At 46.5% G+C, this 57,671-nt stretch carries 50 protein-coding genes, 2 tRNA genes, 2 other RNA genes, 1 pseudogene and 1 other annotated feature (2 of these 56 only partly in view); of the genes and pseudogenes, 26 read left to right on the top strand and 29 right to left on the bottom strand.

Translation table 11 applies throughout. The features are described from left to right. Positions 1-694 carry the 5' portion of a phosphatidylglycerophosphatase B gene (gene pgpB, locus LC084_RS07200; RefSeq protein WP_226570512.1) on the bottom strand. Its footprint begins 50 nt before the window's first position, so only the first 694 of its 744 coding nucleotides appear in the window; the start codon lies at positions 692-694; the stop codon falls past the left edge of the window. A gap of 201 nt (positions 695-895) precedes the next feature. Between pgpB and ribA the strand changes: the two genes are divergently transcribed. Next, on the top strand, positions 896-1,486 hold the full coding sequence (ribA, locus tag LC084_RS07205) for a GTP cyclohydrolase II (RefSeq protein ID WP_226570513.1): 591 nt from the start codon (positions 896-898) through the stop codon (positions 1,484-1,486). A gap of 93 nt (positions 1,487-1,579) precedes the next feature. Here the strand turns inward: ribA and acnA are convergent, their stop codons facing one another. The 4 genes from acnA to topA all read right to left on the bottom strand — a co-directional run bounded on the left by acnA (position 1,580) and on the right by topA (position 9,138). Next, positions 1,580-4,264: an aconitate hydratase AcnA gene (gene acnA / locus LC084_RS07210; protein WP_226570514.1), complete on the bottom strand. Its 2,685-nt coding sequence runs from the start codon at positions 4,262-4,264 to the stop codon at positions 1,580-1,582. 590 nt (positions 4,265-4,854) lie between these two features. Then, positions 4,855-5,019 (bottom strand): YmiA family putative membrane protein, encoded by a 165-nt coding sequence (locus LC084_RS07215; protein ID WP_319004400.1) that lies wholly within the window; start codon positions 5,017-5,019, stop codon positions 4,855-4,857. A 308-nt stretch (positions 5,020-5,327) separates the two neighbouring features. Next, positions 5,328-6,302: an HTH-type transcriptional regulator CysB gene (gene cysB / locus LC084_RS07220; protein WP_226570515.1), complete on the bottom strand. Its 975-nt coding sequence runs from the start codon at positions 6,300-6,302 to the stop codon at positions 5,328-5,330. 238 nt (positions 6,303-6,540) lie between these two features. Continuing rightward, entirely contained in the window at positions 6,541-9,138 is a 2,598-nt protein-coding gene (gene topA, locus LC084_RS07225; RefSeq protein WP_226570516.1) for a type I DNA topoisomerase, read from the bottom strand. A gap of 398 nt (positions 9,139-9,536) precedes the next feature. On the opposite strand from topA, the gene LC084_RS07230 reads away from it, so the two are divergent. Next, positions 9,537-9,788 (top strand): YciN family protein, encoded by a 252-nt coding sequence (locus LC084_RS07230; protein ID WP_064593904.1) that lies wholly within the window; start codon positions 9,537-9,539, stop codon positions 9,786-9,788. Between the two features lie 30 nt (positions 9,789-9,818). Here the strand turns inward: LC084_RS07230 and sohB are convergent, their stop codons facing one another. Next, positions 9,819-10,868, bottom strand: coding sequence for a protease SohB (gene sohB / locus LC084_RS07235; protein ID WP_226571163.1), 1,050 nt, complete (start codon positions 10,866-10,868; stop codon positions 9,819-9,821). A gap of 231 nt (positions 10,869-11,099) precedes the next feature. Between sohB and LC084_RS07240 the strand changes: the two genes are divergently transcribed. Both LC084_RS07240 and cobO read left to right on the top strand, forming a co-directional pair. Next, entirely contained in the window at positions 11,100-11,861 is a 762-nt protein-coding gene (locus LC084_RS07240) for a YciK family oxidoreductase (protein ID WP_226570517.1), read from the top strand. Beyond that, positions 11,858-12,448 (top strand): cob(I)yrinic acid a,c-diamide adenosyltransferase, encoded by a 591-nt coding sequence (gene cobO, locus LC084_RS07245; protein WP_226570518.1) that lies wholly within the window; start codon positions 11,858-11,860, stop codon positions 12,446-12,448. Before LC084_RS07240 ends, cobO begins: the two co-directional genes overlap by 4 nt. A 173-nt stretch (positions 12,449-12,621) precedes the next feature. On the opposite strand, the gene LC084_RS07250 is transcribed toward cobO, so the two are convergent. From LC084_RS07250 to rnm, 4 genes are all read right to left on the bottom strand, one after another. Further along, on the bottom strand, positions 12,622-13,017 hold the full coding sequence (locus LC084_RS07250; protein ID WP_226570519.1) for a hypothetical protein: 396 nt from the start codon (positions 13,015-13,017) through the stop codon (positions 12,622-12,624). 294 nt (positions 13,018-13,311) lie between these two features. Continuing rightward, entirely contained in the window at positions 13,312-14,175 is an 864-nt protein-coding gene (rluB, locus tag LC084_RS07255) for a 23S rRNA pseudouridine(2605) synthase RluB (RefSeq protein WP_226570520.1), read from the bottom strand. A 221-nt stretch (positions 14,176-14,396) separates the two neighbouring features. After that, entirely contained in the window at positions 14,397-15,017 is a 621-nt protein-coding gene (locus LC084_RS07260) for an L-threonylcarbamoyladenylate synthase (protein WP_226570521.1), read from the bottom strand. Next, positions 15,014-15,892 carry an RNase RNM gene (gene rnm / locus LC084_RS07265; RefSeq protein ID WP_226570522.1) on the bottom strand — a complete coding sequence of 293 codons (879 nt, stop codon included), beginning with the start codon at positions 15,890-15,892 and terminating at the stop codon, positions 15,014-15,016. The genes LC084_RS07260 and rnm overlap by 4 nt, the downstream gene beginning before the upstream one ends. Positions 15,893-16,049: 157 nt before the next feature. Then, positions 16,050-16,145 (top strand) — a sequence feature (Trp leader region). Positions 16,146-16,168: 23 nt separating this feature from the next. Between rnm and LC084_RS07270 the strand changes: the two genes are divergently transcribed. The 5 genes and pseudogenes from LC084_RS07270 to trpA all read left to right on the top strand — a co-directional run bounded on the left by LC084_RS07270 (position 16,169) and on the right by trpA (position 22,744). Further along, the gene (locus LC084_RS07270) at positions 16,169-17,731 is read left to right on the top strand and encodes an anthranilate synthase component 1 (RefSeq protein WP_226570523.1); all 1,563 of its coding nucleotides are present in this window, start codon (positions 16,169-16,171) and stop codon (positions 17,729-17,731) included. Further along, positions 17,731-19,321: pseudogene (trpD, locus tag LC084_RS07275) on the top strand (bifunctional anthranilate synthase glutamate amidotransferase component TrpG/anthranilate phosphoribosyltransferase TrpD). The gene LC084_RS07270 and the pseudogene trpD overlap by 1 nt, the downstream one beginning before the upstream one ends. A gap of 3 nt (positions 19,322-19,324) precedes the next feature. Next, positions 19,325-20,683: a bifunctional indole-3-glycerol-phosphate synthase TrpC/phosphoribosylanthranilate isomerase TrpF gene (gene trpCF / locus LC084_RS07280; protein ID WP_226570524.1), complete on the top strand. Its 1,359-nt coding sequence runs from the start codon at positions 19,325-19,327 to the stop codon at positions 20,681-20,683. A gap of 61 nt (positions 20,684-20,744) precedes the next feature. Beyond that, the gene (gene trpB / locus LC084_RS07285) at positions 20,745-21,938 is read left to right on the top strand and encodes a tryptophan synthase subunit beta (RefSeq protein ID WP_226570525.1); all 1,194 of its coding nucleotides are present in this window, start codon (positions 20,745-20,747) and stop codon (positions 21,936-21,938) included. Further along, entirely contained in the window at positions 21,938-22,744 is an 807-nt protein-coding gene (gene trpA / locus LC084_RS07290; RefSeq protein WP_226570526.1) for a tryptophan synthase subunit alpha, read from the top strand. The genes trpB and trpA overlap by 1 nt, the downstream gene beginning before the upstream one ends. Before the next feature lie 185 nt (positions 22,745-22,929). Here trpA and ompW read toward each other — a convergent pair whose 3' ends face one another. Beyond that, the gene (gene ompW / locus LC084_RS07295; protein ID WP_226570527.1) at positions 22,930-23,562 is read right to left on the bottom strand and encodes an outer membrane protein OmpW; all 633 of its coding nucleotides are present in this window, start codon (positions 23,560-23,562) and stop codon (positions 22,930-22,932) included. A gap of 374 nt (positions 23,563-23,936) precedes the next feature. Here ompW and LC084_RS07300 point away from each other — a divergent pair, with 374 nt between their 5' ends. Beyond that, positions 23,937-24,680 carry a YciC family protein gene (locus LC084_RS07300; RefSeq protein ID WP_226570528.1) on the top strand — a complete coding sequence of 248 codons (744 nt, stop codon included), beginning with the start codon at positions 23,937-23,939 and terminating at the stop codon, positions 24,678-24,680. A 52-nt stretch (positions 24,681-24,732) separates the two neighbouring features. Next, positions 24,733-25,269, top strand: a complete 537-nt coding sequence (locus LC084_RS07305) for a septation protein A (RefSeq protein WP_226570529.1) — start codon at positions 24,733-24,735, stop codon at positions 25,267-25,269. A 191-nt stretch (positions 25,270-25,460) separates the two neighbouring features. On the opposite strand, the gene LC084_RS07310 is transcribed toward LC084_RS07305, so the two are convergent. Then, positions 25,461-25,649, bottom strand: a complete 189-nt coding sequence (locus tag LC084_RS07310) for a YdiH family protein (protein ID WP_036105367.1) — start codon at positions 25,647-25,649, stop codon at positions 25,461-25,463. A 263-nt stretch (positions 25,650-25,912) separates the two neighbouring features. Between LC084_RS07310 and LC084_RS07315 the strand changes: the two genes are divergently transcribed. Both LC084_RS07315 and yciA read left to right on the top strand, forming a co-directional pair. Next, on the top strand, positions 25,913-26,293 hold the full coding sequence (locus LC084_RS07315) for a hypothetical protein (RefSeq protein ID WP_226570530.1): 381 nt from the start codon (positions 25,913-25,915) through the stop codon (positions 26,291-26,293). A 141-nt stretch (positions 26,294-26,434) separates the two neighbouring features. Beyond that, positions 26,435-26,827, top strand: a complete 393-nt coding sequence (gene yciA, locus LC084_RS07320) for an acyl-CoA thioester hydrolase YciA (RefSeq protein WP_036105361.1) — start codon at positions 26,435-26,437, stop codon at positions 26,825-26,827. Positions 26,828-26,845: 18 nt separating this feature from the next. Here yciA and LC084_RS07325 read toward each other — a convergent pair whose 3' ends face one another. Then, positions 26,846-27,583, bottom strand: coding sequence for an energy transducer TonB (locus LC084_RS07325; protein ID WP_226571164.1), 738 nt, complete (start codon positions 27,581-27,583; stop codon positions 26,846-26,848). Positions 27,584-27,797: 214 nt separating this feature from the next. Between LC084_RS07325 and LC084_RS07330 the strand changes: the two genes are divergently transcribed. Next, positions 27,798-28,094, top strand: coding sequence for a YciI family protein (locus LC084_RS07330; RefSeq protein ID WP_226570531.1), 297 nt, complete (start codon positions 27,798-27,800; stop codon positions 28,092-28,094). Between the two features lie 84 nt (positions 28,095-28,178). On the opposite strand, the gene LC084_RS07335 is transcribed toward LC084_RS07330, so the two are convergent. The 3 genes from LC084_RS07335 to LC084_RS07345 form a co-directional block, all read right to left on the bottom strand. Then, positions 28,179-29,765, bottom strand: coding sequence for a methyl-accepting chemotaxis protein (locus LC084_RS07335; protein WP_226570532.1), 1,587 nt, complete (start codon positions 29,763-29,765; stop codon positions 28,179-28,181). Positions 29,766-30,047: 282 nt separating this feature from the next. Next, a complete protein-coding gene (locus LC084_RS07340) occupies positions 30,048-31,619 on the bottom strand; it encodes an EAL domain-containing protein (protein WP_226570533.1) in 1,572 nt (523 codons plus the stop codon). A gap of 227 nt (positions 31,620-31,846) precedes the next feature. Beyond that, on the bottom strand, positions 31,847-32,020 hold the full coding sequence (locus LC084_RS07345; RefSeq protein ID WP_226570534.1) for a YciY family protein: 174 nt from the start codon (positions 32,018-32,020) through the stop codon (positions 31,847-31,849). Between the two features lie 146 nt (positions 32,021-32,166). Here LC084_RS07345 and cls point away from each other — a divergent pair, with 146 nt between their 5' ends. Together cls and LC084_RS07355 are read left to right on the top strand one after the other, a co-directional pair. Continuing rightward, positions 32,167-33,627, top strand: coding sequence for a cardiolipin synthase (cls, locus tag LC084_RS07350; RefSeq protein ID WP_226570535.1), 1,461 nt, complete (start codon positions 32,167-32,169; stop codon positions 33,625-33,627). 37 nt (positions 33,628-33,664) lie between these two features. Beyond that, positions 33,665-33,994, top strand: coding sequence for an HI1450 family dsDNA-mimic protein (locus LC084_RS07355; protein WP_072006907.1), 330 nt, complete (start codon positions 33,665-33,667; stop codon positions 33,992-33,994). Between the two features lie 107 nt (positions 33,995-34,101). Here LC084_RS07355 and oppF read toward each other — a convergent pair whose 3' ends face one another. The 6 genes from oppF to LC084_RS07385 form a co-directional block, all read right to left on the bottom strand. Next, complete coding sequence (gene oppF, locus LC084_RS07360; protein ID WP_226570536.1) at positions 34,102-35,106, bottom strand: murein tripeptide/oligopeptide ABC transporter ATP binding protein OppF; 1,005 nt, start codon at positions 35,104-35,106, stop codon at positions 34,102-34,104. Next, positions 35,103-36,116, bottom strand: coding sequence for an ABC transporter ATP-binding protein (oppD, locus tag LC084_RS07365; protein WP_226570537.1), 1,014 nt, complete (start codon positions 36,114-36,116; stop codon positions 35,103-35,105). The genes oppF and oppD overlap by 4 nt, the downstream gene beginning before the upstream one ends. 9 nt (positions 36,117-36,125) lie before the next feature. Then, positions 36,126-37,031 carry an oligopeptide ABC transporter permease OppC gene (gene oppC / locus LC084_RS07370; protein ID WP_226570538.1) on the bottom strand — a complete coding sequence of 302 codons (906 nt, stop codon included), beginning with the start codon at positions 37,029-37,031 and terminating at the stop codon, positions 36,126-36,128. 16 nt (positions 37,032-37,047) lie between these two features. Then, on the bottom strand, positions 37,048-37,968 hold the full coding sequence (gene oppB, locus LC084_RS07375; RefSeq protein WP_226570539.1) for an oligopeptide ABC transporter permease OppB: 921 nt from the start codon (positions 37,966-37,968) through the stop codon (positions 37,048-37,050). Positions 37,969-38,055: 87 nt separating this feature from the next. Then, on the bottom strand, positions 38,056-39,687 hold the full coding sequence (oppA, locus tag LC084_RS07380) for an oligopeptide ABC transporter substrate-binding protein OppA (RefSeq protein WP_226570540.1): 1,632 nt from the start codon (positions 39,685-39,687) through the stop codon (positions 38,056-38,058). 760 nt (positions 39,688-40,447) lie between these two features. Then, entirely contained in the window at positions 40,448-41,095 is a 648-nt protein-coding gene (locus LC084_RS07385) for a YchE family NAAT transporter (protein ID WP_226570541.1), read from the bottom strand. A gap of 477 nt (positions 41,096-41,572) precedes the next feature. Here LC084_RS07385 and adhE point away from each other — a divergent pair, with 477 nt between their 5' ends. Then, positions 41,573-44,251: a bifunctional acetaldehyde-CoA/alcohol dehydrogenase gene (adhE, locus tag LC084_RS07390; RefSeq protein ID WP_226570542.1), complete on the top strand. Its 2,679-nt coding sequence runs from the start codon at positions 41,573-41,575 to the stop codon at positions 44,249-44,251. A gap of 412 nt (positions 44,252-44,663) precedes the next feature. Here adhE and tdk read toward each other — a convergent pair whose 3' ends face one another. Beyond that, on the bottom strand, positions 44,664-45,281 hold the full coding sequence (tdk, locus tag LC084_RS07395; RefSeq protein ID WP_226570543.1) for a thymidine kinase: 618 nt from the start codon (positions 45,279-45,281) through the stop codon (positions 44,664-44,666). Positions 45,282-45,897: 616 nt separating this feature from the next. Between tdk and hns the strand changes: the two genes are divergently transcribed. Next, positions 45,898-46,311: a histone-like nucleoid-structuring protein H-NS gene (hns, locus tag LC084_RS07400; protein WP_226570544.1), complete on the top strand. Its 414-nt coding sequence runs from the start codon at positions 45,898-45,900 to the stop codon at positions 46,309-46,311. Between the two features lie 173 nt (positions 46,312-46,484). Here hns and LC084_RS07405 read toward each other — a convergent pair whose 3' ends face one another. The 5 genes from LC084_RS07405 to rssA form a co-directional block, all read right to left on the bottom strand. After that, positions 46,485-47,492 (bottom strand): NAD-dependent epimerase, encoded by a 1,008-nt coding sequence (locus tag LC084_RS07405; protein ID WP_226570545.1) that lies wholly within the window; start codon positions 47,490-47,492, stop codon positions 46,485-46,487. 10 nt (positions 47,493-47,502) lie between these two features. Then, complete coding sequence (locus LC084_RS07410) at positions 47,503-48,846, bottom strand: UDP-glucose dehydrogenase family protein (protein ID WP_226570546.1); 1,344 nt, start codon at positions 48,844-48,846, stop codon at positions 47,503-47,505. Between the two features lie 24 nt (positions 48,847-48,870). Further along, the gene (gene galU, locus LC084_RS07415) at positions 48,871-49,779 is read right to left on the bottom strand and encodes a UTP--glucose-1-phosphate uridylyltransferase GalU (protein ID WP_226570547.1); all 909 of its coding nucleotides are present in this window, start codon (positions 49,777-49,779) and stop codon (positions 48,871-48,873) included. A gap of 199 nt (positions 49,780-49,978) precedes the next feature. Beyond that, entirely contained in the window at positions 49,979-50,992 is a 1,014-nt protein-coding gene (gene rssB / locus LC084_RS07420; protein WP_226570548.1) for a two-component system response regulator RssB, read from the bottom strand. A 90-nt stretch (positions 50,993-51,082) separates the two neighbouring features. After that, positions 51,083-51,976 (bottom strand): patatin-like phospholipase RssA, encoded by an 894-nt coding sequence (gene rssA / locus LC084_RS07425; RefSeq protein ID WP_226570549.1) that lies wholly within the window; start codon positions 51,974-51,976, stop codon positions 51,083-51,085. A 111-nt stretch (positions 51,977-52,087) separates the two neighbouring features. On the opposite strand from rssA, the gene LC084_RS07430 reads away from it, so the two are divergent. The 8 genes from LC084_RS07430 to narL all read left to right on the top strand — a co-directional run bounded on the left by LC084_RS07430 (position 52,088) and on the right by narL (position 56,912). Continuing rightward, positions 52,088-52,546, top strand: a complete 459-nt coding sequence (locus LC084_RS07430; protein WP_226570550.1) for a YchJ family protein — start codon at positions 52,088-52,090, stop codon at positions 52,544-52,546. Between the two features lie 55 nt (positions 52,547-52,601). Continuing rightward, positions 52,602-53,444, top strand: a complete 843-nt coding sequence (purU, locus tag LC084_RS07435; RefSeq protein ID WP_226570551.1) for a formyltetrahydrofolate deformylase — start codon at positions 52,602-52,604, stop codon at positions 53,442-53,444. A gap of 140 nt (positions 53,445-53,584) precedes the next feature. Further along, positions 53,585-53,669: transfer RNA gene (locus LC084_RS07440), tRNA-Tyr, on the top strand. A 68-nt stretch (positions 53,670-53,737) separates the two neighbouring features. Then, a tRNA-Tyr gene (locus LC084_RS07445) sits at positions 53,738-53,822 on the top strand. 44 nt (positions 53,823-53,866) lie between these two features. Beyond that, positions 53,867-53,997: non-coding RNA, RtT sRNA (locus LC084_RS07450), on the top strand. 44 nt (positions 53,998-54,041) lie between these two features. Further along, a non-coding RNA gene (locus LC084_RS07455) (RtT sRNA) lies at positions 54,042-54,172 on the top strand. Between the two features lie 346 nt (positions 54,173-54,518). Next, a complete protein-coding gene (locus LC084_RS07460; RefSeq protein ID WP_226570552.1) occupies positions 54,519-56,153 on the top strand; it encodes a histidine kinase in 1,635 nt (544 codons plus the stop codon). Between the two features lie 111 nt (positions 56,154-56,264). Beyond that, a complete protein-coding gene (narL, locus tag LC084_RS07465; protein ID WP_226570553.1) occupies positions 56,265-56,912 on the top strand; it encodes a two-component system response regulator NarL in 648 nt (215 codons plus the stop codon). Here narL and LC084_RS07470 read toward each other — a convergent pair. Next, on the bottom strand, positions 56,909-57,671 hold the 3' portion of the coding sequence (locus LC084_RS07470; RefSeq protein WP_226570554.1) for a YchO/YchP family invasin. The gene runs 626 nt beyond the window's last position; the window shows 763 of its 1,389 coding nt (coding positions 627-1,389); the start codon falls outside the window, past its right edge; the stop codon is at positions 56,909-56,911. The two genes, narL and LC084_RS07470, sit on opposite strands and share 4 nt — an antisense overlap.

Consider the following 57,671-nt stretch of genomic DNA (forward strand, 5'->3'; position numbering starts at 1 on the left):
GCTCAGTAAGCTTGCAAGCAAGCAATATAATGGCCGCAGAAATCCCCGTAGCCATCAACAAGTCCCGGGGCCAGTGCATCCCGAGGACCAGCCGGCTCCCCATAACACCCACAGCCCAGGCAAAAATAAGTATAACGGTCAGATGGTGGCCACGAGGCCAGAGTAACCCAATAGCCAGCAGTGCCCAACTGGCAGCAAACATTGTGTGCCCGGATGGAAAAGCGAAACCCGTTTCTTTTTCCCAGTGTTGCCTTAACCAGGAAGGTAATGAAGGACTATCACGTAATTGTTGAGCCACCAATGCCGCACGCTGGTGCCGCTTCAAACTGTAAAACTGTTCTACCGTAGTATGATGCTGTTGCTCAAGCCAGACCACATAAGGCCTGGGTTCCTGAACATTATCTTTTATCACCGATTTTATACCCTGCCCCGCGAGTATGGCCCCACCCAGAATAACCAGCAGCATCGCAGCAGATTTTAACCTGAACCGTAGACACCATAAGAACCATCCACACAGGAGGCAATGAGTAAGAATGCCTACAGGTTGTGTCACAGTTTCAGTAAGCCAGAACAGGGGTAATAACCAGGCAGGAAAACCATTGGGTTGCCAGTGCCAATGACTAAGCAGAACTACTAAAGGCAATATCATTAGCAGTAACATACCTGACAAAATTCGAATCACTTGCGCTGACATCCCGTCTCCACTGTTCTGTAAGGCAAAGGCAGAATACCTGAATTGTGCACACAAGGGTAAACATATCCAAAAACAACGAGGTAAAAATAGCCCCACAAAAGCCAATGAAGCGAATTGCCGCAGGTTATGGCAAAATGCAGGATAATAAAAGTAGGCCAGCTTTCTGGCCGGCATAATTTGTGCTGTAAACTGGAGATTCACATGCAGCTTAAACGTGTGGCAGAAGCCAAACTGCCTACCCCATGGGGCGATTTCCTTATGGTGGGTTTTGAAGAACTGGCAACGGGCCAGGACCATGTTGCACTGGTCTACGGCGATATCAACGGCAAAACACCTGTACTTGCCCGTGTACATTCTGAGTGCCTGACTGGTGACGCATTATTCAGCTTGCGTTGCGACTGTGGATTTCAACTAGAAGCGGCACTGGCTCACATTGCCGAAGAAGGCCGAGGAATTTTACTGTATCACCGTCAGGAAGGCCGGAATATTGGGCTGTTGAATAAAATTCGGGCCTACGCCCTGCAAGACCAGGGATATGATACTGTCGAAGCTAACCACCAGTTAGGCTTTGCTGCCGATGAGCGCGATTTCACCTTATGTGCCGATATGTTCAAATTGCTCGGGGTTGAAGCTGTTCGTTTATTAACCAACAACCCCAAAAAGGTGGAGATCCTGACTGAAGCCGGGATAAATATTGTCGAGCGAGTGCCTCTGATTGTAGGTCGTAACCCCAACAACGAACGTTATCTGGCAACAAAAGCGGCTAAAATGGGCCACTTGTTATCTGAATAACACTTTTATCTGAATAACATTGTTGTCAGAATTAACACTGTTGTCAGAATAACGCTGTTGTCTCCCGGCAAGCGCATCTTGCCGGGAAATCTCTTACACTGCCCCCGCCATTTTGCGAATAACGTAATGTAGTATGCCTCCGTTGCGGTAATACTCATGCTCATTACTGGTATCGATTCGGCACAAACAGTCTACTTTCTGGTGTTGTCCATCACGGGTAAAAATCACATTAACAGTGCTCCCAGGGGCTATCTGGTCAATACCATCAATTGAGATTAACTCCTCGCCAGTGATACCCAGGCTTGTTCTCGACTCACCTGCAGGAAATTCAAGTGGCAGTATCCCCATCCCAATCAAATTGGAACGGTGGATTCGCTCAAATGATTCCGCGATCACAGCTCTCACACCCAGCAACCGCGGGCCTTTAGCGGCCCAGTCCCGGCTGGAGCCAGAGCCATACTCTTTACCTGCGACCACAACCAATGGAACACTTTCAGCCTGGTAAGCCATTGCTGCATCGTAGATAGAAAGCGTCTGTCCATCAGGTAAGTGGCGCGTAATGCCGCCTTCTTTACCAGGGACCATTTCATTACGAATACGAATATTTGCAAATGTACCGCGCATCATTACTTCGTGGTTACCCCGGCGCGAACCATAGGAGTTGAACTCCGTTGGCTGAATACCATGCTGTTGCAAATAAAGCCCAGCAGGACTCTCAGGCTTTATATTCCCTGCCGGTGAGATATGGTCAGTTGTCACAGAATCGCCCAGTACAGCCAGCACACGGGCGTTAACAATAGGCTCCTGTGGTGTTAGCCCCCCTTGCATGTCATCAAAAAATGGCGGGCGCCTTATGTAGGTTGAATCCGTTTGCCAGGGATAGGTTTCACTGCCTGCTACGGTGATTTCTCGCCATGCTTCTGTACCGGTAAATACTTCAGCATACTCCTGGCGGAACAACTGGCTGGTAACAGAAGAAACCGCCTCAGATATTTGCTCATTTCCAGGCCAAATATCTTTCAAATATACCGGCTTGCCATCTTGCCCATAACCTAACGGATCATGGCGAAGATTGCAGTTCATATTCCCGGCAAGTGCATAAGCCACAACCAGCGGCGGTGAAGCCAGCCAGTTTGTTCTGACCAGCGGATGTATTCGCCCTTCAAAATTTCTGTTCCCGGAGAGAACGGCACCTACCGTCAGATCACCCTCTTTGATTCCCTCTTCTATTGGTTCCGGGAGTGGGCCTGAATTACCTATGCAGGTAGTGCAACCATAACCGACAAGGTTAAATCCAAGCTTTTCCAACCATGGCATCAAACCGGCAGCTTGCAGGTAATCTGTGACTACCTTTGAACCTGGAGCCAGTGAAGCTTTAACCCAGGGTGCACGGTGCAGCCCTTTTTCAACAGCATTTTTGGCCAGTAAGCCAGCCGCGAGCATAACACTTGGGTTTGAAGTATTGGTACAGGAGGTAATTGCTGCAATGACAACAGCGCCATCTTTCAGCGTGAAAGAGTCACCGTTAAAAGTGACCTCCGGCTGCTTATTAGTGGATTCGCTATGATTGATTGAGAGTTCACAGGCTTGTTTAAAAGCACCTGGCACATCACCCAGTGCAACACGGTCCTGTGGGCGTTTGGGCCCGGCAAGGCTTGGCTCTACATCAGCCAAATTAAGATGCAGAGTGGAAGTAAAGCGTGGTTTATCGCCAGCTTCACGCCACAGCCCCTGAGCTTTAGTATATTGCTCAACTAAACCAACGTGCTCATCATCGCGGCCTGTCAAGCGCAGGTAGTCTAGCGTGACATCATCAACAGGGAAATAACCGCAGGTTGCGCCATATTCCGGAGCCATATTAGCAATGGTCGCCCTGTCAGCAAGGGGAAGCTCACTCAGCCCATCACCGTAAAACTCCACAAATTTACCCACTACGCCATGTTTACGCAGCATCTGGGTAACAGTTAACACCAGATCTGTTGCGGTAATACCTTCAGCTAACTGCCCTTGAAGTTCAAAACCAACGACATCAGGTATTAGCATAGAAACAGGTTGCCCTAACATCGCAGCCTCTGCTTCAATTCCCCCGACACCCCAGCCAAGAACCCCCAAGCCATTTATCATTGTGGTGTGGGAGTCAGTACCAACCAGTGAGTCAGGGAAAGCTGTCCATTCGCCATCTTTGTTTTGCTGTGACCATACAGTTTTACCAAGATATTCAAGGTTTACCTGGTGGCAAATGCCTGTACCTGGTGGGACAACTCGAAAATGGTCAAATGCCTGTTGCCCCCAGCGTAAAAACGTGTAGCGTTCATGATTACGTGACATCTCCAGCGAGACATTGTGTTCGAACGCGTGTGAATCACCAAAATGGTCAACCATCACTGAGTGGTCAATCACCAGATCAACGTTTGACAATGGGTTCACTTGACGGGCGTCACCGCCTAACCGGGAAACAGTTTCACGCATCACCGCAAGATCGACAACGGCAGGTACACCAGTAAAATCCTGCATCAGAACTCGTGTTGGTCGCCAGGCAATCTCACACCCAGCGTGACCGCCAGTGAGCCAACTGACCAACGCATCAATGTCACGCTGAGTCACTGTTTTTTCGTCATGAAACCGTAGCAGGCTTTCCAATAATATTTTCAGGGATTTGGGCAGTAAGGACAATTCGACACCCAGCTGGTGCTCAGCCTCAGCGAGGCTGTAATAGGTGTACTGGCGGTTATTTAAGTGAAGTGTTGCCTTACAGGCTTCTCCTGTTTTTAACGACATAGTGCCTCCTTAACGAACAAGTCCGGCATTCCCCTTACAGAGACAGGGATTTATCATTAAAGATAACACAAAAAGACGTTAACATTTTCGCAACAGCACGAACCAGCACACTGTTCATGGATTGCTGTAAGGTATATGGGAGAGTTGCGTGAGTGATAGATGAAAAAAAAGAATCATCAATTCGGTCAATTACAAATTGTGACTAATATCTTGCTAATAAATATACTTGCGTTAAATTTATCAGCATCGATCACATATATTTATGGCCTTTTCTTAAAATAACCTTAAGCCTAAATGTGTAATTGACATACTCCTAAGAGAGTATTGCTGTGTGTAGTGTGAATAAATAATCAATAAGAAACGTAAATTACTTGTTTTTATGCATTGGTTGTTACGTGATATGTAACAAACTTATAGATTGTCATCTTCTTTCAGAAAAGCATCAATGAATGCTCTTTGTTGTTGATTCAGCTCCCAAGATTCTGGGATTTCAACTAACTCTTGTTTCCTGGTTTTGGCAGTTTTATCAAAATGTGAGACCGCAATAGCCTCTTGAGAGGATGTATTTTGTTGCATGCACATATTAATTATCACCAATATTTCAGGACTAAGAAAATTACAGCCACCCAGAACAGCGCAGATACAGTAAAGGCTGCAAGCCAGGCTTTACGCTTTGCGGAGAACTGACCACGTGGAGATTGTTTTCCTGATGACATCGCCGTCCTGATTACTTCTGTATTGCTAATCATTTTCATTTGGAACTACCGTAAATGTCGTGGATAACTAGGAGTAATCCTAAAGAATATTCGTGATAATTTCCAGCAAATTTACGTATATCTTCCAGTTAATAATTTAATCTTTTGACGTGAAATAAATAATTGAAGTCGGTCTAATGCAAAAGTTTTAGTTTTTTTTCGATCTGTGTCGCATATTGGCGACATAACCCTTAGGATGATTATGGTTTATCTATTTATTATAAAATTTAGCTCGTTATTATTTTAATTTGTATTAAGAAGAGGAAATGTCGGCACTTAAGCTAAATTACCCATGCCGACAACAATGATTATTTAGATGGGAGTTTGATGTCTTTAAACATCGCTTCAATATCTTCATTCGAGCGTAAAGCAACGGCGGTGTCAACCACATCTCTTGTGAGATGTGGTGCAAAACGCTGAATAAAATCATACATATAGCTACGTAAAAATGTACTTCTACGGAAACCAATTTTAGTCGTGCTGTGGCTAAAAATGCTGTTGGCATCAAGCTTGACCAGGTCCGGGTCAGAAACAGGGTCTACCGCCATACTGGCTATCACACCGACCCCAAGCCCCAAACGGACGTAGGTTTTAATAACATCAGCATCTGTTGCAGTGAACACGATATGGGGAGTTAGCCCTGCCCGATTAAATGCAGTGTCCAATTCAGAACGCCCGGTAAAACCGAACGTATAAGTCACCAAAGGATATTGAGACAACTCTTCAATACTTATCTCTTTTTTCCCGGCAAGTGGGTGGTCTGGAGTAACAACCACTGAGCGGTTCCAGTGGTAGCATGGCAGCATGACTAAGTCTTCATAAAGGTGTAGCGCTTCAGTTGCTATGGCAAAATCTGCATTTCCTTTGGAAACTGCCTCTGCAATCTGTGTAGGCGAACCCTGGTGCATATGTAACGACACTCGAGGGTAACGCTCAATAAAACCTTTAATAACCTCTGGGAGCGCATAGCGTGCCTGTGTATGAGTTGTTGCTACATAGAGGGAGCCTTTATCAGGCCAGGTATGTTCCCCAGCAACAGATTTGATGGCATCAACTTTAGACAACACTTCACGTGCGATGCGGATGATTTCTTGCCCGGCTGGTGTCACCTGAGTCAGGTGCTTACCACTGCGGGAAAAGATCTGAACGCCCAATTCATCTTCCAGCATGCGAACCTGTTTGCTGATCCCTGGCTGGGAGGTATAAAGACCTTCTGCAGTGGAAGAGACATTTAAATTATGATTCACGACTTCTACGATATAGCGCAATTGTTGTAATTTCATGTATCGCTTCACTTCCCACGTATTTGAGTAAGCAACCAACTCTCAAGAGGTTATGGCAGCCAGATTCGTTCAACTATATCACTTATGCCTTGTTTGTATAGATATCTCTTATTAATTACATTCTGGTTATATCGATATGAAATGAAGCAAACAGGATGGTTGTAGACACAGAATGGAGGAGTTGTACGCTTTATCCATTAAAAAACCGGGACAAGCCCGGTTTTTCGCCATACAAAAATTATTTTTTTGCTTCTGCCCATTTTCCGTCAACATAGAAAGCTGACCAGCCAGTCGCTTTGCCATCTTTCTCGGAAGAGACATATTGTTGCCTGGTCTTCCTACTGAAGCGAACAATCGTTGGATTCCCTTCAGGGTCTTGTTGTGGAGCATCAGCAAGGTAACGCAGTTTTTCCGGTAACCGGTCACGGAAACGATACAACTCAGCAACTTGAGGTGCCCGTGTCTCGCGAGATTTCGGAAAAGTATTCGCGGCAAGGAAAACCCCAGCTGCACCATCGCGCAGAACAAAGTAAGCGTCGGATTTCTCACAAGGTAATTCTGGTAATGGTACTGGATCTTCTTTTGGTGGAGCCACTTCCCCATTACGCAGGATCTTACGGGTATTTTTGCACTCGTCGTTGGTACAAGCCATGTATTTACCAAAACGCCCCATTTTCAGGTGCATTTCAGAACCACATTTTTCACACTCAACAATCGGCCCGTCATAACCTTTAATGCGAAACTCACCTTCCTCGATTTCATAGCCATCACATCCGGGGTTATTGCCACAAACGTGCAATTTACGTTTCGGGTCGATGAGATAACTGTCCATCGCTGTCCCACATTTAGGACACCGGCGCTTCGCACGTAACGCATTGGTTTCGGCATCATCGCCTTCCAGCACGTTCAGTACTTCGTTTTCTGGCACCAGGTTGATGGTAGTTTTGCAACGTTCTTTCGGCGGTAACGCGTAACCGGAGCAACCAAGGAAAACACCCGTGCTGGCAGTACGAATCCCCATTTTACGTCCACACGTTGGGCAATCGATGCTGGTCAGTACCATCTGATTTGGCAGCATGCCACCATCGTCAGGATCTTTTTCAGCCTGTTCTAACTGGCGAGCAAACTCATCAAAAAAACTGTCCAGAACACTGCGCCACTCTTTCTCGTGGCTGGCAACAGCATCAAGCGAATCTTCCATTTGGGCAGTGAAGTCATAATTCATCAGCTCGCGGAAGTTTTCTTCCAGACGATCAGTGACTATTTCACCCATTTTCTCTGCGTAGAACCGGCGGTTCTCAACACGCACATAACCACGATCCTGAATCGTCGAAATGATTGAGGCGTAAGTTGATGGGCGTCCGATACCCCGTTTTTCTAACTCTTTTACCAGTGATGCTTCACTGAAACGGGCTGGAGGCTTGGTGAAGTGCTGCTCAGGCATCAATTCAACCAGACTCAGTTCTTCCCCTTTTTCCACCGCTGGCAGTGTTCGGTCTTCATCACCTTTACGCAATGCCGGCATAACTTTAGTCCAGCCGTCAAAACGCAAAATACGGCCACGAGCTTTAAGCCGGAAATCGCCAGCACTCACGGTGAGCGTGGTTGAATCATATTTTGCCGGTGTCATCTGGCAAGCAACAAACTGGCGCCAGATAAGCTGATACAGGCGTTGAGCGTCCGACTCCATATCTTTGAGCGATTCAGAAACAACATTCACGTCAGAAGGACGGATAGCTTCGTGCGCTTCTTGTGAATTTTCTTTACTTGCATACTGGTTAGGCTTTTCCGGCAGGTATTGATTGCCAAAGTTATCGCCAATATAACCACGCACCATATTCACCGCGTCCAGGCTCAGATTGGTGGAATCTGTACGCATGTAAGTAATATAGCCAGCCTCGTAGAGGCGTTGCGCAAGCATCATTGTCTTCTTCACACCGAACCCCAGACGTGTGCTGGCAGCTTGTTGCAAAGTGGAAGTGATGTAAGGAGCGCCCGGCTTACTGCTGGTCGGTTTATCTTCGCGCTCTGTGACAGTGTAACGTGCCTTTTCAAGCACACTGACTGCTGCCATAGTTTGCTCACGGTTGACTGGCCGGAACGGCTTATCTCCCTGATGAGAAACCTGTACGGGTAGATTGTCTCCATGTGCAGTAGTCAGTGATGCGCCCACTTCCCAGTATTCTTCCGGGACAAACGCCTTAATCTCACGCTCACGTTCTACAACAAGGCGCACCGCCACTGACTGCACTCGCCCGGCAGAAAGGCCGCGGGCAATTTTTTTCCACAGCAGTGGCGACACCATATAACCTACAACACGGTCCATAAAACGCCGTGCCTGTTGCGCATTCACCCGGTCAATGTTTAGTTCACCCGGTTTTTCAAATGCCTGGCGAATAGCATTCTTGGTAATTTCGTTAAAAACTACCCGGCTGTAGCGTTTTTCATCACCACCGATAACTTCCCGCAGGTGCCAGGCAATGGCTTCCCCTTCGCGGTCAAGGTCGGTTGCGAGATAGATATGATCAGCTTTTTCTGCCAGTGATTTCAGTTCAGAAACCACCTTCTCTTTGCCAGGCAGCACTTCATATTGCGCAGCCCAGTTATGCCAGGGGTCAACACCCATTCGATTGACCAGAGCGCCCCGCTCATCTTTCTTCACCTTCTTTTTAGCAGGTGTCTTGGACGTTGAGTCGGCACTCTTTTTTGTTGAACCACTGGTCGGCAAATCACGGATATGGCCTACGCTGGATTTAACCACGTAGTTACTGCCAAGATATTTGTTTATCGTTTTGGCTTTTGCCGGGGACTCAACGATAACGAGAGCTTTGCCCATATTCACCTTTACCTTTTTGATTCTTCCAGGAATACGTCGCACCCTGATGCACCATCCTCTGGCGACGAGCCTGTTTTATATTGCGGCTGTCTTCAGGGAGATCAACCCATTTTTTAACAACTGGTCGCTATTCATTCGACCCAAAGGTTGTTCTGACACGTTTCGTACAAAACGGCTGGTGCAACAGCATCCTGGCTGAATGTCAAGCAATTCCGTTGCCAGATATGCGAAAGCGTCACACTCTACCTGATAAAATTCGTTACGCAACTTTAATTAGCACGCAAAATTAAATATTGCCAGTCACAACAAAAACTAACCAGAAACCTGGCACACTAACCAAATTTGCGCACAAGCCCGGCACAAGCGTAGAATAACCGCAGTTTGTAAGGAGAAAAGTCATGCAAGGCAATACCCAACCTATCGACCGTGAGACCCTCTTACTTGAAGCCAACAAGCTTATCCGTGAACATGATGATTTTATCGCAGGAATAGAGGCCACAAATGTGGTGCAAAAAGGAAGCGTTCTGGTATTTCAGGGAGAGTATTATCTTGACGAACAAGGCCTGCCCACTCCCAAAACAACGGCAGTGTTCAATATGTTCAAATACCTCGCGCACGTACTTTCAGAAAAATACCACCTGCAAAATTAATGGGTGAAGCCACAGGCCTCACCCAATCAATTATGGCAGCGGGCTGCCACCACGTTGCCACCAACGTAATAACAGGCGGTCCGCGCTTTCAGCCGCAGCCCCAGTCAGGCGCTGAACCATTTTTTTGCGTTCAACATAGTGTAAATTGATGACTTCATAGTCTTTCATTCGCTCCAGCAATGCATCATCACTGGTTCCTATTTCATCCACCAACCCTTTTTCTAACGCCTGGGTACCAAACCAGTGTTCCCCGGTAGCCACGCCATCAACGTCCAGTGAAGGCCGCATAGTATGGACAAAGTCCTTGAATAATTGATGTGTTTCATTCAAGTCTTCACGGAATTTCTGGCGCCCTTCCTCGGTATTCTCACCCAGTACGGTTAGGGTGCGTTTGTACTGGCCCGCAGTATGTAATTCAACATCAATATCGTTACGTTTAAGCAACCGGTTAATATTCGGTATTTGTGCCACCACACCAATCGAGCCAATAATTGAAAATGGCGCAGCAATGATTTTGTCTGCCACACAGGCCATCATATAGCCGCCACTTGCCGCGACTTTATCTACCGCTACAGTCAGTGGAATTTTGTGTGCGCGCAGGCGTTGTAACTGTGAAGCGGCCAGACCGTAACCATGCACGACACCACCGGGGCTTTCCAGACGTAACAACACTTCGTCTTTGGGTTTGGCAACAGACAGCACGGCGGTGATTTCCTCACGTAATGACGACACTTCCTGTGCATCCATACTGCCTTTAAAATCCATCACCCATAGTACAGGTTTGCTCGACGTGTCGAATTCACCTTGTTTCGCACGCGCTTTCGCAGCTTTTGCCTCTTGTTTGTGTTTTTTCTTCTGGGATTTATGCCATTGTTTTTGCTGATGTGAATCCATCATGGCCGCCGCCACTTCTTCTTTCATGTCATCGTATTGTTCCGATAACCGCGTCATGCGCAACTCACCACGTTGCTGCTTTTTCCGTTGTGACAGATTAACGATGACAGTCACTACAACCACTATCGCGAGAACAATGGTCACAACTCTGGCCAAGAACAACCCATAGTTAGAGAGTAAATCCACTTCATCCGCCTTGATAATCAGTAAAAAAGACAAGCAGAGCAGCAGATAACAGCCACTCTTGCTTGTGCAACTATAAACGCAACCAGTGGAATATCCGAAATAATTTGCATACCTGAAACAACAGGAATTATCTAAACTCTCCTTGCGGCTGATTGAATTCACCTGTTGTTTCAGGCATAAAGCCCGTTAGGTTTTTGAATACCTGAACCATCAAGTGGCACAGGAGTTTTTATGCATTATCAACCTCAGCACGATTTGTTGCTTGGCCGGACCATCCTGGTGACTGGCGCAACAGATGGCATTGGTCGGGAAGCGGTACAGACATACTCTCGCTATAGCGCTAAAGTTGTACTAACCGGACGCGACAGTGAGAAGTTACGCCAGACAGAAGCAGCTATCAGAGCAGAAGGCGGGATGGTAGCAGGTAGCTTTTTATTCGATCTGGCAACCGCCACGCCTGAACGTTGCCTTGAATTTGCCCATCAAGTAGAACAGGTAGCTCCTTTACTTGATGGCGTTCTCCATAATGCAGGTGCGTTGGGCGATATTGCGCCAATGGTTGAACAATCTGCGCAAACCTGGTTGCATGTTATGGATATTAACGTTAATGCAACCTTCTTCCTTACTCAGGCACTTCTCCCTTTATTACTCAAATCAGAGGCTGGGTCACTCGTTTTCACAAGTTCCAGTGTTGGGCGTCAAGGTCGGGCAAACTGGGGCGCATACGCAGTTTCGAAATTTGCGACAGAAGGTATGATGCAGGTGCTGGCTGACGAATATAAGCACACAGGATTGCGTGTGAACTGCATTAATCCGGGTGGTACACGTACTAAAATGCGGGCCAGTGCATTTCCGGAAGAAGATCCAGAGAAGCTAAAAACACCTGCGGATCTCATGCCCCTGTATCTTTGGTTGATGGGGGATGACAGCCGTCGCAAGACGGGAATGAGTTTTGATGCTCAACCAAACCGTAAACCGGGGATTTCAGAATGAGTGATTCACGTTACCAACAACGCCAGCAGCGCGTTAAAGATAAAGTTGATGCTCGGGTCGCTGCCGCACAATCTTTGCGTGGTATTGTGATGGTTTTTACTGGCAATGGTAAAGGTAAAACCACCGCTGCATTCGGTACAGCGACACGTGCCGTCGGGCATAGTAAAAAAGTTGGGGTCATTCAGTTTATTAAAGGCCAGTGGCCCAACGGCGAACGTAACCTCCTTGAGCCCCACGGCGTTGAATTTCAGGTTATGGCAACAGGTTTTACCTGGGAAACACAAAACAAGGAAACTGATACACAAGCTTGCCTGGAAGTTTGGACGCATGCAGAGCGAATGCTGGCGGATACAACACTTGATCTGGTCATTCTTGATGAACTGACCTACATGGTGGCTTACGACTATTTACCGCTAGAACGCGTAATGCAGGCATTACAGCAACGCCCAGAGCATCAAAGTGTCATTATTACAGGACGTGGATGCCACCGCGACATTCTGGAATATGCTGATACCGTAAGTGAGTTACGCCCTGTGAAACATGCCTTTGATGCCGGGATTAAGGCACAGTTAGGGATTGATTACTAGCCGGGGATTTGCACCAGTAATATCAGCTCATCACAGGCAGTGCCATATGCACTACCTGTGATGTCTGCCGTGCTATCTCTGGTCCCTGCCGGGTACCATCTACTCCTCGTAAGTTTTTATGCCTGGCATGCAAGTTAACGGCACAGCGATTATTAACACCTGAATAAGGTTATTCAGTAATTAACACCTTCGCTAATTATCCACCATAGAAAAAACACACAAGCTGCAGCTAATACAACCAGAAGTGATATACCCAATGCCTTCCAATTGGATTCCATTTTCCCCTGGCGCACCAAATGTTCACTAATAGTGCTGCTGAATTGTTTTATTGCTACATAACGCATTATAAAAATCCCTGGCAGGGAAATAACTATACCCGGGATATGAACAGGTAACATGAATGCCAGAAATATTGTCAGCAGAAAAACAGCCAGTGGCGAGGCAAAGAATGTTGCCAATGCAACACCAGATGGGCTGTAGAGCCTGTAACACGGCTCTGAATCCCCCTCATAACCCACGGTTCCATTAGATGGATGCTTCCCATTATTCGTCACTGTATTCATTTCCATTGATTTACCTGATTATGTTTAAGGGTATAAACAGAGCTGAACATTTCTGCTAAAAAATGTTAGCAACCGGCATTTATCCGCAAAGGAATATTCGCAAAGCCTGTATTATATAGTGTAAAAGTTAACATTAAGAGATTAATTAATAGGGGATTCATTATGCAACAACAATGAAAATTCCGTGCAAAATATCCGGGAGTTTACTAACCATATAAATAAAAATAGCTTGCTTAATAACACAGGACAAAAAAAGTGCGCCTCTGTAATACAGCGGCGCACCTTGATAAAAATTAGCGATTAGCGGGAGGTATTATTGCGACGCCCGCCAGTCTGGCTGTGGCGCTTAACAGCACGACGAATCTGGTTTGCTTTAGTGCGCCGACGGTCTTTTTCCACCGCCACTTTGGTTTCTGTTTCAGCCGGTAATTCAACTAACTGGCGCAAATAATTAGTTTGCTTCAGGTCCAGCTCAACCCATCCCCCACGCGGTAACTGTTTTGGCAATGGAATATCACCATAGCGCACGCGGATTAGGCGGCTTACTTGTACACCAACTGCTTCCCATAAACGGCGAACTTCACGGTTACGCCCTTCAGTCAACGTAACATTGTACCACTGGTTCATACCTTCACCGCCGGTGAAACGCAGGGTTTTAAAGGCTGCCGGGCCATCTTCCAGTTGGACACCACGTTGTAAATCACGCAATTTGGTGTCATCAACTTGCCCAAAAACCCTTACAGCATATTCACGCTCAACTTCTCGGCTGGGGTGCATCAGGCGGTTTGCCAGTTCACCATCTGTTGTGAACAACAACAAGCCGCAGGTATTTACATCCAGACGCCCTACGGCAATCCAGCGAGCGCCACGTAACTTAGGCAACCGGTCAAAAACAGTGGGACGGCCTTCCGGGTCACTGCGTGTACACAGTTCACCTTCCGGTTTGTAATACGCCAGAACCCGGCAAATTTGTTGTGCGGACTCACGCAAAGAAACCAGATGCCCGTCGATACGGACTTTCAATACAACGCTGACTTCAACACGGTCGCCCAGAGTGGCTATTTTACCGTCCACACTAACACGCCCTGCTGCTATCATGCCTTCAATTTCACGACGTGAGCCATGGCCCGCGTTCGCCAGAACTTTCTGTAACTTTTCGCTCATGGAGCTTCCTCGGGTGTCGCCTTCCCAGGCGTCTTTGATACCTGCAAAAGCCTTACGTCATCACATGAGTTTAACGTAAGACTGTTAATTTATTTAGAATATGTCGGGCAATAAAAAAGCCACACATTCACAATTGTGGCCGCACATACTACACGAAATAAATCCTAAAAGCTTACCCCTGAATACACACATAAAAACAAGGGGCACCAGGCTGGGCGCATTTACTGAAACGGTCGAACATCTCCGACACCTTCACGAATGACAACTGGCGTATCATCAGTGAGATCAACCACGGTTGTTGGGTGCTGACCGAGATACCCACCATGTATAATCAAATCAACATGCTTTTCAAGCCTGTCTTTAATTTCATCCGGGTCCGACTCTGTAAACTCACTGCCAGGCAGCATCAACGAGGTAGACAACATTGGACCATTCAGCGCCCCAAGCAATTCGATAGCAATAGGGTTAGAAGGAACTCGCAAACCAATGGTTTTACGCTTTTCCTGTAATAACCTGCGCGGGACATCTTTTGTCCCTTTAAGAATGAAAGTGTAGTTCCCAGGCGTGTTATTTTTTATCAAGCGGAACGCGACATTATCAACAAAAGCGTATGTCGATAACTCGGACAGATCACGGCACATTAAAGTAAAGTTATGCCCGGAAGGTAACTGGCGAATCCGGCAAATACGCTCCATGGCATTTTTATCTTCCAACTGGCAACCCAACGCATAACCAGAGTCTGTGGGGTAAACAATAACGCCGCCCTTTCTGATAATTTCGACAGCCTGATTGATCAACCGCAATTGCGGGTTTTCTGGATGGATATAGAAAAACTGACTCATACCTCTTTTACTCCTTCATTGGTCCCACTCCAGCCAGCCCATATGGGGGTTACACCGGCGGGTAACCACAATTTCCGCCCTAACTCTATCCATGCACAAGGTTGGTGAAAATCAGAGCCCTGTGAAGCGAGTAAATCAAATTGAATAGCCAGGTCGGCAAGTTGTTTTCGTTCCTGCGGTGCTTGTTGGCATTGCGCCACTTCCATCCCATCGCCGCCGGCTGCACTGAATTGCGCCAGTAAACGCTTCAACCATTTCATTGATAGCCGGTAGCGACCTGGATGGGCTAATACCGCTTGCCCGCCAGAATGGTGAATCACATCAATAGCTTGTTCTATTGTACACCACTGCGGAGGGACATACCCGGTTTTCCCGCGTGCGAGATATTTTTTAAACACATCATTATGGGTGCGGGCAACCCCGCTTTCGACCAGGAAACGGGCAAAATGGCCCCGAGTCACAGCGCCATCCCCAGCTAAACGGCGGGCGCCTGCCAACGCACCGCTGATATGATTTTTTTCAAGACGTTCTGCAATCATCTCCGCCCGAAGATTGCGCCGCGCACTTTGTTCAGCAAGAAATGCCGTTAATTCTGGAGACCGGGTATCAATACCAAGGCCAACAATATGAATCTCATGGTTTTCCCATACAGTAGAGATCTCAACACCCGCAACAAGTTGTAAATCAAGACTGGCCTTATCAATGGCCTTGCGTGCCGCCGCTATTCCATTGATGGTGTCATGATCCGTTATTGCCAGAGTACCCACACGCATTTCGCTGGCGCGTAATACTAATGCATCGGGTGTCAATAATCCGTCGGATGCCGTGGTATGGCTATGGAGGTCATAAATATTGGCGTAGATTGATTCTTGCAAGTGTGCTCCCCGTCTCCGGTATGTCTTGTTTGCCCGCATCATACCGATTCCGGGCAATAATAAAAAATGATGCTTGACTTTCTTTTCATGAACCAGTTAACTAGTACGCAAGTTCACTGATGAGGTATCTGTAATGAAACAGTTCATTTCCAACAACAGCAAATGGTGGCGCACTTCCTGATTACGGGCGGTGTAATACATTTTGCTTCTGGCAAAACAGATACCACAGCCCGCACTAAGCGGGTTTTTTTTTGAACAAAATAATGAGAATGCATCATGCAAACAACCAAACCAGCTCTAACACTTCTCGCTCAGGAAGGGCCTTATCGCGATAACCCAACCGCACTGTTTCATCAAATTTGCGGGGCTCGCCCTTCTTCTCTGCTACTCGAATCGGCGGATATCGCCAGCAAAAACGATTTAAAAAGTTTACTACTGGTAGATAGCGCATTACGAATCACAGCATTCGAAAATGTTGTCACCATTAAGGCTCTTTCGGCAAACGGTGGGGCGTTATTGCCTCTGCTTGATAACGTATTGCCCGCAGAGGTTAAATCGGTAGTGCATCCAGACGGGCGTGAATTACATTTCCCTGAAAACACAGAAGTGATGGATGAAGATGCCCGCCTGAAAGCATTATCAGTCTTTGATGCTCTGCGCCTGATGCTAACGTTGGTTAATGTTCCGCAAGATGAGCGAGAGGCCATGTTCTTTGGTGGTTTGTTTGCTTATGACCTGGTTGCAGGGTTCGAAAATCTGCCTCACCTGCGCCAGGACCAACGCTGCCCGGATTACTGTTTTTACCTTGCAGAAACCCTGTTGGTTATCGATCACCAAAAGAAATCAACCCGCATCCAGGCAAGCCTGTTTACTGACTCTGCGGCTGAACACCAACGACTCACTCAGCGCATCAGCCAGTTACAAAAGCAGATGCAGGAAGCGCCCCCGGCTGTGCCAGTGCAAAAAATCGAGTCCATGGAATTGAGTTGTAACCAGAGTGACGAAGCCTATGGTGCGGTAGTGAGCCAAATGCAGCAAGCGATTCGGGCCGGGGAAATATTCCAGGTTGTACCATCGCGTCGCTTCACACTGCCTTGCCCTTCTTCGCTGGCGGCTTATCAAACACTGAAAAAAAGTAACCCCAGCCCTTATATGTTCTTTATGCAGGATGAGGATTTTACGCTGTTTGGAGCCTCACCTGAAAGCTCACTAAAATATGACGCGACCGACCGCCAGATTGAAATCTACCCAATTGCAGGCACTCGTCCCAGAGGGCGAAAAGCAGATGGTTCACTGGATAATGATCTGGACAGCCGCATTGAGCTGGAAATGCGTACCGACCACAAAGAGTTGTCAGAACACCTGATGCTGGTTGATCTTGCGCGTAATGATCTGGCGCGAATTTGCACTCCGGGATCTCGTTATGTCGCTGACTTAACAAAAGTGGACCGCTATTCGTTTGTGATGCATCTGGTTTCTCGTGTTGTAGGTGAGTTACGCGAGGATTTAGACGTTCTGCACGCCTACCGCGCTTGCATGAATATGGGAACGTTGAGCGGCGCGCCAAAAGTACGCGCAATGCAATTAATTGCTGATGCAGAAGGTACCCGTCGAGGAAGTTATGGTGGTGCTGTCGGGTATTTCACTGCGCATGGCGACCTTGATACATGCATCGTGATTCGCTCTGCATGGGTCGAAGACGGAATTGCTACAGTGCAAGCTGGTGCAGGTGTGGTACTTGACTCTGTTCCCCAGTCAGAAGCAGATGAAACACGAAATAAAGCACGCGCCGTGTTGCGAGCCATTGCTGCCGCACACCAGGCTAAGGAGATGTTCTAATGGCCGATATCTTGCTACTTGATAACGTAGATTCATTTACTTACAACCTGGTCGATCAATTACGCGCTAATGGGCACCACGTTGTGATTTACCGTAATCAGGTGCCCGTTAACACGATTATTGCCCGGATAGCTGAGCTCACAAACCCGGTTTTAATGCTGTCACCTGGCCCTGGAGCCCCCTCTGAAGCAGGCTGTATGCCAGAGTTGTTACAACGCCTGCGCGGTGAATTGCCCATTATTGGCATCTGTCTGGGCCACCAGGCAATTGTGGAAGCTTATGGTGGCTACGTAGGCCAGGCTGGGGAAATTCTCCACGGTAAAGCCTCATCCATAGAACATGATGGTATGGCAATGTTTCATGATTTGCCAAATCCATTACCGGTTGCCCGCTATCACTCTCTGGTGGGAAGCAAAATTCCCGCCACATTGACTGTCAGTGCCAGCTACGAAGGCATGGTTATGGCTGTACGCCATGACACTGACCGTGTCTGCGGTTTCCAATTCCACCCGGAATCTATTTTGACAACACAGGGTGCGCGACTCTTGGAGCAAACACTGGCCTGGGCGCTCAGCAAATAAGGAGCCTGTTATGCAAACTATTCTTGAAAAACTTTTCCAGGCTCAGGTACTAAGCCAACAGGAAAGCCAGCAGTTATTCAGTGCGATTGTACGTGGCGAGCTGGAGCAGAGCCAACTGGCGGCAGCCCTTATCAGTATGAAGGTCCGCGGCGAACATCCGGATGAAATCGCGGGAGCAGCTAATGCTCTGCTGGATAATGCTCAGCCATTTCCCCGCCCGGATTACCCTTTTGCCGATATTGTAGGCACCGGCGGTGATGGCAGTAACAGCATCAATATTTCCACAGCCAGTGCATTTGTTGCTGCCGCTTGTGGGCTGAAAGTTGCGAAACATGGCAACCGGAGTGTATCGAGCCGTTCAGGGTCTTCGGACTTACTGGCTGCATTCGGTATTAAGCTGGATATGGCTGCAGAGACATCACGCAAGGCACTGGATGAACTGGGCGTCTGTTTCCTGTTTGCCCCGCAATACCACACCGGATTCCGCCATGCCATGCCAGTGCGCCAACAACTGAAAACACGCACACTGTTCAATGTATTGGGGCCGCTGATCAATCCGGCGCACCCGCCACTGGCACTGATTGGTGTGTACAGCCCGGAACTGGTTCTTCCCATTGCGGAAACCCTGAAAGTGCTGGGTTACCAACGTGCAGCAGTGGTACACAGCGGTGGAATGGATGAAGTGTCCTTACATGCCACTGTACAGGTTGCAGAGCTGAAAGACGGTAAAGTAAGCAGCTATGAGTTACAGGCGAGCGACTTTGGTTTAACGCCTTATGCCAAAGAAGAGTTGGCTGGAGGCACCCCAGAAGAAAACCGTGACATTCTGGCGCGTCTGTTACAAGGTAAAGGAACATCTGCTCACGAAGCGGCTGTTGCTGCCAATGTCGCACTTTTGATGCGGCTGTTTGGCGAAGAAGACCTCCGTGTTAATGCCAGTAAAGCACTGGCTGTATTGCGCAGTGGCGATGCTTATCAGCGCGTTACTGCACTGGCTGCAAGAGGGTAAGTGATGGAAACCGTATTAGCGAAAATCGTCGCAGACAAGGCGATTTGGGTAGAACAACGTAAACAACAACAACCATTGGCTTCATTCCAAAATGACATACAAACCAGCACGCGTGATTTTTACCACGCCCTTGCTGGTGCCAAAACGGCTTTTATTCTGGAGTGTAAAAAAGCATCTCCGTCGAAGGGTTTGATTCGTGAGGATTTTAATCCTGAAGCTATTGCCAGTGTGTACAAGCACTACGCTTCAGCAATTTCTGTTCTGACGGATGAAAAATATTTCCAGGGTAGCTTTGATTTTTTGCCACTGGTCAGTAAAACAGTTACACAACCCGTATTGTGTAAAGATTTCATCATCGACCCTTACCAGATCTACCTGGCACGTTTTTATCAGGCTGATGCCTGCCTGTTAATGCTGTCTGTCCTCAATGACGAACAGTACCGTAGTCTTGCTGCTGTCGCGCACAGCCTGAATATGGGCGTATTGACCGAAGTGAGCAATGAAGAGGAACTGGCGCGTGCCATTCGCCTTGAAGCACGTGTGGTGGGCATTAATAACCGTGACCTGCGAGACCTGTCCATTGACCTGAACCGTACCCGAACTCTCGCCCCGCAACTGGGTAGTGGTGTCACGGTTATCAGTGAATCCGGCATCCATACCTATGGACATGTTCGCGAACTGAGCCATTATGCCAACGGCTTCCTGATTGGCTCCGCGCTGATGGGTGAAACAGATCTGAATACTGCGGTACGCCGGGTGTTACTGGGTGAAAATAAAGTCTGTGGTCTGACTCGCCCTGAGGATGCATCGGCCGCATACCGAGCAGGCGCTGTCTACGGCGGGTTGATTTTTGTATCAGCGTCTCCACGTGCTGTCACCGCTGAACAGGCACGTCTTGTGATGTCTGGCGCTCCTTTACGTTATGTCGGGGTGTTTCGTGACGAGCCGGTTGCTAAGGTCAGTTCACTCGCAGCACAACTGAAACTGTCTGCGGTTCAACTTCATGGCAACGAAACCCAGCAATATATCGATGAACTGCGTTCGGCCTTACCTGCTGACATTGCTATCTGGAAAGCATTGAGCGTTGGTGATTCACTCCCGAAACGCCAGTTTAACCACGTATCACGCTATGTTCTCGATAATGGTCAGGGTGGAACAGGTAAGTCTTTTGACTGGTCACTGTTACAAGGCCAGGACCTGAGTGACGTAATGCTGGCCGGTGGGCTCAGTGCAGACAACTGCGTCGAAGCTGCCAAAGCGGGCTGTGCCGGTCTTGATTTTAACTCCGGTGTTGAATCCCAACCTGGTGTTAAAGATCACGAGAAGATTGCCGCTGCGTTTCGCACCTTGCGCGCCTACTAACTTTCGTGTAGCCCGAATGCATTAACCGGGAAGAGCCCGGTAGTTAAGGAATACAACAAACATGACAACTTTATTAAACCCGTATTTTGGTGAATTCGGCGGAATGTATGTTCCGCAAATACTGATGCCAGCATTACGCCAGCTTGAAGAAGCGTTTGTCAGTGCACAAAGTGACCCTGAGTTCCAGGCGCAGTTTACTGATTTGCTGAAAAATTATGCTGGGCGACCGACTGCCCTTACCCGTTGCCGTAACCTGACTGCAGGGACAAAAACCACGCTTTACCTTAAGCGTGAAGATTTGCTGCATGGCGGCGCACATAAAACTAACCAGGTGCTGGGGCAAGCTTTGCTCGCCAAGCGGATGGGGAAAACTGAAATTATCGCTGAGACTGGTGCCGGTCAACACGGGGTTGCATCCGCACTTGCCAGTGCACTGCTTGGCCTGAAATGCAGAATTTACATGGGGGCAAAAGATGTTGAACGTCAGTCACCTAATGTATTCCGTATGCGTTTAATGGGTGCGGAAGTCATTCCTGTTCATTCTGGTTCATCAACATTAAAAGATGCATGTAATGAAGCACTGCGTGACTGGTCTGGCAGTTATGAAACCGCACACTATATGCTGGGCACTGCTGCAGGTCCTCATCCTTACCCAACCATTGTCCGCGAATACCAACGTATGATTGGCGAGGAAACCCGTGCGCAAATTCTTGAGAAAGAAGGTCGCCTGCCAGACGCTGTTATTGCCTGTGTGGGCGGTGGCTCTAATGCTATTGGGATGTTCGCAGATTTTATCGATGAAACCAGTGTCAACCTGATTGGTGTTGAACCCGCCGGGCATGGCATCGAAACAGGCGAACACGGGGCACCACTCAAGCATGGGCGCGTGGGCATTTACTTCGGTATGAAGTCCCCTATGATGCAAACCGACGAAGGGCAGATTGAAGAATCTTACTCTATCTCTGCGGGGCTGGATTTTCCTTCTGTCGGGCCACAGCATGCATTCCTTAACAGTACGGGCCGTGCGGACTATGTCTCTATTACTGACGATGAAGCTCTTGACGCTTTTAAAGAACTGAGCCGCCATGAAGGCATCATTCCGGCACTGGAATCTTCTCATGCACTTGCATGGGCGCTAAAAATGATTAAACAAAACCCGGATAAAGAACAGTTACTGGTTGTTAACTTGTCAGGCCGCGGGGATAAAGACATTTTCACGGTTCACGATATTCTTAAATCCCGGGGAGAAATTTAATGGAACGCTACGAGACACTTTTTTCGACATTAAAATCCCGCAATGAAGGTACCTTTGTTCCTTTTGTAACATTGGGTGACCCTGGTGTTGAGCAATCACTTAAGATTATTGATACCTTGATTGAGGCGGGTGCAGATGCGCTTGAATTGGGTATTCCTTTCTCTGACCCGCTGGCCGATGGACCGACAATTCAAGGTGCCGCCTTGCGCGCATTTGCAGCTAACGTCACCCCTACCCAGTGTTTTGAAATGCTGGCGATGATTCGCCAAAAACACCCGGATATTCCAATTGGGTTACTGATGTATGCCAACCTGGTTTATAGCCGTGGTATTGATAACTTCTATGCCCGTTGTGAAGAAGTTGGTGTTGATTCCGTACTGGTTGCTGATGTTCCAGTTGAAGAGTCAGCACCTTTCCGCCAGGCAGCCATGCGCCATAATATCGCGCCTATATTTATTTGCCCGCCAAATGCCGATGATGACCTGTTACGCCAAATAGCGTCTTACGGGCGTGGTTACACTTATTTGTTATCTCGTGCAGGTGTTACCGGAACCGAGCATCGAGCCAGCCTGCCATTACATCACCTGGTGGATAAACTCACTGAGTACCATGCGGCACCGCCACTACAAGGTTTTGGTATTTCTGAACCATCCCAGGTAAAGGATGCCATTAATGCTGGCGCAGCAGGTGCTATCTCGGGTTCGGCTGTCGTGAGAATTATTGAAAAAAACTTAGATGCCCCAACTGAAATGCTCAGTGAATTAAGCAAGTTTGTTTCGGCAATGAAAGCCGCTACCCGCAGCTAGCCGCCGAATATGGGGAAGCAATTTATGCCCCGTAATCTGTCAGTAAAACAAAACACCAGCCTGCTTCAGGTTGGTGTTTTTTATTTTTACCCGGCCAAAAAAACAGCATGCAGTATTAGTCTGACATGCTGTTTTATACCTTCAGGTGACCTAATTCTGTACCCACTATTAACAAGGGCGTGTTATCAGAAACGGTAGCCCGCAGAGAACATAAATACCCACGGGTCGATACGCGTTTTAATACTCTCTTGCTGGTCACCTGCTTTAAATTTCACCTTGGTATCAATATCCATATACCAAACAGACATATTCACCAGCCAGTTTCTGTTAATCAGGTAATCGACCCCGGCTTGCCCTGCAAGCCCCCAGGAATCTTTCACGCTCAGGTCAGATAACCCAGCATCCTCACCTGTCTGATTAAATTTATTATTGAAGAACGTGGTGTAATTTACCCCGGCACCAATATAAGGGCGCACTTTGCTTTGCCGGTCACCAAAGTACCATTGTGCCATTAATGTTGGCGGCAACTGGTGAACGGTTGCGATAGTGCCCGTAGATGCAAGACCGACCTTATGGCGGAAAGGTGTTGCGGCAAGTAACTCAATCCCTACATTGTCGGTAGCCATGTAGGTGAATGTCATACCCAGTTGGGTATTATTACTGACATTAAAGCCACCCAGCCCAAGTACATTATCTGACCCTTCAGTAGGGCGAACAGTTGCGCTACCTGCGCGGACAAAAAACTCCCCCGCTTCATGTGCGCTCACCATTCCTGAAAAACAACTCATCGCCAGCAGTGCCACTGTTAACTTTTTCATGTCCATTTCCTTTGTAAATTTTTTTATAAGCACACTGACTATACATTTACAATTTGCTTTTTTGATCCGGCATTGGTCACACTTTTTTTGCTATTTCAACATTCATTGATCCAGATTAAGTTGCATTTATTTTATAAAAAACAATGAATTTGCTTTAGATCAATTTCCCCATAAACAAGCCAAACCAGGTTAACTCCACAGGTTGCACTCGCTCCAGGGCAACAATTTTTGTGTTGTACGTTACGTAAATGGCTACCTGCCGGTGCACAAAATGCCTGCACAACATTCCTTTACAGGGTATGTGACTGACATCCCACCCCCAGCGGTGTACAATCGCCAGCATTTTCATCCTGACACCAACTCAAGGAGAGTGCATGACAATCACGGCAGGTTCTGTTTACCGTGACACAGGTAATTTTTTCCGTAATCAGTTTGTCTCCATCCTTCTGATTGCCCTGCTTTGCGCATTCATTGCAGTGGCGCTGGGGCATGCTTTTTACCCAGACGAAGACCAGATGGCGGCGATGTTACAGGGTGATAATCTGCAAGGGAGCCAGGGGTTTTTCGAGCTAATCCAGAACATGACGCCTGAGCAACAACAAACGCTGCTCAAAGCGTCTGCTGCTACGACATTTTCCGGGCTGATTGCTAATGCAATTCTTGCTGCAAGCTTGCTGACTCTGACTAAACTGGTTTCGGCTGGGCAACGTGTTAGCGCTTTACATGCTATTGGCCTTTCTGCCCCATTGATGCCGCGGATGCTCATACTGATTTTCATCACCACATTTGCGGTGCAGATTGGCATCATGGCGATTATTGTCCCTGGAGTGATACTCGCCATTATTTTATCGATGGCTCCGGTGCACCTGGTTGAAGATAAATCAGGTATTTTCGCAGCATTACGTTCCAGCAGCCGTTTATGCTGGGCAAATATGCGCCTTGTTGCTCCGGCTATTATCGGCTGGTTGGTAGCCAAGACAGCACTGTTGTTGTTTTCTAACGCCTTTGCTGCCTTGACGCCGACAGGTGGTGCGATTACCGTCAATACCATCAGCAATCTTATTTCGGCGTTGTTGCTCATTTATCTTTATCGCCTGTATACGCTGATCCGTCAGTAAGCCTTCAACCGGCCTGCCTGCATGGCAGGTCATTTCGATTACGGAAACCTTTATGAAGCAGTTTCTTGATTTTCTTCCTCTAATTGTCTTTTTCGCTTTCTACAAGCTTTACGACATTTATGTCGCATCCGGGGCATTGATTGCCGCCACCGCGCTTGCTTTGGTTTACAGTTGGTATAAATTCCGCAAGCTTGAGAAGATGACGCTGATCACCTTCATTCTGGTGGCTGTATTTGGTGGGTTAACTATCGCCTTTCACAATGTGGAATTTATCAAATGGAAAGTGACGGTTATTTATGTTCTGTTTGCAGGCGCCCTTCTGGTAAGCCAGTGGGTTATGAACAAGCCCCTTATTCAAAGTATGTTGGGTAAAGAGCTGACGTTACCTCAGGCTGTCTGGAAACGGCTGAATTATGCGTGGGCTCTGTTTTTCATCCTGTGTGGGTTGGCAAATATTTATATCGCTTTTTGGTTACCCGAAAACATTTGGGTCAATTTCAAGGTATTTGGCCTGACAGCACTGACGCTGGTATTCACACTTTTAAGCGGACTGTATATCTACCGCCATATGCCGAACGAAGAAAACTAACCGCTGCCACCTGCCGTAATGGTCTGAATACAAAAAAACCACTGCAATGCAGTGGTTTTAGTAACAGGCATCATTTTAAGTCAATACTCGACATTCAGATGGTTTGAGTAAACCCCATTTCTGGTGCCTTTCTGATAAGCCCTTCTCGTGAACAACAGCACTATTATGTGCCGTTATACACAAACTGGAAATCAGTGAATACCCAGCCGGTGAGCAAAAACAATTTCTTCCTGCAACTCAATGTAAGAAAGCTCCATCAAATCGGCAAACTCAAGTTGCAGTTGTTTAAAACGTTTAAGAAATTGTGCTGGAGTTAAATTTTCTTTTTCCCGACGAAGATATTCAAAAGCCAGAACTGTAGGGCTTAGCTCGTTTTCCATATAAACCTCAGTGAATGTGACAACCGGTAAATAATACCACAAATAGAGCAAAAAACAACCAAGCATAAGCATGGGGTATTCTGAATAACAACCCTAACGAATACATAACTACATGATATTTAAGATTGTAGTGAAATAATAAGCTTTACTACACTGTCAATTAACAGCTATACAGCTCACACAAATACATATTCTTTTTAATGATCGGTTATGGTTTTATGCATAACGCCGATAATAGTCATAATATGCTCGAGAAAATGACTATGAATGCAAATATTTTCGCAAGCCAGTTACCCACATCAGACAGCGTGACACAGTGCCAATGGTTCGAAGGCAACAAAGAAACTGATGACCTGATATCCATAGCCGCAGGGTTTATTGCAGAAGAACTCAATATGAGCTGGTTTCGCATTCGTCTGGTGTGCCACCGGGTATGTGATAGTGAAGGTAAAACCGCGTTATCAACATCCCTGTCTTATATGGCAACAGAGCAGGACGATTATCACTCTTGGTGTGCTCTGGATTGCCTCAATGCAATGAGTTGCGTTACTGAGGTTCTCAAGGGGCAAAATTGGCGTGAAGCTGTTTTGTTTATCACCCACCCGAAAGGCACCGCATTCTATTGGTGCGGCCCCGTAGCATAACATAACAAATCCAGAAGCAATCCCTCTGGGCTGTATTCAGGATTTCACGCTACAATGCCTTGCACACCCAAAACCCACTAAGGCAGTGTTTTCGGTGTACATCACAGATAACAATGAAAATGCGTGATCAAGGAACAACGAATGACCACACAGAGTGATGCCCCTCAGGGCGATTTAGTGTTACGCACCCTGGCAATGCCAGCAGACACAAATGCGAATGGTGATATTTTCGGCGGCTGGTTGATGTCGCAAATGGATATGGGCGGCGCGATTCTCGCTAAAGAAATCGGCCAGGGCCGCGTGGTAACAGTACGTGTAGAAGGAATGACTTTCCTACGCCCTGTTGCAGTTGGCGATGTTGTCTGTTGCTACGCACGTTGTGTCAAACGTGGGACAACCTCTATTAGTATTAATGTCGAGGTTTGGGTGAAGAAGGTTTCATCAGAACCGATTGGCCAGCGCTACCGGGCAACCGAAGCGCTGTTCATTTATGTCGCGGTTGATAACCAGGGTAAACCCCGCCCACTGCCTTGACGGAGAGCAAACGGCGCATCACTCCATGGATGCGCCACCGTTAATACGGAATATGATGTTCACCACCAGTCCTTTGCCAGGACGGCCACTTTCGTAACGCCAATGGCGCATCGCCTGGCGTACATCGCGCTCAAACATATTGGCAGGCTTAGCGGATAAAATTTGTATATTCTCTACACTCCCGTCCGCATCCACATCAAATTTAACGCGCACATTACCTTCAATACGCAATGCAAAGGCTCGAGACGGGTACTGTGGCTGATTACGTGATAACGCTTTGGGCCCACGAGGGGCAGTATTAACCGGTGCCGTATTCGCCGTCGCATTCGTTGCCGAAGACGCACGGGGCGCGGCATTGCCTGTAAACGGATTATCATGTGGCGGCACTTTCTGCTCAACCGTCTTTTCCACTGGTTTAACCGGCTCTTTCCGATGCTCCACTTTCTTTACTGGTTTGGGCTTCGGTTTTGGCTTGGGTTTCGGTTTGTGAATAACGACAGGTGCTTCTTTGGGGGCCTCAGGTAGAGGTTCAGGCTCAACAACGGGTTCGGGTTCGACTACCTGTGGTGCAGGCGCTGGTGCTGGAGGAGCCAAATCAGCCGGGTTAACCATAGTAACAGAGATAGGCTGCGCCGGAGACGGCAGCTCAGTGACCTGATGCATTGAGGTATACAGAATACCTGCCACTACAGCACCATGAATCACCACCGAAAGTAAGGCAGGCCATGGAAAACGGCGAGGGAAATCAAGGGTCATTGAACTCATCAGTTGTCCGGTTAATAGCGCGAAAAACTAATTTTAAATGCAAATAGCAATCATATTCAACAACCAGACACCCGTGCAGGCTCATTTAAGCAGTATTGGGTAAAATATCGGCTTCACAAACGAATATGTATGACATTTTCGTTGCACCCACAGAACGATTCACTTACCGTATCGTTACTTTCATCCCTGATACAGGAGCCTTTCTGTGCTTTACGTGATTTATGCTGAGGATGTTGCCAACTCACTGGATAAACGTATGTCAGTGCGGCCTGCCCATCTCGCTCGTTTACAGTTATTGCGAGACGAAGGCCGTTTACTTACCGCCGGGCCAATGCCAGCTGTTGACAGTAATGATCCAGGACAAGCTGGTTTTACCGGTTCCACTGTGATTGCAGAATTTTCTTCCCTGGAAGAAGCACAATCCTGGGCTAATGATGACCCTTATGTTGCTGCCGGTGTTTACCACAAGGTTTACGTTAAACCCTATAAGCAAGTATTTTAATTCTGGTTAAAATAAAACCGGGCTCACGCATTGTGAGCACCCGGTTTTTAATGAGTTATCACACTGTATATTGAATAAAACCAACTAGCGGTGTTGAGGTAAAGCCATTAGCGCTACTGGCTGTGCCAGTTCCCCAACAACGAAGACGTCTACATCAGCCAGCAGTTCTCCTGCCTGCCCACGAAGGGAATTCGCCGCTGCCGCCATTTGTTCTACCATTGCCGCATTCTGCTGTAGCACACCTTCCATCTGGTTGACCGCGATATTTACCTGGCTAATACCATGGCTTTGTTCCGTAGAAGAGTGCGACACCTGGTTGATCAAGTCCTTGGTCTCACTCACCGCGCTGGTTGCTTCTACCATTTTGTCCGACACTTGTTGGGTATATTTCACTCCCAGAGTCACTTTCTGCAAGGCAGCATCAATCAATACTTTGATATCCCGTGCAGCACCGGATGACCGTTGTGACAAGGTACGGACTTCACCCGCAACCACAGCAAACCCCTTGCCATGTTCCCCTGCCCTGGCGGCTTCTACTGCCGCATTCAAAGCCAAAATATTAGTCTGAAATGCAATGCCTTCAATGATGGCTGTTATTTCTGAAATTCTTGACGAAGAAACAGCAATATCGTCGATCGTTCCTTTGAGCCCACCTAATTCACTACTCGTGTTATGCACTAATTTATGTACCTTGTGCATCAATTGGTCGGCATTACGCGTAATCTCCACATTATTTTGGACTGTGGCAGACAACTGATTCATGCTGGCAGCGGTCTCTTCCAATGAAGCCGCCTGAGCTTCAGTGCGAGATGAGAGGTCATCATTGCTGACCGCTATTTCATGTGCTGCTGTATCCACCAGCCGAGAGGAGGATTTTACCTGGCTTAACACTTGAGCCATTTTCCCCACCAGCGTATTAAAGCTTAACGCGGCAAGGCCGATTTCATCCTTACGGCGAACAGTGGCAACCTGAGTAAGATCCAACTCATGACTGATGGCAGTAATTTTTTCACTAAACGCACGTAAGGATACAGCGATATAGCGCAACACGAAAAAAGACAATAGCGCACTGATAACAACAGACAGCACGATGAACGCTGACAACATAATAATCGTTGTTTTGAATTTTTTATGATTAGCAACGCTGAAGGCCTCAGCATTTCGGTAATTATATTGTATTTGTTGATTCAGCCCTTGAGTCAGCTCGTCCGACATTGTTGCCATTTCCCCACCACTCTTTAACATCGAAACAGCAGCAGCCTGCCCTACAGCTTCATTAGCGGTGAATAAATCATTCAGCACTTGCATATAATTGGCCATAATAGCGAGGTTTTTATCTGCCATTTGTTTATCATTAGTATCTGAAACCAGCATATTTCGATACTTTTTGAGTGATGCAATACTTTGATCCATTGCAGCAAGTGCGTCACGCTTATGCTGGCTCATCAATGTGTCATCATGGCTTAGCAAATACAGATATATTTCACGGCGGGCTTTTTCGCGTAAATCAATGGTGCTCTGTAGCTGTTTAATACTTGGGAGACTATCTGTAGTAATGTAATCAAAACTATTGATTGAACCTTTATAGACGGATAAAGACCAAACGCCTACAACAATGACGGAAATAATCGAAATTGCAAATGCAATAAAAAGCTTGTGTACGATACGCATAGTTTTTCCTGTTTGTCCATTTCCATAACTCCGTTTTATCGGCACTATGCCTTTGATCGTTAGAGCATAAAATGATCAAAAGAGCAGTAAAATAGATACAGTAGAGAATATATCCAGTTAAATCCGCAGCATATCTATTCAATTTTTTTAGTTTCAAAAGTAAGTAGTATAATAAGCGGATAATAATATATTTTTTACTTATGCTATATTTCTGATATTTTAACAAAAAACAAACAATAAATACAAAAAACACAAACAAAATCAAACCACTGAAAGTCTCTCTTAATCTTGGTTCTCACCATGGTAGAGCCTGGTAAAGTCTTTGATTGGAATAGCACGGGAATAATACCAACCCTGGCCAATCGCTGTCGCGTGAGCGGACATGACAATATTTTTCTCTTCCAAAGTTTCGATACCTTCAAACACAATAGTTTTATTCAATGGAACAATAATACTTAGTAAAGCATCCAGCATTGCCTTTTTAAAATCATCACCCAACCCACGAACAAAGTATTTATCGAGCTTAATCTCATCGAAGGTTATTTCTGTCAGCCAATGGATATTCGCGACTCCCGTTCCAAAATCATCTAACGACACAAGGTACCCCAAACGCCGTAATTCACGAGCTGATTCCGCAATAACTTTATAATTAATATCCGTTTTCTCTGTTATTTCCATTTTTATCTGGCAGCGTTTACAACCAGCGCTCTCTACCAATGAATTGAGATAAGGTAAAAAAGTCGCGTCGGCAATATCGTGCTTACCGACATTGATACTTAATGTAAAATCGGGGTGTTTGGCTATAAAACCTGCCATATCAGCCAGTGACTGTTCAATAACAAAACGAGTGATTTGCCGATAAATCCCCATTCGTTCAGCCAGCTTGATAAAAAATTCGGGGGAGACATTACCATATACATCATCCTGCCAGCGAACCAGCACTTCCGCGCCAACAATCGATTCATCAGACAGGCGATATTGTGGTTGGTACTCAAGGTGCAGCGCACGGTAATACACTGCCTTTTTGAGGCGCGCATCAATAGAGTTAATTCGTCCCACCCAGGCCATTAATGCAAACCCGGCTAAATAGCCGGCACCTGCTCCCAGAGTAACCAGCAACAACAGCACTCCAGAGGGTAACCCAGCAAGTGCATTGCTGTGTGTCGTTGTTTCAATGCACAAGTCAAACTGCTGGCTACAAATATTTTGTTCTGAGCTTTGGGTAAAAAGTGACAGCCAACTTTGATGAACCCCCGTTGAAGGTGGGGATGATGTGTCAAAAACATAAGCGCCATTACGAGTAATCAGGCGCCAGTCCAGCATTAACTCACTCATATACTGCAATTTGATATTAACCGGTGAGGCAAAAATAACTGTATTACCTTTTACAATCAGATCGTTTGTCTTACGTACCGGGAGCATATCTACAGCATTACGATAAAAAGTGCGTTTTTCCGGCCGAGAGTAATATCCGGTATTAGGTAATACGGCCGCATGTTTCAATATACCCCACCCGGCAGTACAAATTATTTTTCCATGCCATACCCGTCCAATGTCCTGTACCAGCTCATACTCAAGGGTCAGACGCCGCATGAGGTCAATATCATCAACAGTACATTCAGGATATGGGCTGCTGGCAGCAGTTTGCTGAGCTTTACTGAGTTCGCCAGCCACTCTCTCTGCCTGAGTCAGAATATGTGCCGACATGCTTTTCTGATTTTCAAGAGCCAGCATTCTGCTGACAAATTGGGTCAGTACTAAAGTAGCCAGGATGCTGACTATTGCTGCCACTATCGGAATAAGACGTTTTCCAGATAACAGACGCGCCTTAAAATTTGGAGTATTCAGATTCATCACGCGCTATCCATCTCCATGAGTCATTATCAGAAAGTGAAAACCCCTTAATCTTGCTACAGATAATATCGGCAAACGAGACGAGCTTCTTTACCCATACCGAACGCTTTCTTTATGACCAGATACAGGCTACTCCCTGTCTACCTGAAGTGCAGAAAAACTACAATGAACATTTGTTTGGGAAGTACCAGGAGGAAAAAAATCGGGCACATTGTGTGCCCGGCTGGCTATATATCATAAATGGAAAACAACAAAGACGTTCTCTGCCGGTTAACGATACATTTGCGGATTGCGTGAATACGCATATTCCGGCGGGATTGCGCTTCCAACCAGCGTGTCTTTCTACGCTGAGATTGACGCAACATCCGCCACCGCCCAACTTCTGTACGACTGTGTCTCATTTTATATTGGCTCACAATACAACAAGTCTGGGTATTATACGCCCAGGTAATTACCCGAAAAGCTGTTTTCACCCGTTTTTTTCTTTGAGATGCACATTGTTGTGCGTACACTCAAAAGCATACGGAAGATAAAGGATTTTTTACCTATGGCAACGCTCTATACGCTGGTTAACTGGTTGGTTATTCTTGGCTACTGGTTGCTCATTGCCAGTGTAACGTTGCGTATTCTGATGAAGCGCCGTGCGGTGCCTTCAGCCATGGCCTGGCTTCTTATTATCTATATACTTCCTTTAGTCGGTGTTATTGCTTACTTGTCATTTGGCGAACTGCATTTGGGCAAACGCCGGGCCGAACGGGCTCGTGAGATGTGGCCTTCAACAGCCAATTGGTTAAAAACGCTAAAGGAAAGCAAACATATTTTTGCTAATGAAAACAGCACTGTTGCTCAATCATTATTCCAGCTGTGTGAACGTCGCCAGGGTGTTGGAGGCGTAAAAGGCAACCAATTACAGTTGCTGACAGAGACAGATGATGTCATGCACGCCATGATTCGTGATATTCAACTGGCCAGGCATAACATCGAGATGGTGTTCTATATTTGGAATCCTGGCGGTCTTGCAGATGAAGTTGCCGAATCGTTGATGGCTGCCGCGCGTCGCGGTGTACATTGCCGGTTGATGCTTGATTCTGCGGGAAGCCTGACATTCTTTCGCAGCCCCTGGCCTGCCATGATGCGTAATGCGGGTATCGATGTTGTCGAATCACTAAAAGTTAATCTGATGCGTGTGTTTCTGCGGCGTATGGACTTACGCCAACACAGAAAAATGGTCATGATTGATAATTATATTGCTTACACTGGAAGTATGAACCTGGTCGATCCTCGCTACTTTAAACAGGATGCGGGCGTTGGGCAGTGGGTAGATTTAATGGCGCGTATGGAAGGCCCCATTGCAACGACAATGGGAATCGTTTACTCATGTGACTGGGAAATTGAAACAGGGAAGCGGCTTTTACCTCCCCCACCCGATGCCAATATCATGCCCTTTGAAGAAGCCAGTGGTCACACTATCCAGACCATAGCCTCCGGACCGGGATTTCCAGAAGACTTGATTCACCAGGCATTGCTAACCGCCGTTTATGCCGCCAGAGAAAACCTGGTTCTCACTACGCCTTACTTTGTTCCCAGCGACGATTTATTACACGCAATTTGTACAGCAGCCCTGCGTGGTGTGAACGTCAGCCTGATTTTACCCAAGAAAAATGACTCGTTGCTGGTGGGTTGGGCTAGCCGTGCTTTCTTTGCTGAATTGCTGGCAGCCGGTGTTAAAATTTACCAGTTTGAAGGTGGGCTACTGCACACCAAGAGCGTACTGGTTGACGATGAGCTTAGCCTTGTCGGTACTGTTAATCTTGATATGCGTAGTTTATGGCTGAATTTTGAGATTACGCTGGTGATTGATGACCCCGGTTTTGGCAATGACCTTTCCGCCGTTCAGGACGATTATATTTCCCGCTCAACCTTGCTTAATGCCCACGACTGGGTAAAACGGCCATTGTGGCAACGAATAACTGAGCGAGTGTTTTACTTCTTTAGTCCATTGTTGTAAAAAGGCCCCAAAAGCTTATGAATGCGGACGTGTAAAGATGGATATGGACCTGAATAACCGCCTGACTGAAGATGAAACGCTTGAGCAGGCTTATGATATTTTTCTCGAGCTGGCGGGCGATAATTTGGACCCGGCAGACATTATTTTATTTAATCTTCAATTTGAAGAACGGGGTGGTGCCGAGCTATTTGACCCTTCTGAAGAGTGGGCAGAACACGTCGATTTCGATCTCAATCCAGACTTTTTTTCAGAAGTGGTTATTGGCCTGGCTGAAGAAGACGGCGGCGAATTGAACGATGTATTTGCCCGTATTCTGCTGTGCCGCGAGAAAAGTCATAAGCTGTGCCATATCCTGTGGCGTGAATAATTACCGCATTTATTATCATAAATAGCCTGGTGAAGCCTAAAAAAAACCTGGATGCATTACGCATCCAGGTTTTTTTATTCACGTTGATATAACCAATTCAACTCACTTCACAGAGGGTCAACTTTCAGGCAAGAAACGGCGTGACTAAAGCTGCCTTCCAACACCGGGCGTGTTTTAGCACATTCCGGGCCCGCCATTGGGCATCGGGTACGGAACACACAACCTGAAGGTGGATTGATGGGTGATGGCAACTCCCCTTCAAGCAGCTGTATAGTTTTGTTCCGTTCCTGATCCGGGTCTGGTACCGGTACAGCTGACATCAGAGCCCGCGTATACGGATGCAGCGGGTTGTTATACACCTCATCATAAGTGCCTAACTCCACAGCATGGCCAAGGTACATAACCAGCACACGGTCGGAAATATGTTTTACCACCGCCAGGTCATGGGCAATAAAAATCAAGGACAACCCCATTTCCCGCTGTAACTGCTGCAGCAAATTGACAACCTGCGCCTGAATAGATACATCAAGTGCAGAAACGGGTTCATCACAAATGATAAGTTTAGGTTCCAGGATCAAAGCACGTGCAATACCTATGCGCTGGCACTGACCACCCGAAAACTCGTGTGGATAACGGTTGACCAGATTCGGCAGCAACCCCACTTTCATCATCATTGCTTTAACCCGGTCCCGCACTTCCTGGCGCGGCATTTTCGGGTGATATGTGCGCAATGGCTCAGCGATAATATCGCCAATTGTCATACGTGGGTTAAGCGATGCCAGTGGGTCCTGGAAAATCATCTGGATATCGCTGCGCACCTCACGCCACTGTTGCGGGCTCATTCCAGACAGATTTTTACCCAACCAGGCGACATGCCCTTCTGTCGCTTTAACCAGACCGATAATCGCCCGTGCAAAAGTAGATTTACCACAGCCGGACTCACCAACCACGCCCAATGTTTCCCCTTCATACAGGCGCAGTGTCACGCCATCTACTGCTTTGAGGGTTTTGGCGGGTTGCCAGAACCACTGCTTACTGTCACGAATATCAAAATGGACTTTCAGGTCTGTGATTTCGAGCAGCACTTTTTTCTCTTCTACCTGCGCGTTCATGCCAACTCCTCCACTGACTTAAAGCAAGCACGTAACCGGCCTTCACCAAAGGATTCCAACGGTGGCGTATTCTCACAACCTTCCGATGCATACGGGCAACGAGGTTGGAATGGGCAACCTTTGGGTAACTTCAACAGGTTTGGAGGATTACCTGGGATGGTATCAAGCGCCTCACCTTCTTTATCAAGGCGTGGAACTGCACTGAGTAACCCCATCGAATAAGGGTGTGACGGATGGTAGAACACATCGCGTGCGCTGCCATATTCCATGGTACGGCCTGCATACATCACCAACACTTTATCGCAAATTCCAGCAACCACGCCCAGGTCATGAGTGATCATGATAATAGCGGTATTGAATTCATGTTTGAGTTCATTCAATAGCGTCATTATTTGCGCCTGAACAGTCACGTCTAGTGCAGTGGTTGGCTCATCGGCAATCAGCAACTTAGGACGACATAACAACGCCATAGCTATCATCACACGCTGGCGCATCCCCCCGGAAAACTCATGAGGGTACATTTTCATGCGCTTACGTGCTTCTGGCATTTTGACCGCATCCAGCATGCGCACCGATTCTTCGAACGCCTCAGCCTTACTCATTTTTTTATGCAGCATGAGCACTTCCATAAGTTGCTCACCCACCCGCATATAAGGGTTAAGAGACGTCATCGGATCCTGGAAAATCATGGAGATCTGTTCCGCACGCAGTCGGTTCAGTTCATGTTCCGGTAGGTTAAGGATTTCCCGCCCACCAAATGTGGCTGAACCATCAATGCGCCCATTTGATGCCAGCAACCCCATAAGGGCAAATGCCGTTTGAGATTTACCGGAACCCGATTCCCCCACAATACCCAGTGTTTCACCGGCATTGAGTGTGAAATTCAAATCATTAACAGCAGTAACATCACCATCAGGTGTGCCAAAGGTCACCCGCAGGTCTTTTACATTTAATAAGGACTCACCCGCTAACGGGGATGCACCCACTACAGAACTAATAAGCGAAGCCATGGGTACTCCTTAACGGTCTTTCGGGTCGAGGGCATCGCGCAGGCCATCGCCAATAAAGTTAAAACAAAACAGCGTCACCACCAGGAAACCCGCCGGGAACATTAATAACCACGGTGAGACTTCCATTGAATTTGCGCCATCGCTCAACAATGCCCCCCAACTGCTTAAGGGCTCCTGTGTCCCCAGCCCAAGGAAACTGAGGAAAGATTCGAACAGAATCATGCTGGGAACCAGCAAAGAGGCGTAAACCACCACAACACCAAGGACGTTCGGCACTATGTGGCGAATAACAATATTTCCGGTCGAAACCCCGCCAACTTGCGCTGCTTCAATAAACTCTTTGCGCTTCAGGCTCAATGTCTGCCCACGGACAATACGTGCCATATCAAGCCAGGACACCATGCCTATTGCTACAAAGATTAACAGGATGTTTTGCCCAAAGAAGGTAACCAGCAGTATGACGAAGAACATAAACGGGAAGGAGTTGAGGATCTCCAACAGACGCATCATTACAGAGTCAACTTTTCCCCCTAAGTACCCTGAGAGTGAACCGTATAATGTCCCCAAGATGACGGCGACGAATGCAGCAGATATGCCTACCATCAAGGAAATACGGCCACCAATGGCCACACGCACTAACAAGTCCCGTCCAGATGAATCGGTACCAAAATAGTGGCCGGACGCAAAATCCGGCCCACTGGACATCATGTTCCAGTCGGTGTCGAAATAGGTAAATGAAGATAACATCGGTGCAAAGGTGACAAACAGCGCAATCAGCACCAGTACGACTAAGCTTGCCACTGCCGCGCGGTTATGAATAAAACGCCGACGCGCATCTTGCCATAAGCTACGCCCTTCTACTTCAAGCTTTTCACTGAAGTTTTCCAGGGCCTCACTGTTTTTCTTGCTCAACATTTGGCTAACTCCAGCATTAATAACGAATTTTGGGGTCGATCACGGCATAAAGCACATCGACAACAGCATTGAAAGCAATGGTCAGTGCCCCAACCAAAATCGTCAGGCTCAGTACCAGTGAGTAGTCACGGTTCAGTGCGCCGTTAACAAACAACTGACCAATCCCCGGAAGACCATAAATTGTTTCAATCACCATTGAACCCGTGATAATCCCGACAAATGCTGGCCCCATATAAGAGAGCACAGGTAATAAAGCTGGCTTCAGTGCATGGCGCATTACAATGCGATGCATTGGTAACCCTTTAGCACGCGCTGTACGAATAAAGTTAGAGTGCAATACTTCAATCATAGAGCCACGCGTAATACGAGCGATACTGGAAATATAGGACAGCGAAAGCGCAACCATTGGCAGCAACATATACTTGAGTTCGCCCCCATTCCACCCACCGCCTGGCAGCCAGCGTAATGTAATGGAAAAGATCATGACCAGCAGTGGTGCGACAACAAAACTGGGAATAACCACACCTGTCATGGCAAAACTCATGACAATGTAATCCCATTTACTGTTCTGTTTGAGTGCGGCAATGACCCCAGCAGTAACGCCCAGCACAATAGCCAACAAAAATGCAGCTGCACCCAGTTTTGCTGAAACCGGGAATGATGCAGCAACCAAATCATTGACACTGTAATCTTTATATTTGAACGAAGGCCCAAAGTCCCCATGTGCCAGTTGTTTCAAATAATGAAAATACTGGGTCATCATTGGATCATTGAGGTGGTACTTCGCTTCGATGTTTGCCATTACTTCTGGCGGCAGGTTGCGCTCCCCGGTAAATGGGCTTCCCGGAGCCAGGCGCATCATAAAGAAGGAAATAGTAATAAGAATAAAAAGTGTCGGAATTGCTTCCAGACAGCGACGTAAAATAAATTTCAACATTGCCCGTACCTTCTGGCGTGTGCCTTTGCACTGCGATGAAATAAGACACAGTGAGGCAGAGCATACGCCCCGCCTCACACACGGCCATTAATGTTTGATAATGTACAAATCTTTCACATAGACATTATCAAGCGGGTCTTTACCGGTATAACCACCAACCCACGGTTTCACCAAACGGGCATTAACATAGTAGTACACCGGTACAATGACAGAATCTTTGTCCAGTTGTTGTTCAGCTTTGTTATACAACTCAGCACGCTCTTCTTCTGTTTTCACTTTCAGCGTATCAGCCATGATCTTATCAAAGGCTTCACTCTTATAGTGTGCGGTGTTGTTAGAGCTGTCGGAGAGCATAGTGTTCAGGAATGAACTCGGCTCGTTGTAATCTGCACACCAACCAGCACGCGCAACGGAGAAGTTACCCTGATGGCGGCTGTCGAGGAATGTTTTCCATTCCTTGTTATCCAGCTTCACATTCGCGCCAATATTTTTCTTCCAAATAGAAGAAACAGCGATAGCGAGTTTTTTATGCAGATCGGACGTGTTGTAAAGCAGGTCGAAAGTCAACGGTTTGTCTTTAGTAAAACCAGCTTCTTGCAGCAATTTGCGCGCTTCTTCATTACGTTTTGCCTGGCTCCAGCCAAACCATGCTGGCGGAGTCAGTTTCGCGCCATCAGTATACGGCGGTGTATAACCATAAGCAGGCAAGTCGCCCTGGTTTTTCACTTTATTGACAATGATATCGCGATCCAGGCTCAGTTTAAGAGCCGTACGTACGCGCACATCGTTGAACGGTGGTTTTTGGTTGTTGATTTCGTAGTAATAGGTGCACAAATAAGGGTCAACATGTACCTGGTCAGGAATTTCTTTTTTCAGTTTCTGGAACAGCTCAATCGGTAACTGGTTGTAAGTCATGTCAATTTCACCGCTACGATAGCGGTTAACATCAGTGACCTCAGAAGAAATTGGGAGGTAGGTTACCTGGTTTATTACTGTCTTAGCGTTATTCCAGTATTGCGGGTTACGCACTAAATCGATGCGTTCGTTGACTACCCAATCTTTAAGCGTGTACGCGCCGTTAGTCACAATGTTGCCTGGCTGAGTCCACTTTTCACCGTATTTTTCAATTGCAGCTTTAGGTACTGGAGACAAAGATGGATGAACTAACAGTTTATAGAAATAAGGTACCGGTTCGCTCAGAGTTACTTCCAGCGTATGATCATCCAACGCCTTCACACCTAAGGTATCTGGTGATTTTTTCCCTGCGATAATGTCGTCGATATTCGCTACATGGCCATATTGCAGGTAGCTTTCATAAGGAGACGCTGTTTTTGGGTCAGCCAGGCGCTCCCAGCTGTAAACAAAATCCTGCGCAGTAACAGGTTCACCATTAGACCATTTGGCGTCTTTGCGCAGGTGGAAAGTCCAAACTTTAAAGTCTTTGTTTTCCCATTTCTCTGCAACACCAGGGATTGGCTTTCCCTGCAAATCAGTAATCAGCAGGCCTTCGAACAGATCTCGGTTAACGTTAGCTTCTGGCACACCTTCAATTTTATGAGGATCCAAAGACTGGATCTCGGCACCATTATTACGCACCAGTGTTTGTTTTTCTGCCAGTTGGACACCTGCTGGTACATTCGCAGCCATTGCAACGTTGCCAGCAAATAGCGCAGTCAAAATCCCTGCAGCTACCAGATTTTTTTTCGTGATGAAGGACATTGTGTTGATACTCCACTCATTATAATTACTGACGTTACCGCCAGACTCTTTTCCCCTTTGGGGGCCTGTACAGCGCAGGAGCTTTCACGTCTGCCAGGTTATTGTTGTTTTACTGCTATCACCGACTTTATTTATTACCGGCCGTACTCGTTAAGTACCACCTGTGTCGATTCTTTCTCGCCTCACCTTTCCTGTCATAAAGGTGAGCGTTTCAGTTCAGGTGCTTTAACCTGTGCGATACTGCGGCCTGAAGACTTTTTCTGCCGGAAAGTAACAAAGCCAGTCGTGTCAGGCTAATACTATTTGCAGATTTGTTAACCAGAGAGGCATTCACTACAAGAATGCGTTCACAATTTCCTCCCGGGGAACACACCGGAAAGCAGAACAATCCTTGTAATTACAGAGAATTAAAAAATACGGGGCTGACTATGTGTATTTGTAAAAATTGTAACATCGCCCATTATCCACAAAAAACTTAACAATTGCTTATTTTTAGTACATTCGTCTGTGCGAACGTGGGTTTTACTAATATCATTTCAGGAAAGTCCCAGCAAGAGCCAATTTGTTGTGTCATTCAAATAACAAATTGAACGTCTAATTATTAATCAGCATTACTACTAATTTACGTGTTTTCAAAAGTTTTACTTATATTGCACTGCAAATTTTTTGCATATAAACATAAAGGAAGACAAGACGGAGAGCGGTATAGAAGAGAAAAAGCGGAATATGTTTTTCCGCTTTTGTGATCAAGGCTAAAAATTTACCCGAGCAAACCAGGGAAAAGCGCACGAACCCCAGTAACAATAAACTCAATACCCAACGACATAAGTAACAGGCCCATAATACGAGTGATTACGTTGATACCTGTTTGCCCCAAAAACCGAACCAGCCAGGGCGCAAGACGGAAAATAAACCAACAACACACTGCAAAGAGTGCAATCGACAAGAAAAAACCGACCATGTAGGTCCAGGTGTGGTAGCGCGTTCCCCAAACAATAGTAGAACTGATCGCGCCCGGCCCAGCCATCAAAGGCAACGCCAGAGGAACAACCCCTACACTCTCGCGGATGGCTGTTTCTGATTTTTCTTGTTTATTCTGTTTATCTTCGCCCAATTTGCCACTGATCATCGACATAGCAATAGTGACGACCAGTATTCCCCCGGCGATTCGAAACGAATCAATCGAGATACCAAACAATTGCAGAATGCCATCACCAAGAAAAAGCGATGTCCATAAAATGATAGCCACCGAGAGGTTAGCAGTAAGATTTGTTTTATTTCTCGCTGCTGCCGTTTGGTAGCTTGTCATGCTAATAAACACCGGAATAATTCCCACCGGGTTGACCAGCGCAAACAGACCAATAAAGAACTTAAAAAAAGTCGATAGATCAAACAGTGATTGTGTCACGTAAGACTCCCTTCACGCGCCCAAAAAAAGCAGCGCTACTCTAAATGAAAAACCTTCAACAGACCATGGGATTTACTGTACTCACTGAATTGTCTTAGAAAAAGTTACATTTTAATCGCATTCATGTTACTTATGTGTTTCATATATGATAGTGTGAAATAATTGTTTTGTAAGCAAATTAACCACCATTAACACTTATGTTCTTTTCCTGTGCTGAAAGGAGTCAGCTTCAATAGAAATTGACTTGGATCATGAAATACCCCCTAAGATGTGAGTAATCTCTATTTGCCGCCAGGGAAAAAACAGTGACCAAATCAGGTAATGTTGAAGGTAAGGCTCTTTTAGTAAATCAGCAGAAAGTTAAAGAAAACTGAACATAGTTGGCTGTGATGGTTTCTGGATACAACGGGTGCTGTCTATACTGACTCTCGGGCAGCTGGTTTACTAAAAGAGTTTAACATTTATCAGGAGAGCATTATGGCTGTTACTAATGTCGCTGAACTTAACGCACTTGTAGAGCGCGTGAAAAAGGCCCAGCGTGAATATGCCAACTTTACTCAAGAGCAAGTAGATAAAATCTTCCGCGCCGCCGCTCTGGCTGCTGCTGACGCTCGTATCCCACTTGCTAAAATGGCCGTTGCTGAATCTGGCATGGGTATCATTGAAGATAAAGTGATTAAAAACCACTTTGCTTCTGAGTATATCTACAACGCCTATAAAGACGAGAAGACCTGTGGTGTTCTTTCTGTAGACGACACCTTCGGAACTATGACCATCGCCGAACCTATCGGCATTATTTGTGGTATCGTCCCAACGACTAACCCGACTTCTACTGCTATCTTTAAGTCCCTCATCAGTCTTAAAACCCGTAACGCAATTATCTTCTCTCCGCACCCTCGTGCAAAAGACGCCACCAACAAAGCCGCTGATGTTGTACTGCAAGCCGCTATTGCCGCTGGTGCGCCAAAAGATCTGATTGGCTGGATTGACCAACCTTCTGTTGAACTGTCTAACGCATTAATGCATCACCCGGATATCAACCTGATCCTCGCGACCGGCGGCCCGGGCATGGTTAAAGCGGCATACAGCTCTGGTAAGCCTGCGATTGGTGTAGGTGCAGGTAACACTCCAGTGGTTATTGATGAAACAGCAGATGTTAAACGTGCAGTCGCTTCTGTATTGATGTCAAAAACATTCGATAACGGCGTAATTTGTGCTTCTGAACAGTCTGTTGTTGTTGTCGATTCTGTCTATGATGCAGTGCGTGAACGTTTTGCCAGCCATGGCGGTTACATGCTGCAAGGTAAAGAACTGAAAGCTGTTCAGGATGTTATCCTGAAAAATGGTGCATTGAATGCTGCCATTGTTGGCCAGCCTGCAGTGAAAATTGCCGAACTCGCTGGTTTCACCGTGCCAGAAACCACCAAAATTTTGATTGGTGAAGTTTCTGTTGTAGATGAAAGCGAACCTTTCGCACACGAAAAATTGTCCCCTACTCTGGCAATGTATCGTGCAAAAGATTTTGCTGATGCTGTAGATAAAGCAGAAAAATTGGTTGCTATGGGTGGTATTGGCCACACATCCTGCCTCTATACTGACCAGGACAACCAACCAGAACGTGTTGCTTTCTTCGGTCAGATGATGAAAACCGCACGTATTCTGATCAACACCCCGGCTTCACAGGGTGGTATCGGTGACCTGTATAACTTTAAACTCGCACCTTCCCTGACGCTGGGTTGTGGTTCCTGGGGTGGTAACTCCATCTCCGAAAACGTTGGTCCTAAACACCTGATCAACAAGAAAACCGTTGCTAAGCGAGCTGAAAACATGTTGTGGCATAAACTTCCGAAATCTATCTACTTCCGCCGTGGTTCTCTGCCCGTTGCGTTAGATGAAGTGATTACTGATGGTCACAAACGTGCACTGATCGTGACCGACCGTTTCTTGTTCAACAATGGTTACGCAGACCAGATTACTTCTGTCCTGAAAGCTGCTGGTGTTGAAACTGAAGTGTTCTTTGAAGTTGAAGCTGACCCAACCCTGACCGTTGTACGTAAAGGCGCTGAGCTGGCAAACTCCTTCAAACCGGATGTTATTATTGCACTTGGTGGTGGTTCTCCGATGGATGCTGCCAAAATCATGTGGGTTATGTACGAACATCCGGAAACTCACTTTGAAGAACTGGCATTGCGGTTCATGGATATCCGTAAACGTATCTATAAATTCCCGAGAATGGGTGTGAAAGCGAAAATGATTGCTGTCACCACCACTTCCGGTACTGGTTCTGAAGTGACTCCGTTTGCAGTAGTAACCGACGATGCCACTGGCCAAAAATATCCGTTGGCTGATTACGCACTGACTCCTGACATGGCAATTGTCGATGCAAACCTCGTCATGGATATGCCGAAGTCACTGTGTGCATTTGGTGGTCTGGATGCAGTTACTCACGCTCTGGAAGCCTATGTTTCTGTACTGGCATCTGAGTTCTCTGATGGCCAGGCGCTGCAGGCTCTCAAACTGCTGAAAGAAAACCTGCCCGCGTCTTACCATGAAGGGTCTAAAAACCCGGTTGCCCGTGAACGTGTTCATAGTGCTGCTACTATCGCTGGTATTGCGTTTGCGAATGCGTTCCTTGGTGTTTGCCACTCAATGGCTCACAAACTCGGTTCTCAGTTCCATATTCCGCATGGCCTGGCAAATGCCCTGTTAATCGCCAACGTTATCCGTTATAACGCGAACGATAACCCAACCAAACAGACTGCATTTAGCCAGTATGACCGCCCGCAAGCACGCCGTCGTTATGCAGAAGTTGCAGATCATCTGGGCCTGAGCGCACCAGGCGACCGCACTGCTGCGAAAATTGAAAAACTGCTTGCATGGTTGGAAAGCATCAAAGCTGAACTGGGTATTCCTAAATCTATTCGTGAAGCGGGTGTTCAGGAAGCCGACTTCCTGGCTCATATTGATAAACTGTCTGAAGATGCATTCGATGACCAGTGTACTGGTGCTAACCCGCGCTATCCACTGATCTCCGAGCTGAAACAAATTCTGTTGGATACTTTCTACGGCCGTGAATATGTAGAAGGGGCGCCCGCAGAAAAAGCAACTGCACCTAAAGCAGAAAAAGCTGAGAAAAAAGCTAAGAAAACCGCTTAATATTGGTTAACACGACATGGATTTTGAACCCGCTACGGCGGGTTCTTTTTTTATCTGTTCCAAACTAATATTCAAACCTCACAGTAACCCCTTCATCCCCATAATCCCCGCACTACATATCACTGACAGTGGCTATACGTATATGACGAGCGTCCACCGACGCCACAGAATGACATCACCTGGATGATATATCGGTATAACGCTGTAGTGCGTGCCAGAGAGGCTTTACAGGCTTTCTCGCGGTGTTGAACAGGAATAGCTCGCTGCACGCTCAAAAGCCTGTTCAGGGAGAGGAAAAGCAAACCAAATGTACTTATCTTAGAAAAATGTTAACTATGAGTAACCGGCATTCAGACAAATGACGTACGAAGCCGGTTGAGGTAATTAGAAGATAATTAAGCAAAGTAACTTATTAGACTTTGTTAAGTTTTTTCTGAATGTCAGGTAGTGCTCCCTGAGCGATAGCATCTTTATAGTGTTTACGACAAACAGACACATAACGCTCATTACCACCAATAACTACCTGCTGCCCCTCATTATATGGCCGCCCAGACTGATCCAGTCGTAAAACCATACTCGCCTTGCGTCCACAAAAACAAATCGTTTTTAGCTCAACTAACTTATCTGACCATGCGAGCAAATATTGACTCCCGCTAAATAATTCCCCACGAAAATCAGTTCTTAATCCATAGCAGAGTACAGGAATATCAAGGTTATCTACTACATCAGACAATTGTCTGACCTGCTCTCTGGTCAAGAATTGACTTTCATCAACTAATACACAATGTAATGGCTCGAGCGCAGCAGCATCACGAATTTCAGTGAATAAGTCAGTCGTATTGTTATACAGTTGAGCCGGTGAAGATAAACCTATACGGGAACTCACTTTCCCCGCACCAAAGCGATCGTCTATTTCGGCCGTATATACCAGACTACGCATTCCACGTTCCTGGTAATTGTAAGAGGATTGAAGCAATGCCGTTGATTTTCCGGCATTCATCGCAGAATAGTAAAAATAGAGCTGAGCCATGGGTGAATAAACCTTTCAACACACTATACGCGCGCAGTTTACCATACTCCGGCAAGGGGAGCGGTTTTTCCTTGCTTACAAAAGGGACTTTGAATTGTTTTCTTAATCTTATATTCACCTCATAAATTCTGATTTTTATTATGATGAGGTGCAGGCAAAAGATTACGCTTCCTTCAGCGTTCGTTTAGTAAGCATGGTTAAGCATCCTTCGCTTTCAGAAAAGTAAACAGATTGTCAGATATGCCACTAACTACCCTTGCTGGTGAATTTATGCACTGAACAGGCGCTACTAACTGAATGGCAAGTAATTTCTTGATAATCTAAGTCTTAACAACCTAAGTATTTTATCTATAGGTAATACAAAAGAGTGATATTAAAGAAGCTAAAATCTATTACAAAACGTGTTTTGTATTAGCCATAATGCTAAAAGGGATGTTGCTGATACTCCCTTCGCGGTGGTTTTTATAATGGTCATTTTTTAAAGTTATTAGTAAAAAAAATGGATGTGTATCGCGTTATTTTGATTTCCTTACATTCACGCCTATTGCACTGTATAAATTAAGGCTCTATTATTAGCCCAACAAGCCACCCCCAATATAAGTTTGAGATTACTACAATGAGCGAAGCACTTAAAATTCTGAACAACATCCGTACTCTTCGTGCGCAGGCCAGAGAATGTACTCTGGAAACTCTGGAAGAGATGCTGGAAAAATTAGAAGTTGTCGTAAATGAACGTCGCGAAGAAGAAAACGCAGCGGCTGCTGAAATTGAAGAACGCACTCGTAAATTGCAACAATATCGTGAAATGCTGATTGCTGACGGTATTGACCCGAACGAACTGCTGAATTCTATGAGCAGCGGGAAAACCACGGGTAAAGCTAAACGCGCTGCACGCCCTGCTAAATATAGCTACGTTGATGAAAACGGCGAAACCAAAACCTGGACTGGTCAGGGCCGCACCCCAGCAGTAATCAAAAAAGCTATGGACGAACAAGGTAAAAGCCTGGATGATTTCCTGATTAAAGAATAATCAGCCAATCTACAGTCCTGATGATAAAAAAGAACCGCATAGCGGTTCTTTTTTTGTTACATCAATGAACAATAGACATATTTAATAATTCAATTTATGTGCAAGTTCATAAACGAAGTATGCATATTTACCCATACACGGCCACCCAAAGACAATGGGCAGCCTACTAAGCCTTAGTGCTGGTAAAATTCCCTGTACCAGTCAACAAAATGCTTTACCCCTTCATCTACTGACATCTGTGGTTTAAAACCAATTGTGTCATAGAGAGCTTGTGTATCTGCACTGGTTTCTAAAACGTCCCCTGCCTGCATAGGCAACATATTTTTACTGGCTGATTTCCCCAGAGCCTTTTCAAGTGCAGAAATATAATCCATCAGTGCAACAGGTGCGCTGTTGCCAATATTATACACCCGGTAAGGGGCTGAACTTTCCGCCGGGCTACCTGACTCAACCGTCCACTGCGGATTAGGCTGGGGAACAATGTCCTGTAAGCGGAAGATAGACTCAACAATGTCATCAATGTATGTAAAGTCACGGCGCATTTTACCGTGGTTATATACATCAATAGCTTTATCTTCCAACATTGCCTTGGTGAATTTAAACAGCGCCATATCAGGGCGCCCCCAAGGGCCATATACCGTAAAAAAGCGAAGGCCGGTAACAGGTATACCGTATAAATGCGCATAGCTGTGCGACATCAGTTCATTCGCTTTCTTCGTCGCTGCATAAAGTGATACAGGGTGATCAACAGAATCATCGACTGAGAACGGTAATTTACGGTTTAGTCCATATACCGAACTCGAAGAGGCATACACCAGGTGCTTAATCTTGTTATGACGGCACCCTTCGAGGATATTCAAATGGCCGGTGAGATTTGAATCTGCGTATGCATGCGGGTTTTCCAGTGAATAACGCACCCCTGCCTGAGCAGCAAGGTGAATTACCCGTTCGAAACCTTCTTCAGCAAACAATGTTGCTATCCCTTGCCTGTCGGCAAGGTCTATTTTTTTGAAGTGAAACGCTGGGTATGGAGTAAGCAGATCAAGACGAGCCTGTTTAAGACTGACATCATAATAATCATTCAGGTTATCGATACCGATAACCTGGTGACCGGCCGCCAGGAGTCGTTTACTGACATGGAACCCAATAAATCCCGCAGCACCGGTTACCAGAAATTTCATACAACCCTCGTTATTTTTTCAGATTAATTGATTCTCCGCGACCAATCGCATAATAAACGAAGCCACGCTTATTCAATCGCTCTGGATCATACAGGTTACGACCATCAAAGATAACTGGGTGTTTGAGGGTATTTTTCAATAAATCAAAATCCGGAGCTCGGAAACTTTGCCACTCAGTACAAATAATCAGCGCATCAGCATTATGCAATGCTGCTTCTTTAGTACCCATTAATGACAGATCATCACGATGACCATAGATACGCTGAGTTTCATCCATTGCCTCAGGATCGAATGCCTGTACTTTGGCACCTTTTTCCCAAAGCATTTCCAGTAAAACACGACTGGATGCTTCACGCATATCGTCAGTGTTAGGCTTGAATGATAACCCCCAAACAGCAAAGGTCTTACCTTTCAGGTCTTCACCAAAATGGTTCATGACGAAGGTCGGCAATTTTTTCTTCTGTTCATTGTTTACTGTTTCAACTGCCTGCAACAGGCGTGGTGTGTAACCAATGTGTTCAGAAGTACGAATTAATGCCTGAACATCTTTCGGGAAGCAAGAACCGCCATAGCCGCAACCGGGATAAATGAAGTGATACCCAATACGGGAATCAGAGCCAATACCCTGGCGTACCTTCTCAATATCCGCGCCTAAATGCTCCGCAAGGTTCGCGATTTCATTCATAAAGCTGATTTTTGTCGCCAGCATGCAGTTAGCGGCATATTTGGTCAACTCAGCACTACGGATATCCATCAGAATCATACGGTCATGGTTACGGTTGAAAGGTTCATACAGTTCACGCAGTATGTTCACCACTTCATCGTTATCTGTGCCGATTACAATACGTTCAGGACGCATGCAGTCAGCTACCGCAGCCCCTTCTTTAAGAAACTCAGGGTTAGAGACGACATCAAACGGGTACTCAACACCGCGCTCATTCAGCACTGACTGCATTGCATCACGGACTTTATCTGCAGTACCTACAGGTACTGTCGATTTATCCAGCACAACTTTATGTGCTGTCATGTGCTGCGCGATAGTCCGTGCAACTGCCGTAACATATTTCAAGTCTGCTGAACCGTCTTCGTCAGGAGGTGTACCAACAGCAATAAACTGAATCACCCCATGGCTTACCCCAGCCTGCGCATCAGTACTGAATTGCAGACGCCCTTCTTCATAGTTTTTCATAACTAATGGAGTCAGGCCTGGTTCATAAATTGGGATAACTCCTTTTTTCAGATTTTCTACTTTGGTTTCGTCCACATCGATACACATTACATCGTGGCCAACTTCAGCAAGTACTGCAGCCTGGACAAGACCAACATACCCAATCCCAAAAACGGTAACTTTCATTGCATTATCCTGGGTTGAAAAAAATTACTTTTTGCCGCCAACTGTCGAGTCAAGCCAGGCTTTGAAATCGGGCCCCAACACTTTGTGCCGCAAACCGTACTCAACAAATGCCTGCATATAACCAAGTTTGTTACCGCAGTCGTGGCTTTTACCTTTCATGTGGTAGGCCTCTACGGTCTCTTTAGCAATAAGCATATCAATAGAGTCAGTCAGCTGAATTTCGTCGCCTGCACCTGGGGGGGTTTTGGACAGCAACGGCCAAATATCTGCGCTTAATACATAGCGCCCAACAACGGCAAGGTTAGAAGGTGCCACATCAGCTTTTGGTTTTTCCACCACGCCAACCATTGGCACGCTATCGCCTGGGTTAAGGGTTGCGCCCTGGCAGTCAACCACACCGTATGCAGTTACATCTTCAACCGGCTCAACCATAATCTGGCTATGGCCCGTTTCATCAAAGCGGCTGATCATGTCTGCAAGGTTATCGCGGGACAAATCTGATTCGTATTCATCGAGGATGACATCCGGCAGGATGACCGCAACTGGCTCATCACCAACAACCGGGTGTGCACAGAGAACAGCGTGCCCCAAACCTTTAGCTAACCCCTGGCGAACCTGCATAATTGTTACGTGAGGCGGGCAGATTGACTGAACCTCTTCAAGCAACTGGCGTTTTACACGTTTTTCCAGCATTGCTTCCAGTTCAAAACTGGTATCGAAATGGTTTTCAATGGAGTTTTTAGAAGAGTGAGTGACCAGTACAATTTCGGTAATGCCGGCTGCAATACATTCATTGACCACATACTGAATAAGTGGTTTATCCACCAGCGGCAGCATTTCTTTCGGGATTGCTTTAGTTGCTGGCAACATGCGGGTGCCAAGACCGGCAACCGGGATTACTGCTTTCCTTACTTTCGATTTAATAGCAGCCATTCAAATATCTCCTGGACTGTTCAAGTTTTAAACTTGCTCGTCAATATAAACGCGTTTGAGTATATCAGCTTGAATTAAAAAACTGCGGCTTAATACTCATTGCACCTGTAATTTAAGACAAATACGAAGAAGCTGTTGCAGATATTACCACCGGGAACAGATAGCAGGAAAAGCTATCTGTTATGAAACATTATTTTGCTCACTCCGTGCGCAACATTAAGCGCAAATGCCCGCCAGCACCCCATACGCGACATTGCCATGCCTCACAGCGGTGACTTAATTGGTTGAGGTAAGCATTGCCCAACGTCCCCAATGGAACACCATTACTTAACTGAATTTGATGTTCGCCAGATTTGAGCTGAGCATTAAGCCCGGCAGAAACTAAAATTAAATTTTTTAGCGCTGAATGGTAATAACCCACCATCAAGGGGAATTGTCCGGAAAGATTCGCTTTGCGTAATAATTGGTTAACTTTTTTTAATAACGGTCCTAATTCAGGTAAACGCTGCCCTTGCCGTGATAACTGTTCCTGCAACAAGCTATTAAACAACGAGCGCAGCAGTAATGCAGCAAGTACGCCATTATCTCCAGCACGTGTTACATCAAGACAATAAAAGGCCAGGTCTTGTGCAGATAAAGGTGCCACATCCAGCACCAACCCAGGTTTATCTGCCAACACGAGCTGGTGATAAGACAGGTCGCAACCAGAGATATGCTGCCGTAAGGGAGGCTGAAGCTCTTTTAAAAGCTTGGCAGCAGCGCCTGGGTTACGCACCAATGCATCCCAATCATCAAACAACTGTTCCTCTTCCTCTACCCGAGAATTGAACATGGCAGGATAAAGGCAGGCATAAACGGTTTCTTTTAGGTTAGCGAAGTTTTTGATGGGCTTAAGTAGCACATCCTGAACCCCCAGCCTCAGCGCACTGGCGATATCAGACATATTGTCAGTTGCAGAAATAATCAGTACGGGTGTCTGATCACCACTGTTGCGAACACGCTCGATAAACTCAAGCCCATTCATTCTTGGCATGGCCAGATCGCAAATCAGTAAATCAGGTGGTTGCAACGCCATTTTTTCAAGAGCATCAACGCCATCCTCCGCTAATAGCGTATTTGCGCCCAGTGAAGCTAACCATCCATCCAGCATTGCGCGGAAAACTGGCTCGTCTTCAACTATCAAAATCAGTTTTCCGTGCAGCGGTTGAGTCATGATCCCTCCCTTGCCTGATGATAGGATAATAGTGGCATGGTATACGGGGTTGCGCCTCTCAGAATGAACTGAAGAAATGTAAATATGCTGTTAATCATTATTCTTTACCAAATGAAGCAACTCATCCATGTGTTTTTCAACTGACAGGCTGCCTGCATCAATAGCTTCCTTTGCACGATGAAAATCCAGCGTGGAAATTTGTGGGCAAAATGGTTGAAGCGTCACTTCAGGTGGGTCGCCAGCCATACGGCTTAACTTAAGCCGGTTCTCCAGTACCTGGATTGACGTCGTCATAATTTCAAGTGCGCCTGGGGGCTGTTGATGGTGTGACGGTGACACAAATCCGAGTCTGGACAGCACCTTATCTTTCCAACGCACCGGTATCTTGTCATCCTGCTGGCGTGAAGTTAACAGGTTTTGCTGTATCAGATGTGCGTCATGCTGCAAATCAACCGCTATGACGATATCAGCTCCCAAAGCCCGTGCCAGGGAAACCGGAACAGGGTTGACTACGCCGCCATCAACTAACCAATATCCGTTATGCCGGACAGGTGATAATAATCCTGGGATACTGCAAGAGGCACGAACCGCGCCGTGCAAATCCCCTTTGGTAAACCAAATTTCTCTCCCGGTGCTTAAGTTGGTTGCTACTGTCGCGAATCGGACAGCGCACTCTTCAATATGCCGGGCAGGAATATGCTGCCTGACCTGTTTAAAGACTCGTTCCCCACGCAATAGCCCACCGCGACGCCAGGATACATCCATGAGTCTTAAAACATCCCAGTAACTGAACGAACGCACCCACTGTTCCAGTGAGTCCAGTGAATTGCAGGCATAAGAAGCACCTACCAGTGAACCGATAGAACACCCTGCAATAATGTCCGCATGGATACCAGCCTGCTCAAGGCCGCGAATGACACCTATATGTGCCCATCCTTTTGCCGCACCTGAACCTAAAGCGAGCCCAATTTTAGTTCGTCTCATCTGTTTATCTGGTGTCCCTTGTTAACATGCCGTAGCATCACACCTTATTACGTTAGTATATTATTTAACTGTCACTTAATTGTGAATGTATGTTTAAAACAGGAGTGTTTTGTGTCATCGCAATGTCATTGTCATAGCGGTTTGGAGTATAGCGCATGTTGTGGCCCCCTCCTGGCAGGTAGTGTGTATGCGCAAACGCCAGAACAATTAATGCGCTCTCGCTATTGCGCATTTGTGCTTAAAAATGCGGATTACCTCATTAATACATGGCATCCGAATTGCCATGCAGAGCAGTTACGTAATGAGCTAACGGCAGGTTTTGAGCACACAGAGTGGTTAGGGTTAACTATTTTTGCCACCCAAAATGGTAGCCATGCCGATGAAGGATTTGTCAGTTTTGTCGCTCGTTTTAGAGATAAAGAACATGACAGAGCAATAATTGAACGCTCCAGGTTCTTAAATCAAAACGGTCGGTGGTATTATATTGACGGAACGCGGCCTGAGTTTGGCCGTAATGACCCGTGCCCTTGTGGCTCCGGGAAAAAATTCAAGAAGTGTTGTGGTCGCTGATTCGCACTAACAATACTCATTTTTGCAAACACCATTCAACAGGATTGACCTTGCGATGCAAGCGCTACAACGAAAAGTACTGAGAACAATTTGCCCTGACCAGAAAGGTCTTATCGCCCGTATTACTAATATTTGCTACAAACACGAACTGAATATTGTTCACAATAATGAGTTTGTAGATCATCGTACCGGGCGTTTTTTCATGCGTACAGAACTCGAAGGAATATTTAATGATGTCACTTTACTGGCAGATTTAGACAGCGCCTTACCGGAAGGCTCGGTACGGGAACTAAACCCGGCAGGCCGTCGCCGTATCGTTATTCTGGTAACTAAAGAAGCGCATTGCCTTGGTGATTTACTGATGAAAGCCGCATTTGGTGGGCTGGATGTAGAAATTGCAGCAGTCATCGGCAACCACGATACATTGCGCACCCTGGTTGAGCGTTTTGACATTCCCTTCGAACTGGTGAGCCATGAAGGTGTAACTCGTGAAGAACACGACAAAATGATGGCAGACGCTATTGAAGCTCATGATCCTGACTACGTGGTGTTGGCTAAATATATGCGCGTGCTAACTCCGTCATTTGTCTCTCGCTTCTCCAATAAAATTATCAATATTCATCACTCTTTCCTGCCCGCATTTATTGGTGCCCGCCCTTATCACCAGGCATACGAACGCGGTGTTAAGATAATTGGTGCCACTGCTCATTACGTCAATGATCACCTGGATGAAGGCCCAATCATTATGCAGGATGTGATCAATGTCGATCATACTTTCACAGCAGAAGAGATGATGAGAGCCGGACGGGATGTTGAAAAAAATGTTCTGAGCCGCGCACTGGATAAAGTGCTGTGCCAACGTGTTTTTGTTTACGGTAATCGTACTATTATTCTCTAACTACTAATAATGAACTGTTTGGTTTTAGTGCGTTATGGGCAAAAAGCACGCAAACAGTTCATTTTATTGAAAGCGGGACTTTACAGCACCGTTTCATTTGATATTATGCGCCCCGCTTCCCTATCAGGAAGCAGGCCAGTGGTGGGGTTCCCGAGTGGCCAAAGGGAGCAGACTGTAAATCTGCCGTCATCGACTTCGAAGGTTCGAATCCTTCCCCCACCACCATCTTCACTTGAATGTTGAGTGACAGGTGTCGAGTTTAGTTTTAATCGTTGGTTAGTTTTCTACAATTTGGTGGGGTTCCCGAGCGGCCAAAGGGAGCAGACTGTAAATCTGCCGTCATCGACTTCGAAGGTTCGAATCCTTCCCCCACCACCATCCTCGTAAATTCATCCTGATTAAATTCCCAGAAATATTTCATATATTCTCCTGCACGGGGAAGGATGAGAACCTTCGATTAAGGTTCGACCCGAACGTATGTGAGGGAACGTTGCTTCAGCAACGGCCCGCAGGGCGAGGAACGCAGTGACGAGTAATCCTTCCCCCACCACCATCCTCGTAAATTCATCCTGATTAAATTCCCAGAAATATTTCATATATTCTCCTGCACGGGGAAGGATGAGAACCTTCGATTAAGGTTCGACCCGAACGTATGTGAGGGAACGTTGCTTCAGCAACGGCCCGCAGGGCGAGGAACGCAGTGACGAGTAATCCTTCCCCCACCACCATCCTCATAAATTCATCCTGATTAAATTCCCAGAAATATTTCATATATTCTCCTGCACGGGGAAGGATGAGAACCTTCGATTAAGGTTCACTCTGGCAGCACGCTATATTCATAGGGTGACTCAAGTCATATTCTGATAGCTACCTTAAGATTACCTAACAAAAACAAACCTTACCCTGAAATAGCTTTTTCACTATTTTTCATATAATTAAATCCCTCACCAACCCTGAACAGTATCCCCCACTACCGATTATGGGCCTGCAGCATAACTCTTCCGGGGTATGGGTAAGCACTGCATTATCATTCACAATCATAGACAGTTGATGTCTATTCTGAGGCCTGCATTTATGTCCGTTTCCCGCCTAAGCACAAAGCTGCGCCATTTTATGGTGCCGCTCATTATGTCGTTAGCTGTGCTCGGTGCGGCCGGAATGGCCATTTGCCTATGGCTTAGCCAGGAGATAGCAACCAGCAAAGCGGGTATTAAAACAACGGAGATGATTAATACTAATACATTGAAGTTACTGCCGTTAATTCCCCTAACCGAATCAAACAGCCGTAAACTGACTGAAATTCAGAGCACCCTGTTTTCCTCTGGTCTGAACGCTGTTGCTCACCATGATAACCAAAAACAACAGTTGGAAGCGTTACAGGAATCATGGCGCACTTCACTGTTACCGGCACTGTTATCTGCAGCATCACCTCATGCTATTGCACCTCAACTTGAGGCTTTCATTGAACAGGTTACAGCGCTAAATAGGGTTTTTGATATTCATGCGGCTAAACACATCAAGCAGGCGATTATTATTCAGAAATGCCTTGCGGTAATGCTTGCTTTGCTTGTTGTTCTAATCATCATGCAATGGCGCATCTCACGCAGAGCCAACATAAAAAGGCAGCAGAAACGGTCTGTCACTAAAAAGCACACCTCAATTATCAAAAATGCAGCTCTTCTCCAACGAATTAACGAGGTACTTTACGGTGAAGGACCAGTTTGCCAACGCATCCCATATGTATTATCCGAGTTGCAGTCGTTTACACCGCTGCAAAACCTGCAACTGCGTGTTTATGAACACGATGAAAATCAACACTACTGTGAAGTCAGTTATACAGCCCAGCAAGAAACGGATTGCTTTAATTGCCCCCGTGAAATCAACCCAGAACCGGTAACTGGCACACCATTGTGTTGGCGGTTGCATAATCGCCAACATTTCTACGGCGTATTACTGGGTGAGTTACCTTCGGAAATTGAACTGACGAACGAACATGTTCAGCTAATTGAATCTTGCGCAGCCAGTATTACTGCGGCCCTCGCCGTTGAGCAACAGCAGGCGCAACAGCAACAATTTCTGCTTATGCAGGAACAATCAGACCTTGCTAAAAACCTGCATGATTCTCTGGCACAATCGCTTTCCAGTATGAAAATGCAAGTTGGTGTTCTGCAAATGCAGGGCAACACCCTCGACAACGACGCCCAGACACTTGTTGGCCAATTACGCCATGAACTGAATAGCTCATGGGTACAAATGCGCCAATTGTTAAGCACCTTCCGTCTGAACCTTAATGAGCCGGGCCTGAAAACAGCACTCGAAGATTGTTGTGAAGACTTTAGCCAACGCCTTGGGTTTACTGTTGCACTTAATTGGCGGGGTGTATCAGGGCATATATCGGAACATCAAATCCTCCATTTGGTTCACATTGTCCGTGAAGGGCTAAGTAATGTTGTCCGCCATGCCAATGCAACCGCCGCGAGTATCACCGTAGAGGAAAATAATGGTTGGGTGCAACTAACCCTGTTTGACAATGGTAGCGGGATCCCAGAGAGCATGAGTGACAATAGTCACTATGGTATTTTGATTATGCGCGACAGAGCGCAAAGCCTGAACGCGACATTCTCCCTTCAGTCACCGTCTTCTGGCGGCACGGAAATTACCATTCATTTCCGCGCAAACAACCGTCACTCCCCGGACTCATCAGAATAAACTCGCAGTCACAACTCTCCAGAAACATCTGTACGGAATCCGGCAGGTTTTAAATCAGGTGCTAAACTGGCTTTAAGTGCCTGTACATTGGAAGATTATGTGGAGAACGCAATGGCTGAGGAACCCGCAACTATTCTGTTGATTGATGATCACCCCATGCTAAGACGCGGCGTAAAGCAACTTATTGGTCTTGCCCCGGATATTCAGGTTATAGGGGAAGCCAGCAGCGGTGAGCAAGGTATAGCCATGGCTGAAACACTTGATCCAGATTTGATTCTGCTGGATCTGAATATGCCTGGAATGAACGGACTGGAAACACTGGACCATCTGCGTCAAAAATCACTTTCTGGCCGTATCGTTGTCTTCACCGTGTCCAATCTTGAAGAGGATGTCGTCCAGGCACTGAAACGTGGTGCTGATGGCTATTTACTCAAAGATATGGAACCCGAAGAATTACTGGTGGCATTACAACAGGCAGCAGCGGGTGAAATGGTATTAAGTGAAACCTTAACCCCTATCCTTGCCGCCAGCTTACGTAACAACCGTAACGGCTCTGAGCGTGACGTAAACCAGTTAACGCCAAGAGAACAAGACATTCTACGGCTAATAGCTCAAGGGCTGCCCAACAAATTGATAGCCCGCCAGCTTGATATTACCGAAAGTACAGTTAAGGTTCATGTTAAGCATTTGCTTAAAAAAATGAAACTAAAGTCCCGGGTAGAAGCCGCCGTGTGGGTACACCAGGACAGAGTTTTTTAATTCTCTTCAGGGATTAACTTAAACGCGGTTGAACTATCGGGAATATCTGCAGTTACTGGGGGTGTTAGTTTAAGTGTTATCCAGTTGGACGTCACTTTTTGCCCTTTGTTGTCCTCAATGATAACCGACAACCGCCACTGATTAACGGCACCTTCTGCGCTGCTCCACTGAGGTACGATAACCGTCCAGCCCGCTGTATCAAGCCGTTTTACAGGTGCAGTGAGGCTCAATGCCTGAGTATCACCTTGCCAACTGATGTTACGAATTCCATAGCGATTATGTAACTCAATCTTCAAACTTACCGTTTCACCCGGCTGTAAATCCCATGGCGGTGTTGCCAGCCAGACACTTAACGTTTTGCGCTGCTTATACTCAAGTACCGGTACATTATTCCGCTCAGGTGCATCATAGCGGCTCCCACGTAAAGACTGCACCGTTGCAACTTCATCAGCAGAAAGCTGCCTGTCCAACGGAACACCAAACCGGTAATTAAGCTTCAGCCCAAGATTATTTTGTACCTCACCGTTCTCGCCTTGCTTGTGTTGGGCGGTGAGAGTCAGCAAAGGGACGGGAGTATAATTGAGCCCCACATTAACCGCATAAGGGTTATGGTAGCCTGTACCACTATCAAACAAATCCACATGTTGGCCAAAATACTGCTCAAAACTGACTGTCGTGCTGATGTGGTGATAAAAAGGTAACCATGCACGGGCATTAATATCATAACCCCGTGCAAGCCTGCGGCTTTGTGTGGTACTG

This window comes from Mangrovibacter yixingensis (genome assembly GCF_020523985.1).
GTDB lineage: Bacteria > Pseudomonadota > Gammaproteobacteria > Enterobacterales > Enterobacteriaceae > Mangrovibacter > Mangrovibacter yixingensis.

Bases quoted from the DNA above. Each gene is read 5' to 3' on its own strand.
- ribA (WP_226570513.1), top strand. From the start codon at position 896: ATGCAGCTTAAACGTGTGGCAGAAGCCAAACTGCCTACCCCATGGGGC.
- acnA (WP_226570514.1), bottom strand. From the start codon at position 4,264: ATGTCGTTAAAAACAGGAGAAGCCTGTAAGGCAACACTTCACTTAAAT.
- LC084_RS07215 (WP_319004400.1), bottom strand. From the start codon at position 5,019: ATGAAAATGATTAGCAATACAGAAGTAATCAGGACGGCGATGTCATCA.
- cysB (WP_226570515.1), bottom strand. From the start codon at position 6,302: ATGAAATTACAACAATTGCGCTATATCGTAGAAGTCGTGAATCATAAT.
- topA (WP_226570516.1), bottom strand. From the start codon at position 9,138: ATGGGCAAAGCTCTCGTTATCGTTGAGTCCCCGGCAAAAGCCAAAACG.
- LC084_RS07230 (WP_064593904.1), top strand. From the start codon at position 9,537: ATGCAAGGCAATACCCAACCTATCGACCGTGAGACCCTCTTACTTGAA.
- LC084_RS07240 (WP_226570517.1), top strand. From the start codon at position 11,100: ATGCATTATCAACCTCAGCACGATTTGTTGCTTGGCCGGACCATCCTG.
- cobO (WP_226570518.1), top strand. From the start codon at position 11,858: ATGAGTGATTCACGTTACCAACAACGCCAGCAGCGCGTTAAAGATAAA.
- LC084_RS07250 (WP_226570519.1), bottom strand. From the start codon at position 13,017: ATGGAAATGAATACAGTGACGAATAATGGGAAGCATCCATCTAATGGA.
- rluB (WP_226570520.1), bottom strand. From the start codon at position 14,175: ATGAGCGAAAAGTTACAGAAAGTTCTGGCGAACGCGGGCCATGGCTCA.
- LC084_RS07260 (WP_226570521.1), bottom strand. From the start codon at position 15,017: ATGAGTCAGTTTTTCTATATCCATCCAGAAAACCCGCAATTGCGGTTG.
- LC084_RS07270 (WP_226570523.1), top strand. From the start codon at position 16,169: ATGCAAACAACCAAACCAGCTCTAACACTTCTCGCTCAGGAAGGGCCT.
- trpCF (WP_226570524.1), top strand. From the start codon at position 19,325: ATGGAAACCGTATTAGCGAAAATCGTCGCAGACAAGGCGATTTGGGTA.
- trpB (WP_226570525.1), top strand. From the start codon at position 20,745: ATGACAACTTTATTAAACCCGTATTTTGGTGAATTCGGCGGAATGTAT.
- trpA (WP_226570526.1), top strand. From the start codon at position 21,938: ATGGAACGCTACGAGACACTTTTTTCGACATTAAAATCCCGCAATGAA.
- ompW (WP_226570527.1), bottom strand. From the start codon at position 23,562: ATGAAAAAGTTAACAGTGGCACTGCTGGCGATGAGTTGTTTTTCAGGA.
- LC084_RS07300 (WP_226570528.1), top strand. From the start codon at position 23,937: ATGACAATCACGGCAGGTTCTGTTTACCGTGACACAGGTAATTTTTTC.
- LC084_RS07305 (WP_226570529.1), top strand. From the start codon at position 24,733: ATGAAGCAGTTTCTTGATTTTCTTCCTCTAATTGTCTTTTTCGCTTTC.
- LC084_RS07310 (WP_036105367.1), bottom strand. From the start codon at position 25,649: ATGGAAAACGAGCTAAGCCCTACAGTTCTGGCTTTTGAATATCTTCGT.
- LC084_RS07315 (WP_226570530.1), top strand. From the start codon at position 25,913: ATGAATGCAAATATTTTCGCAAGCCAGTTACCCACATCAGACAGCGTG.
- yciA (WP_036105361.1), top strand. From the start codon at position 26,435: ATGACCACACAGAGTGATGCCCCTCAGGGCGATTTAGTGTTACGCACC.
- LC084_RS07325 (WP_226571164.1), bottom strand. From the start codon at position 27,583: ATGACCCTTGATTTCCCTCGCCGTTTTCCATGGCCTGCCTTACTTTCG.
- LC084_RS07335 (WP_226570532.1), bottom strand. From the start codon at position 29,765: ATGCGTATCGTACACAAGCTTTTTATTGCATTTGCAATTTCGATTATT.
- LC084_RS07340 (WP_226570533.1), bottom strand. From the start codon at position 31,619: ATGAATCTGAATACTCCAAATTTTAAGGCGCGTCTGTTATCTGGAAAA.
- LC084_RS07345 (WP_226570534.1), bottom strand. From the start codon at position 32,020: ATGAGACACAGTCGTACAGAAGTTGGGCGGTGGCGGATGTTGCGTCAA.
- cls (WP_226570535.1), top strand. From the start codon at position 32,167: ATGGCAACGCTCTATACGCTGGTTAACTGGTTGGTTATTCTTGGCTAC.
- LC084_RS07355 (WP_072006907.1), top strand. From the start codon at position 33,665: ATGGATATGGACCTGAATAACCGCCTGACTGAAGATGAAACGCTTGAG.
- oppF (WP_226570536.1), bottom strand. From the start codon at position 35,106: ATGAACGCGCAGGTAGAAGAGAAAAAAGTGCTGCTCGAAATCACAGAC.
- oppD (WP_226570537.1), bottom strand. From the start codon at position 36,116: ATGGCTTCGCTTATTAGTTCTGTAGTGGGTGCATCCCCGTTAGCGGGT.
- oppC (WP_226570538.1), bottom strand. From the start codon at position 37,031: ATGTTGAGCAAGAAAAACAGTGAGGCCCTGGAAAACTTCAGTGAAAAG.
- oppB (WP_226570539.1), bottom strand. From the start codon at position 37,968: ATGTTGAAATTTATTTTACGTCGCTGTCTGGAAGCAATTCCGACACTT.
- oppA (WP_226570540.1), bottom strand. From the start codon at position 39,687: ATGTCCTTCATCACGAAAAAAAATCTGGTAGCTGCAGGGATTTTGACT.
- adhE (WP_226570542.1), top strand. From the start codon at position 41,573: ATGGCTGTTACTAATGTCGCTGAACTTAACGCACTTGTAGAGCGCGTG.
- tdk (WP_226570543.1), bottom strand. From the start codon at position 45,281: ATGGCTCAGCTCTATTTTTACTATTCTGCGATGAATGCCGGAAAATCA.
- hns (WP_226570544.1), top strand. From the start codon at position 45,898: ATGAGCGAAGCACTTAAAATTCTGAACAACATCCGTACTCTTCGTGCG.
- LC084_RS07405 (WP_226570545.1), bottom strand. From the start codon at position 47,492: ATGAAATTTCTGGTAACCGGTGCTGCGGGATTTATTGGGTTCCATGTC.
- LC084_RS07410 (WP_226570546.1), bottom strand. From the start codon at position 48,846: ATGAAAGTTACCGTTTTTGGGATTGGGTATGTTGGTCTTGTCCAGGCT.
- galU (WP_226570547.1), bottom strand. From the start codon at position 49,779: ATGGCTGCTATTAAATCGAAAGTAAGGAAAGCAGTAATCCCGGTTGCC.
- rssB (WP_226570548.1), bottom strand. From the start codon at position 50,992: ATGACTCAACCGCTGCACGGAAAACTGATTTTGATAGTTGAAGACGAG.
- rssA (WP_226570549.1), bottom strand. From the start codon at position 51,976: ATGAGACGAACTAAAATTGGGCTCGCTTTAGGTTCAGGTGCGGCAAAA.
- purU (WP_226570551.1), top strand. From the start codon at position 52,602: ATGCAAGCGCTACAACGAAAAGTACTGAGAACAATTTGCCCTGACCAG.
- LC084_RS07460 (WP_226570552.1), top strand. From the start codon at position 54,519: ATGTCCGTTTCCCGCCTAAGCACAAAGCTGCGCCATTTTATGGTGCCG.
- narL (WP_226570553.1), top strand. From the start codon at position 56,265: ATGGCTGAGGAACCCGCAACTATTCTGTTGATTGATGATCACCCCATG.